This window comes from Allobosea sp. 2KB_26, from assembly GCF_052115715.1.
GTDB lineage: Bacteria > Pseudomonadota > Alphaproteobacteria > Rhizobiales > Beijerinckiaceae > Allobosea.
The window spans coordinates 54337-110969 of the sequence record NZ_JBFRHE010000001.1; the positions used below are offsets into that span (position 1 = coordinate 54337).

Annotated in this window: 55 protein-coding genes and 1 pseudogene (2 of these 56 only partly in view); 27 read left to right on the top strand and 29 right to left on the bottom strand. The window is 64.0% G+C overall.

The window, feature by feature from the left end; genetic code table 11:
* The 3 genes from AB4099_RS00310 to AB4099_RS00320 all read right to left on the bottom strand — a co-directional run.
* Positions 1 to 1558, bottom strand: partial view of an AMP-binding protein gene (locus tag AB4099_RS00310; RefSeq protein ID WP_441476643.1) — the 5' portion only. Its footprint begins 56 nt before the window's first position; the window shows 1558 of its 1614 coding nt (coding positions 1-1558); the start codon lies at positions 1556 to 1558; its stop codon lies off the left edge, out of view.
* A 337-nt stretch (positions 1559 to 1895) separates the two neighbouring features.
* On the bottom strand, positions 1896 to 2567 hold the full coding sequence (locus tag AB4099_RS00315) for a hypothetical protein (RefSeq protein WP_441476644.1): 672 nt from the start codon (positions 2565 to 2567) through the stop codon (positions 1896 to 1898).
* Between the two features lie 963 nt (positions 2568 to 3530).
* Positions 3531 to 4418, bottom strand: coding sequence for a hypothetical protein (locus tag AB4099_RS00320; RefSeq protein ID WP_441476645.1), 888 nt, complete (start codon positions 4416 to 4418; stop codon positions 3531 to 3533).
* A gap of 407 nt (positions 4419 to 4825) precedes the next feature.
* Between AB4099_RS00320 and AB4099_RS00325 the strand changes: the two genes are divergently transcribed.
* The gene (locus AB4099_RS00325; RefSeq protein WP_441476646.1) at positions 4826 to 5755 is read left to right on the top strand and encodes a DMT family transporter; all 930 of its coding nucleotides are present in this window, start codon (positions 4826 to 4828) and stop codon (positions 5753 to 5755) included.
* Positions 5756 to 5827: 72 nt separating this feature from the next.
* On the opposite strand, the gene gpt is transcribed toward AB4099_RS00325, so the two are convergent.
* The 4 genes from gpt to AB4099_RS00345 all read right to left on the bottom strand — a co-directional run bounded on the left by gpt (position 5828) and on the right by AB4099_RS00345 (position 10464).
* The gene (gene gpt / locus AB4099_RS00330) at positions 5828 to 6337 is read right to left on the bottom strand and encodes a xanthine phosphoribosyltransferase (RefSeq protein ID WP_043237198.1); all 510 of its coding nucleotides are present in this window, start codon (positions 6335 to 6337) and stop codon (positions 5828 to 5830) included.
* A 116-nt stretch (positions 6338 to 6453) separates the two neighbouring features.
* Positions 6454 to 8289 carry a methyl-accepting chemotaxis protein gene (locus AB4099_RS00335; RefSeq protein ID WP_441476647.1) on the bottom strand — a complete coding sequence of 612 codons (1836 nt, stop codon included), beginning with the start codon at positions 8287 to 8289 and terminating at the stop codon, positions 6454 to 6456.
* A gap of 338 nt (positions 8290 to 8627) precedes the next feature.
* Complete coding sequence (locus AB4099_RS00340) at positions 8628 to 9386, bottom strand: competence/damage-inducible protein A (RefSeq protein WP_113514184.1); 759 nt, start codon at positions 9384 to 9386, stop codon at positions 8628 to 8630.
* Positions 9387 to 9606: 220 nt separating this feature from the next.
* On the bottom strand, positions 9607 to 10464 hold the full coding sequence (locus AB4099_RS00345; RefSeq protein WP_113514291.1) for an FkbM family methyltransferase: 858 nt from the start codon (positions 10462 to 10464) through the stop codon (positions 9607 to 9609).
* Between the two features lie 208 nt (positions 10465 to 10672).
* Here AB4099_RS00345 and AB4099_RS00350 point away from each other — a divergent pair, with 208 nt between their 5' ends.
* The 4 genes from AB4099_RS00350 (at position 10673) to radC (ending at position 14399) form a co-directional block, all read left to right on the top strand.
* Positions 10673 to 12067, top strand: a complete 1395-nt coding sequence (locus AB4099_RS00350; RefSeq protein WP_113514182.1) for a selenium-binding family protein — start codon at positions 10673 to 10675, stop codon at positions 12065 to 12067.
* A gap of 41 nt (positions 12068 to 12108) precedes the next feature.
* Positions 12109 to 12726 (top strand): hypothetical protein, encoded by a 618-nt coding sequence (locus AB4099_RS00355; protein WP_441476648.1) that lies wholly within the window; start codon positions 12109 to 12111, stop codon positions 12724 to 12726.
* 111 nt (positions 12727 to 12837) lie between these two features.
* On the top strand, positions 12838 to 13662 hold the full coding sequence (gene map, locus AB4099_RS00360) for a type I methionyl aminopeptidase (protein WP_069880041.1): 825 nt from the start codon (positions 12838 to 12840) through the stop codon (positions 13660 to 13662).
* Positions 13659 to 14399, top strand: a complete 741-nt coding sequence (gene radC / locus AB4099_RS00365; RefSeq protein WP_441476649.1) for a RadC family protein — start codon at positions 13659 to 13661, stop codon at positions 14397 to 14399. The genes map and radC overlap by 4 nt, the downstream gene beginning before the upstream one ends.
* Positions 14400 to 14475: 76 nt before the next feature.
* On the opposite strand, the gene AB4099_RS00370 is transcribed toward radC, so the two are convergent.
* Positions 14476 to 15483 carry an NAD(P)-dependent oxidoreductase gene (locus AB4099_RS00370; RefSeq protein WP_113514176.1) on the bottom strand — a complete coding sequence of 336 codons (1008 nt, stop codon included), beginning with the start codon at positions 15481 to 15483 and terminating at the stop codon, positions 14476 to 14478.
* Between the two features lie 342 nt (positions 15484 to 15825).
* Between AB4099_RS00370 and AB4099_RS00375 the strand changes: the two genes are divergently transcribed.
* From AB4099_RS00375 to AB4099_RS00395, 5 genes are all read left to right on the top strand, one after another.
* Positions 15826 to 17241, top strand: a complete 1416-nt coding sequence (locus AB4099_RS00375; protein ID WP_441476650.1) for a circularly permuted type 2 ATP-grasp protein — start codon at positions 15826 to 15828, stop codon at positions 17239 to 17241.
* Positions 17242 to 17314: 73 nt separating this feature from the next.
* Positions 17315 to 18256, top strand: a complete 942-nt coding sequence (locus tag AB4099_RS00380; RefSeq protein ID WP_113514289.1) for an alpha-E domain-containing protein — start codon at positions 17315 to 17317, stop codon at positions 18254 to 18256.
* A gap of 84 nt (positions 18257 to 18340) precedes the next feature.
* A complete protein-coding gene (locus AB4099_RS00385; protein WP_113514172.1) occupies positions 18341 to 19168 on the top strand; it encodes a transglutaminase family protein in 828 nt (275 codons plus the stop codon).
* A gap of 102 nt (positions 19169 to 19270) precedes the next feature.
* A complete protein-coding gene (locus AB4099_RS00390) occupies positions 19271 to 20020 on the top strand; it encodes a proteasome-type protease (protein ID WP_113514170.1) in 750 nt (249 codons plus the stop codon).
* Positions 20021 to 20105: 85 nt separating this feature from the next.
* Entirely contained in the window at positions 20106 to 22331 is a 2226-nt protein-coding gene (locus AB4099_RS00395; protein ID WP_441476651.1) for a putative bifunctional diguanylate cyclase/phosphodiesterase, read from the top strand.
* A gap of 11 nt (positions 22332 to 22342) precedes the next feature.
* Here the strand turns inward: AB4099_RS00395 and AB4099_RS00400 are convergent, their stop codons facing one another.
* The 6 genes from AB4099_RS00400 to AB4099_RS00425 all read right to left on the bottom strand — a co-directional run bounded on the left by AB4099_RS00400 (position 22343) and on the right by AB4099_RS00425 (position 26886).
* On the bottom strand, positions 22343 to 22939 hold the full coding sequence (locus AB4099_RS00400; RefSeq protein WP_113514166.1) for an exopolysaccharide biosynthesis protein: 597 nt from the start codon (positions 22937 to 22939) through the stop codon (positions 22343 to 22345).
* Between the two features lie 77 nt (positions 22940 to 23016).
* Positions 23017 to 23286 (bottom strand): usg protein, encoded by a 270-nt coding sequence (locus tag AB4099_RS00405; RefSeq protein WP_043237212.1) that lies wholly within the window; start codon positions 23284 to 23286, stop codon positions 23017 to 23019.
* 353 nt (positions 23287 to 23639) lie between these two features.
* Positions 23640 to 25241, bottom strand: coding sequence for an NTP transferase domain-containing protein (locus AB4099_RS00410; protein WP_441476652.1), 1602 nt, complete (start codon positions 25239 to 25241; stop codon positions 23640 to 23642).
* Positions 25238 to 25930 carry an XdhC family protein gene (locus AB4099_RS00415; protein WP_113514162.1) on the bottom strand — a complete coding sequence of 231 codons (693 nt, stop codon included), beginning with the start codon at positions 25928 to 25930 and terminating at the stop codon, positions 25238 to 25240. Before AB4099_RS00415 ends, AB4099_RS00410 begins: the two co-directional genes overlap by 4 nt.
* 3 nt (positions 25931 to 25933) lie before the next feature.
* A complete protein-coding gene (locus AB4099_RS00420; protein WP_441476653.1) occupies positions 25934 to 26563 on the bottom strand; it encodes a LysE family translocator in 630 nt (209 codons plus the stop codon).
* Entirely contained in the window at positions 26563 to 26886 is a 324-nt protein-coding gene (locus tag AB4099_RS00425) for an XdhC family protein (protein ID WP_441476654.1), read from the bottom strand. Before AB4099_RS00425 ends, AB4099_RS00420 begins: the two co-directional genes overlap by 1 nt.
* A 210-nt stretch (positions 26887 to 27096) precedes the next feature.
* On the opposite strand from AB4099_RS00425, the gene AB4099_RS00430 reads away from it, so the two are divergent.
* Positions 27097 to 27744 carry an esterase/lipase family protein gene (locus AB4099_RS00430; protein WP_441476655.1) on the top strand — a complete coding sequence of 216 codons (648 nt, stop codon included), beginning with the start codon at positions 27097 to 27099 and terminating at the stop codon, positions 27742 to 27744.
* Here AB4099_RS00430 and AB4099_RS00435 read toward each other — a convergent pair.
* The 4 genes from AB4099_RS00435 to AB4099_RS00450 form a co-directional block, all read right to left on the bottom strand.
* A complete protein-coding gene (locus AB4099_RS00435) occupies positions 27741 to 28997 on the bottom strand; it encodes a vWA domain-containing protein (protein ID WP_441476656.1) in 1257 nt (418 codons plus the stop codon). The two genes, AB4099_RS00430 and AB4099_RS00435, sit on opposite strands and share 4 nt — an antisense overlap.
* Positions 28998 to 29372, bottom strand: coding sequence for a nuclear transport factor 2 family protein (locus AB4099_RS00440; protein WP_441476657.1), 375 nt, complete (start codon positions 29370 to 29372; stop codon positions 28998 to 29000).
* A gap of 108 nt (positions 29373 to 29480) precedes the next feature.
* The gene (locus tag AB4099_RS00445; protein WP_441476658.1) at positions 29481 to 30389 is read right to left on the bottom strand and encodes an AAA family ATPase; all 909 of its coding nucleotides are present in this window, start codon (positions 30387 to 30389) and stop codon (positions 29481 to 29483) included.
* A gap of 30 nt (positions 30390 to 30419) precedes the next feature.
* Entirely contained in the window at positions 30420 to 30803 is a 384-nt protein-coding gene (locus AB4099_RS00450; RefSeq protein WP_441476659.1) for a RidA family protein, read from the bottom strand.
* 751 nt (positions 30804 to 31554) lie between these two features.
* Here AB4099_RS00450 and AB4099_RS00455 point away from each other — a divergent pair.
* The gene (locus AB4099_RS00455) at positions 31555 to 32388 is read left to right on the top strand and encodes a DUF4339 domain-containing protein (RefSeq protein WP_441476660.1); all 834 of its coding nucleotides are present in this window, start codon (positions 31555 to 31557) and stop codon (positions 32386 to 32388) included.
* Between the two features lie 266 nt (positions 32389 to 32654).
* Here AB4099_RS00455 and AB4099_RS00460 read toward each other — a convergent pair whose 3' ends face one another.
* The 3 genes from AB4099_RS00460 to AB4099_RS00470 all read right to left on the bottom strand — a co-directional run bounded on the left by AB4099_RS00460 (position 32655) and on the right by AB4099_RS00470 (position 36424).
* Positions 32655 to 33458 (bottom strand): FAD binding domain-containing protein, encoded by an 804-nt coding sequence (locus AB4099_RS00460; RefSeq protein ID WP_113514146.1) that lies wholly within the window; start codon positions 33456 to 33458, stop codon positions 32655 to 32657.
* Between the two features lie 17 nt (positions 33459 to 33475).
* Entirely contained in the window at positions 33476 to 35839 is a 2364-nt protein-coding gene (locus tag AB4099_RS00465; protein WP_113514144.1) for a xanthine dehydrogenase family protein molybdopterin-binding subunit, read from the bottom strand.
* An 84-nt stretch (positions 35840 to 35923) separates the two neighbouring features.
* Positions 35924 to 36424 (bottom strand): (2Fe-2S)-binding protein, encoded by a 501-nt coding sequence (locus tag AB4099_RS00470; protein WP_113514142.1) that lies wholly within the window; start codon positions 36422 to 36424, stop codon positions 35924 to 35926.
* A 358-nt stretch (positions 36425 to 36782) separates the two neighbouring features.
* On the opposite strand from AB4099_RS00470, the gene AB4099_RS00475 reads away from it, so the two are divergent.
* Complete coding sequence (locus AB4099_RS00475) at positions 36783 to 38126, top strand: methyl-accepting chemotaxis protein (RefSeq protein ID WP_441476661.1); 1344 nt, start codon at positions 36783 to 36785, stop codon at positions 38124 to 38126.
* A gap of 106 nt (positions 38127 to 38232) precedes the next feature.
* Here the strand turns inward: AB4099_RS00475 and AB4099_RS00480 are convergent, their stop codons facing one another.
* Complete coding sequence (locus AB4099_RS00480) at positions 38233 to 38685, bottom strand: SRPBCC family protein (protein ID WP_069880024.1); 453 nt, start codon at positions 38683 to 38685, stop codon at positions 38233 to 38235.
* 166 nt (positions 38686 to 38851) lie between these two features.
* Between AB4099_RS00480 and pcaB the strand changes: the two genes are divergently transcribed.
* Genes pcaB through pcaC form a run of 5 tightly spaced genes read left to right on the top strand, consistent with a single transcriptional unit; the run spans position 38852 to position 43083 of the window.
* Complete coding sequence (gene pcaB, locus AB4099_RS00485) at positions 38852 to 40216, top strand: 3-carboxy-cis,cis-muconate cycloisomerase (protein WP_113514137.1); 1365 nt, start codon at positions 38852 to 38854, stop codon at positions 40214 to 40216.
* Between the two features lies 1 nt (position 40217).
* Positions 40218 to 41477: an aconitase X gene (locus tag AB4099_RS00490; RefSeq protein ID WP_441476662.1), complete on the top strand. Its 1260-nt coding sequence runs from the start codon at positions 40218 to 40220 to the stop codon at positions 41475 to 41477.
* Positions 41468 to 41878, top strand: coding sequence for an aconitase X swivel domain-containing protein (locus AB4099_RS00495; RefSeq protein WP_441476663.1), 411 nt, complete (start codon positions 41468 to 41470; stop codon positions 41876 to 41878). Before AB4099_RS00490 ends, AB4099_RS00495 begins: the two co-directional genes overlap by 10 nt.
* Positions 41879 to 41897: 19 nt before the next feature.
* Positions 41898 to 42677: a 3-oxoadipate enol-lactonase gene (gene pcaD / locus AB4099_RS00500; RefSeq protein WP_441476664.1), complete on the top strand. Its 780-nt coding sequence runs from the start codon at positions 41898 to 41900 to the stop codon at positions 42675 to 42677.
* Positions 42678 to 42687: 10 nt separating this feature from the next.
* Positions 42688 to 43083, top strand: a complete 396-nt coding sequence (gene pcaC / locus AB4099_RS00505) for a 4-carboxymuconolactone decarboxylase (RefSeq protein WP_113514129.1) — start codon at positions 42688 to 42690, stop codon at positions 43081 to 43083.
* 7 nt (positions 43084 to 43090) lie between these two features.
* Here pcaC and AB4099_RS00510 read toward each other — a convergent pair whose 3' ends face one another.
* Together AB4099_RS00510 and AB4099_RS00515 are read right to left on the bottom strand one after the other, a co-directional pair.
* A complete protein-coding gene (locus AB4099_RS00510; RefSeq protein ID WP_441476665.1) occupies positions 43091 to 43609 on the bottom strand; it encodes a flavin reductase family protein in 519 nt (172 codons plus the stop codon).
* Positions 43610 to 43753: 144 nt separating this feature from the next.
* Positions 43754 to 44452: a GntR family transcriptional regulator gene (locus AB4099_RS00515; RefSeq protein ID WP_441476666.1), complete on the bottom strand. Its 699-nt coding sequence runs from the start codon at positions 44450 to 44452 to the stop codon at positions 43754 to 43756.
* A 509-nt stretch (positions 44453 to 44961) separates the two neighbouring features.
* On the opposite strand from AB4099_RS00515, the gene AB4099_RS00520 reads away from it, so the two are divergent.
* The 9 genes and pseudogenes from AB4099_RS00520 (at position 44962) to AB4099_RS00560 (ending at position 53123) form a co-directional block, all read left to right on the top strand.
* Positions 44962 to 45288: a cupin domain-containing protein gene (locus AB4099_RS00520; protein WP_441476667.1), complete on the top strand. Its 327-nt coding sequence runs from the start codon at positions 44962 to 44964 to the stop codon at positions 45286 to 45288.
* On the top strand, positions 45285 to 46517 hold the full coding sequence (locus AB4099_RS00525) for an NAD(P)/FAD-dependent oxidoreductase (RefSeq protein ID WP_441476668.1): 1233 nt from the start codon (positions 45285 to 45287) through the stop codon (positions 46515 to 46517). The genes AB4099_RS00520 and AB4099_RS00525 overlap by 4 nt, the downstream gene beginning before the upstream one ends.
* Before the next feature lie 8 nt (positions 46518 to 46525).
* Positions 46526 to 47110, top strand: a complete 585-nt coding sequence (locus AB4099_RS00530) for an AAA family ATPase (protein ID WP_441476669.1) — start codon at positions 46526 to 46528, stop codon at positions 47108 to 47110.
* A 451-nt stretch (positions 47111 to 47561) separates the two neighbouring features.
* A complete protein-coding gene (locus AB4099_RS00535; protein WP_113514119.1) occupies positions 47562 to 48479 on the top strand; it encodes a branched-chain amino acid ABC transporter permease in 918 nt (305 codons plus the stop codon).
* 3 nt (positions 48480 to 48482) lie between these two features.
* Positions 48483 to 49865: a high-affinity branched-chain amino acid ABC transporter permease LivM gene (gene livM / locus AB4099_RS00540; protein WP_113514117.1), complete on the top strand. Its 1383-nt coding sequence runs from the start codon at positions 48483 to 48485 to the stop codon at positions 49863 to 49865.
* Positions 49865 to 50674: pseudogene (locus AB4099_RS00545) on the top strand (ABC transporter ATP-binding protein); the annotation flags it as partial. The gene livM and the pseudogene AB4099_RS00545, both read left to right, overlap by 1 nt.
* A 26-nt stretch (positions 50675 to 50700) precedes the next feature.
* Positions 50701 to 51432: an ABC transporter ATP-binding protein gene (locus tag AB4099_RS00550; protein ID WP_441476670.1), complete on the top strand. Its 732-nt coding sequence runs from the start codon at positions 50701 to 50703 to the stop codon at positions 51430 to 51432.
* Between the two features lie 71 nt (positions 51433 to 51503).
* Entirely contained in the window at positions 51504 to 51857 is a 354-nt protein-coding gene (locus AB4099_RS00555; protein ID WP_113514111.1) for a DUF6867 family protein, read from the top strand.
* Between the two features lie 150 nt (positions 51858 to 52007).
* Entirely contained in the window at positions 52008 to 53123 is a 1116-nt protein-coding gene (locus AB4099_RS00560; RefSeq protein ID WP_113514109.1) for a branched-chain amino acid ABC transporter substrate-binding protein, read from the top strand.
* Positions 53124 to 53201: 78 nt separating this feature from the next.
* On the opposite strand, the gene AB4099_RS00565 is transcribed toward AB4099_RS00560, so the two are convergent.
* From AB4099_RS00565 to AB4099_RS00585, 5 genes are all read right to left on the bottom strand, one after another.
* Positions 53202 to 53753, bottom strand: coding sequence for an RBBP9/YdeN family alpha/beta hydrolase (locus tag AB4099_RS00565; protein ID WP_441476671.1), 552 nt, complete (start codon positions 53751 to 53753; stop codon positions 53202 to 53204).
* A 5-nt stretch (positions 53754 to 53758) separates the two neighbouring features.
* The gene (locus AB4099_RS00570) at positions 53759 to 53917 is read right to left on the bottom strand and encodes a hypothetical protein (protein ID WP_441476672.1); all 159 of its coding nucleotides are present in this window, start codon (positions 53915 to 53917) and stop codon (positions 53759 to 53761) included.
* A 69-nt stretch (positions 53918 to 53986) separates the two neighbouring features.
* Positions 53987 to 55294, bottom strand: coding sequence for an adenylosuccinate lyase (purB, locus tag AB4099_RS00575; protein WP_441476673.1), 1308 nt, complete (start codon positions 55292 to 55294; stop codon positions 53987 to 53989).
* A gap of 146 nt (positions 55295 to 55440) precedes the next feature.
* The gene (gene rpe, locus AB4099_RS00580; RefSeq protein WP_441476674.1) at positions 55441 to 56124 is read right to left on the bottom strand and encodes a ribulose-phosphate 3-epimerase; all 684 of its coding nucleotides are present in this window, start codon (positions 56122 to 56124) and stop codon (positions 55441 to 55443) included.
* 53 nt (positions 56125 to 56177) lie between these two features.
* Positions 56178 to 56633, bottom strand: the 3' portion of a protein-coding gene (locus AB4099_RS00585) for a glutathione S-transferase family protein (RefSeq protein ID WP_441476675.1). Its footprint extends 222 nt past the window's final position; the window shows 456 of its 678 coding nt (coding positions 223-678); its start codon lies off the right edge, out of view; the stop codon is at positions 56178 to 56180.

Genomic DNA, 56633 nt, shown 5'->3' on the forward strand with positions numbered 1-56633 from the left:
TGCCGTTGCCCAGCACCGGAATCGCGCGTGCGACCAAAATGGCGCGCGGCGTCCACAGTTCAGGAAAGCCCTGCTGTTTCACCGTTTCCTGCAGCGCAGCCTTGTCGGCATCAGGCTTTTCGGTGACCAGCACGAGTTGCTCGCCCTTGCGCACATCCGGCAGCGCGACGACGACATGGTTGAACCCCGGCCAGAGGACCGCCACCATTGATTCCACCGCGGCCAGCGAAACCATCTCGCCACCGAGCTTGGCGAATCGCTTGGCCCTGCCGCGGATGCTGACGAAGCCGTCCTGGATCACGACGATATCGCCGGTATCGTGCCAACCGCCTTCGGGCGGCACGACACGCCCGGGCTCGTCTGCACTGAGATAGCCCAGCATCACATTCGGCCCGCGGACATTCAGCCGTCCACCTTGATGAATGCCCTCGACCGGATCGAGCCGCGCCTCGATGCCGGGCAGGAGTTTTCCGACGCTGCCCTCGCGGGTCGCGACGGGAGTGTTGCAGGCGAGCACCGGCGAACATTCGGTGCAGCCGTAGCCTTCGAGGATGGTGGTGCCGTAGGGCTGCCACATCGCGCGTGTCTCCGGCTTCACCCGCTCGGCTCCGGCCACGACGTAGCGCACGCTCTTCAGATCGTCGGGATCGGCAGCGCGCGCATAGCCCTGCAGAAACGTGTCGGTCGAGAACAGGAAAGTGCAGCCCATCTCGCCGATCAGCTTCGGCACCTGCTTGTAATGAAGTGGGCTCGGATAGAGCACGACCTTCATGCCGTGCAGCAGCGGCATCAGCAGCCCCGCGGTCAGGCCAAAGGAATGGAAGGCGGGCAACGCATTCATGACGATGTCGCGCTCGGAGAGGAAGCCTGCCGCAAGCGCAAAGATCTGGCGGGTATTCGAAACCAGGTTGGCGTGGCTCAGCACCACGCCCTTTGGCTTGCCCTCGGTGCCGGAGGTGAACAGCACCACGGCTGGATCATCCGGCCGCCCCTCATAGGCCCGCAGGGCAAATGCCGGCGCCAGGCTCTGGATCGCGGCCAGCATCTTGTCGAAGCTGGTCAACTCCCGGCGGATATCCTCGAGATAGACGACCCGCCTGCCCTCGCCGAGCGCCGCGATCTCATCGTCGAGTTTGGCCTGGTGGACGAAGCGACGCGAGGTGACGATCGTCTTCAAGCCGGCCAGCTCGGCCGCCGCCCGCAGGTTCTTCACCCCTGCCGTGAAGTTCAGCAGCGCCGGCACGCGGCCATAGGCAGAAAGCCCGAACAGCGTCACCGCCATGCCCTGGACATTGGGCAGCATCAGTCCGACGCGTTCCCCCAACTCCGTGCCCGAAGCGAGCTTTCGCCCGAGAACCAGCGCTCCCAGAACGAGCCGGCCGAAGGTCACCGGCTGGCGCTCCGGATCTTCGAGCGCGACGCGGCCCTTGCCACGCCGCGCAACCGCCTGAAGCAGCCCCCGGAACAGCGTGATGCGCGCGTCCTTGGCGTCGAAATCCGACGCGTTCAATTCGGTGGCGGCCATATCCTGGCTCTGCTCCCGGCTGGCGTTTCCCATGGAGGTCCACCGTAGCGGGATACCGTCTGGTTTCAACGCGAATGCGACGGACGAGCCCCGAGTCTCCGCTCAAGCCGCAATTGCATCCAGCTCGATCCGGCGCAATGGCATCGTCGCCATAGGGGACGCAGCCCCCGTCGAACGCAGAAAGGCGGTTGCCCGGTCCTTCCCGACCAGGCAACCGCCGTTCGACTTTGACCTGCGCGCCGAAGAGGCGCGCAGGTCGTCATGCCAAAGCATCGGCCCGAAAAGTGGAATGCGGTTTTCGGGAAAGCCGACGCAAAACAGAAGGTTAGATCACCGGACCGGATATGATATCCGGTCCGGTGATCGAGCATCAGAATGCGGGCTGTAGCTGGGGCTCCAGGCGACCGCGGCGCCGGATGGTGTCAACCATGCCATGGGTCGCGGCGATGGCGATGAGCAGGATCAGCGCATAGGCCACGAGCAGGCGCGGAGCCGGCACGATGAAGTTGAAATGCGGCATGGCGCCCAGGATCAGCGGCACATACCAGGATGTCGCCGAGACCGTGCCAAAGACCATCATCATCGTAATCTGCTTGCGCGACAGACCGGCAAAGAGCGACCGTCCGATCTGATTTTCCATCAGCGGCAGGACCGTCTTGTGGATGAAGTAGCCGTTGATCGTAAGGACGCCGACGATCGCGATCTTGGCCCAGACCTTCTGGTTCCCGAGCTTGACCGGATCAAACATCGCATAATGCGCCAGGTACAGAAGTCCGGAAACCCAGAGCACCGCGAGGCCAGCCGATACGATACCGGTCATGAATTTGACCATCGCAATCTGTTCAGCCTTGATCTTTCCGGAGACGAGGAACTTGACGATCACGAGATCGAGGACCGTCGCGGCGCCCAATCCCAGAATGATGCCGAGCAGATGCATCACCTTGATAGCCGATTTCAGCAGCTCACCGGGTTTGGCGATCAGAAGGCTGAAGGTGATCGGCCGTAGCGCCGAGCTCATGAACTTGACGGCCGGCGCCGTCACACTGTCCGCGGAAATGCTTGAAGCAGCATTGGTCGCTTCCACGGGGGGATGATCGGCACTGGCCTCTGCCGCGAGAGGGTGATCAGCAATGGTCTCTGCCGCAGAAGGAAACTCGACGCTGGCCTCTGCCGCAAGAGGATGATCAGCAACGGTCTCTGCCGCAGACGGACGCTCGGCACTGGCCTCTGCCGGAGGAGCACGACCGACATTGGTCGCTTGCGCAGGAACGCGGCCACGATTGGCCGCTGCTGCAGGACGACGACCGGTATTGGCCGCTCCCGCAGCCGGACGATCTACCGTGAGACGAAGGCTGCTATCGCGTCGGGGCGGGGCCACTTCCGGTAGATCATAGGGCACCCAATCGCGCGCTGAATGAGATGAGGCTGCCGGAGACGACGAAGCAGCTCCGGAGCGGGGCCGGGTTTCGGCACGTGTCTGCGTAATGGTGAGGGTGACAATCAGGCAGGCGGCCAGGAGGAACAGCGCACCAGCGCCGATGCTGCGAGACTTAAGTTGAAGGAATGAAATCATTCCGCCCCTTTCTTTTTTCTTATGCTGATTGGCAATATAACTTTCCGCTAAAAACGCTTAGCGGCGCACGCCAACCGAACATAGAGAGAAGGATCTCGGACTTATGACCAAGAGGAAGGCATAGGTATCGATGATAGGCTTAAGCGCAGGCATAGAGTTGGCAATTTGAATTTGCCAAACTCTATCGGGCAACCGCTCACTAACCTTGGTTTACGGCAAAAATGTGCACCGCAACAAATGTTGTGTCACATTGAAGCAAAAACAATGCTGTGAGTGTGATAGTCACGCACCCAGGAAACAGCGAAACCACAAGGCCTTAGGTAGTTCTCCTCATCCGCGTCGCGGGCATTGCCGCACTCGGTGCGATCGACCGCCCGACATGGAGGGCCAACCTCCCGGCGGAGCGCGCGCCCGCCTCGAAATCGATCCGACTCAGATTGCTTCCGCGAGAGTGAATGCAAAGGCCACCGATATCGTCATGGCCATGGGCAGCCAGTTCCTCGGCCGCTCCTCGCCAATGGTGAAGAAATTGAGCGGGAAGAGGTGCCGGTGAGCCGCCGTCGCGGTGGCCTCGCGCGGCGCTTCCATGAAGCATTCCTCGTCGAACCATGCCCAGTCGTCGTCCCAGGTCCAGCAATTGTGCTTGCGATAGACCTCCGCGACCGCATTGGCGAAGACCTTGTCGGTCGGCAATCTGATGTAACCGCCAGGCGCACGCGAGAAATGACGCATCGCGAGGGGCAAGGCGCGTTCGGTGCAGTAATTTGACATCCAGAGCCGAAAGCCGATCTCCTCGCGCAGCAAATTCAGGGCGCGGAACACCTGGATATGCTCCTCATGTCCGTATTCGCCCCAGGGATTATGCGTGAAGACGTTCATCTCGGGCCGCAGGCGCCGCCTCAGCAACTCGCATATGATCTGGAAGTTCGCTTCATAGGCCCTGGATACGCTGGCGGCGGCGATGCGCTCGAGCTTCACCGTCGGCAGGGCCGCAACGGACTTGCGGGCAATACGCGTCATTGCCCGGCGCTCTGCCTCGATGCCGAAGCCGATGCCGGCCCCGGTCAGCACGGGATCGGCCCAGTTGGCGCAGCCATAGGCACCCGACTCGTCGATATCGAGGCAGGTGACATTGCCGCGGGGATATTCGGCGATCGCGGCCGCCCGCGCTTCGCCGATGCCGGGCTTCCCCCAGAAATGGCGGTAGACGATGATGACCTCATCAGCGTCGCGCAGGATTGAATTGAACCAGAGCAGTTCATCGTCGGGATGAGCGCCGATGATGACGGAATTCTCCAGAAACCCTGGCCTTTGCTGCATTGCAGCTGGGAACAGTATGCCCCCGGAAGACGCGCGCTGCCGCGCCTGCCTTCCCCAGTTGACCACCCGCGCTCCTGGCCAGCTCGCCAGCCCCATGACGTAACGGCAAACGATGCAAAAGCGGTTAAGGCGATGACGGACTAACGGTGAAGTTGCACCCTTCACGTCATGTTTCGTCGCCTCGCGTTTCCTCGCCCGACCCGAGTGATCGGGCATGCGGGCGAGGCCCGCAGAACAAGTGCGCGGGCAGAAGGCCAGCACTATCGTCGCCTCCGCTCCGTGCCAGGAAATCTGCCGCTGCTGCGCCATGCGCCGTCAACAGTCCTGTCGCCTGTCTGCCGCGCTTGTCGTGCGAGGGCTACAGCCCGCATATGGCGGCGCCTCGTCGCCCCTCCGAGAGTTTTCGCGTGAACCAAGCCATCCGGCCGCAATCGCTGTCTCTCGCCAGGCAGCAACGCCCCTGGCTCGGCTTTGCCTGCGGCATCCTGGCGGCCGGGATCTGGGGCATTCAGGCCGTGATCTCACGACAATCGGTCGCGGATGGCATGACCACCGCCGATGTCACGATCCTGCGTTTCGCAGCCGCCGCGCTCGTGCTCCTGCCCTTCGCGCTCAGGCGCATGAAGCCCTTTCCGGTCGGCAAGCTCGGTTGGCGGCGAGCCCTCATCCTGACCGCGATCGTCGGCCCGACCTACAGCCTGATCCTCGTCGGCGGCGCCCATTTCGCCCCCGCCCTGCATTCCTCGGTCATCTCTCCCGGGCTGATCCCGGTCTGCACCGCGCTGCTCGCTTGGTGGGTGCTCGGCGAGCGTGCGAGCACGGCTCGCCTCGCCGGCCTCAGCGTCATCGTGCTCGGCGTCGCTCTGTTCTCGATGGAGGCGCTCGCCGACACTCCGATGCGCGAAGGCGCCTGGATCGGCGACATGCTCTTCGTCCTGATCGCCTTGCTCTGGTCGGCTTTCGGCCTGCTGTGCCGGCGTTGGGGCGCCGATGCGATCGAGGTCACCATGGCGACATGCCTGCTCTCAGTGCCGCTCCTGCCGCTCGTCGCACTGGTGATGCCCGTGCATCTGGCGCAGGTTGCACTGTCGGCCATAGCGCTCCAGGCGATCTATCAAGGATTGCTGGTCGGCGCCTTCGCTCTGTTTCTCTACACGCAGGCCGTCGCCATCCTTGGCGCCGGGCGGGCGGCACTGTTCCTGCCGCTGGTGCCCGTCGTAACCGCGCTCTCCGGCGCGCTTCTGCTCGGCGAGCGACCGTCCCCGATCGAGATCGCCGGCATGGCGCTCGCGATCACCGGCATGCTGATCGCGCTGCGCGCCCGCAGCCCGGCGTAACAGGCCCCTGGCCCGGTCATTCCGGACACGCTGCTGCGCCCGGAATGACCGCTCAAGCAGCGACGCCTGACCTCAGCCCTTATGATCCTTGGCGATCGGCTCGACATAGGCCAGACCCATATCCCAGGGGAAATAGATCCAGGTGTCCTGACTGACCTCGGTAACGAATGTATCGACCGTCGGAACCCCGGCCGGCTTGGCATAGACCGTGGCGAAATGGGCATTGGGCAGCATTTCGCGCACGACACGTGCCGTCTTGCCGGTGTCGGTCAGGTCGTCGACCACCAGAACGCCCTTCCCCTTGCCGTCGCCGATCGCTTTGATCGAGGGAGCGACGTCCTTCAAAACCTTGAGTTCGGACTGGTTCTTGTAGTCGTGGTAGCTCGCGACGCAGACCGTCTCGATCAGGCGCAAGCCCAATTCGCGGCAGATGATCGCCGCCGGCACCAGGCCGCCGCGGGTGATGCAGACGATGGCCTCGAAAGGCCCCTTCTCGGCCAGCCGCCAGGCGAGCGCGCGCGCATCGCGATGGAACTGGTCCCAGGAGACAGGGAAGGCCTTGTTGGAGGTCGGTTCGGCCATAGGAAGGACTCCGGGGCGGCTGTCACGGTTTCTGTGACAATCCGGAAAGCCTATAAGCAGGGCGCTGGCAAGAGGCGCGCCCCGCTTCATCCCCAATCGGTGGCGTTTCAGTGGCCTTAGAACTCCGACCAGCCATCGGCATTGCCGCCCGACACGACACGCCTCAGCTTCGGCGCCCCTCTGCTGGGTGGCGAAAGGGCGCCGTGCGCCGCCCTCGTGAGCTGCGGCGCCCTCTGCTCGATCTGGCGCGCAATCACGGTCTCGAAGCCTGATCCGCCATCTTGCAGGCGAAATGCGGCAACCATCGCGCTCAGGCGCTCGGTGTCCTTCCGCAGCTCCTGCGCCACCTTCGCACTTTCATCGGCAAGCAGGGCGTTCTGCTGGGTGATCTCGTCCATGTGAGCGACGGTCCTGGCCATCTCATCGATGCCATTGGCCTGTTCTGTCGTTGCTTCGGAGATCTCGTTGACCGTCGAGGCGACGCGGCTCGCGGCCGAAACGATCTCCTGGAGCGTCGCACCGGCATTCTTTACCAGACTGACGCCGGTATGGATCTGCTCGCTCGAATTGGCGATCAGCGATTTGACCCCATTGGCGGATTCGCTGCAACGCGCGGCAAGCGCCCTCACCTCGGTTGCCACGACCGCGAAACCGCGCCCGGCATCCCCCGCGCGGGCCGCCTCGACCGCCGCATTCAGTGCCAGCAGATTGGTCTGGAACGCGATGCCGTCGATCATCGAGATGATTTCGGAAATGCCGGCCGATGCCTGCTCGATCCGCGTCATCGCAGTCACCGCCGCGGCAACGATTGTGCCGCCACGCTCCGCGACGTCGCGCGCCTCGTGGCCGAGGCTGACGGCTGTGCGGGAGTGACCGGCGCTGTGCTTCACGGACGCTGCAAGCTCCTCGGTTGTCGCTGCAGTCTCCTGCAGGCTGGAGGCATTGGCCTCGGTACGTTCGGCGAGTTGGGCACTGTCGGACGAGATCTTGCTCGAGGCGCTGGCGATCTGGTGCGAGATGTCCCGGACCGAGCCGACCATCTCGGACATGGTGTCGAGCAGATCGTTGACGCCGGCGCAGAGCTGCGCAACCTCGCCGCTCTTGCCCGCGAGCGCGATGCGCCCCGTCAGATCCTTGCCCTTGGCGCGAGTAATGACTTCGCCGGTCTCCTTCACCGCAGCCTCGAGTTGCTGTCCGTGGAAGGTCGCTGTGATGTCGGTCGCGAACTTCACGACCTTGAAGGGCGCGCCCTTGGCGTCGAAGATCGGATTGTAGGATGCCTGGATCCAGACCTCCTTGCCGCCCTTGCCGATGCGGCGATATTGCGCGGCATCGTATTCGCCGCGTCCGAGGCGCTCCCAGAATTGGCGATAGGCCATGCTCTCGCGCTCGACCGGATCGACGAACATGCGGTGATGTTGCCCCTGGATCTCGCCAAGCGAATAGCCAAGCACGGCAAGAAAATTCTCGTTGGCCGTCAGCACATGCCCCTTGAGATCGAATTCGATCACCGCCTGCGCCTTACTGATGGCAGCCTGCTGCCCTTCAAGGTCAGCGAGGCGGTTCTTCTGGGCCGTGACATCAAAGGCGTATTTGATCACGCCCCTCGGTTTGCCGTCGGCGCCAAGGAGCGGGTTGTAGCTGGCCTGGATCCAGACCTCCTTGCCGCCCTTGCCAACCCGCAGGTATTGGCCGGTCCAGAATTCGCCACGCGCAAGGTCCTCCCAGAACCTGCGATAGGCCGCGCTCTCCCGCTCGGCCGGATCGACGAACATGCGGTGGTGCTGTCCCTTGATCTCGTCGAAGGTGTAGCCCAGCACGTTCAGGAAATTCTCATTGGCGTTGAGGATCATGCCGTTCAGATCGAATTCGATGACGGCTTGTGAGCGGTTGATCGCCGCAACCTGGGCGGCAAGGCGTCGATTGGAGAACAGGCTGGAAAGGCGCGACATACAACCCCCCGATCGCTGTTCCGGCACGGGAACGCAAAGCAATCCGCGCGGGCCGGACACACGCAGCCCGCATCGACACCGTTCCCCCCGGAACCGCCGCGCCGACATGAGCACTGTCGGCAAGCCGACCGCAAGTTGATATTGAATTATGACGGTTTATAAATACTTTAATATCCACAAAAAACATTGAATTAATTCAACTGAATACACTAAAAACTATAGATATTCGCCATAAAAGACATAACATCATTTGAAATGGGTAATTATCAAAAGTAACCAATGCAACAAATAGAATAGAAATTAAATATACGAGCAGAAAAACTAAATAATGAAAGACGTCACCGACGTAATCGAGCACGCTCGTGCTCGATCATCTGCTTCACCGCCACCATCGCCTGATCTAACTTCTCAGGATCGCGAGAGCGCACCACGACATTGGTGTCCGGACCTGTCTCCGACCAGAAGGGATAGGAGCCGATCGCGACCTGCGGATGAGCCTGAGCGATCTCGCCGAGAGCCGTACCGATATCACCTTCACGCAGCCCTGCCCGCACCGTGTCGGACAAAATGCGCGTACCTGTCTTGAGAGTGGGCCCGACCACGTCGAGCATCGCCTGCATGATCGCCGGAACGCCCGCCATGACGATGACATTGCCAATAATGAAGCCCGGCGCCTTCGAGACGGAGTTCGCAATCAGCTCCCCGCCCTCCGGGATGCGCGCCATGCGCATGCGCGCTTCGTTGAGTTGGTCCGGAGGAAAGCGCTCGGACAGCATCGCGACGGCGCGCGGATCGACATTGATCGGCACGCCGAAAGCGGCAGCAACCGAGTCGGCCGTGATGTCGTCATGAGTCGGGCCGATGCCGCCCGTCGTGAAGACATACGTATAACGAGAGCGCAAGGCATTGACCGCAGAGACGATCTCGTCGAGGGAATCCGGCACGACACGAACCTGGCGCAACTCTATGCCGATATTGGTCAGATATTCGGCGATGTAGCCGATATTCTTGTCCTTCGTCCGCCCCGACAGAATCTCGTCGCCGATCACCAGGATTGCGGCCGTGACAGGTGGACGATTCAGCGGTGCGTCGGTCATGGCCGGCTCCTCCAGATGCCGGACGGCAAGACACGCCGCCAGCTCGTGACGATGTTGCTGATCCGCCGCCCACTCATGCCGCGCCGCGTTCGGAGCGCTGCGACATGAGCTTTCCTGATCACGCTTTAGAGCTAGGACCTCGGCGCAAACGGCTCAAGCGGCAGAAACGCCGTGTGTGGCCTGCCCGCCATGCATGAGACGCTGAACAGCCGCGAAAACGTCAGCCGCGCTTGCGTTCGAAGATGAGGTTGATGCGTGTCTGAGCTGTTAGCACATAACCGCTCGCGGTCAGGAGGGCGATGAGATCGCTCTGCCAACGGTTGCGCGAATCCTCGATGATGATCAGCTCGGGCCAGAGTGCTTCGGGCGCATCGCGCAGGAAGGGCTCGAGGATCAGGTCCTCGGCCCCCTCGACATCGAGCTTGACTGCGTCCAGGCGGTCATAGCCCTCGTTCTCCATCAGGGCGAGCAGTGTCGTCGCCGGCACCCGAACCGTGCTGCCGGCACTGGAGCGCAGGATGCGGACGCTCGACTCGCCACGGTTGTTCGGGTCGAGAAACAGCGTCAACTCGCCCGGCTTATCGGCCAGCGCGCACGCAATGGCCTTGACCGAGCCAAACGGATTTTGCGCAATATTGAATGTCAGGCGCGAAAAGATCTCGGGTTGCGGCTCGACTGCCAGGATACGCGCTCCCGGGCCAGCTGCCGCCGCAACGCAAAGCGAATAGGCGCCGATATTCGAGCCAATATCGATGAAGCGGAAGCCTTCACGCTGGCGCGCCCGCCCCGTCAGCAGTTCCCGCTCGAAAGGATCAAAATATTGCGGTGTGAACAGCACGCGCTTCTCGCAGACATTGCCATCCGGGTGGAGGCGCATCTGCACGCCAAGCGCCTCGATATCGACCGGCTGACCCGCAAGCGAACTCAGCCCGATGCGGCGTAGCGCATAGGCGAATTTGCGGCCGAGGTAGCTGTCCGGAGCCCCGCGTGTCCAGTTGATGATCCGGGCCACGAGGCCCTGAGGTGCGAAAGCGCCGAAGGGACGGGCTTCCGTCGATTGGATATCGTTCATTGCCATTTGGAGCGCCTGATACACGTCAAAGCCGTCACGCGCCAGCAACTTGATCGATCGACGGGCGCCCAGGTCCTCCGCCATGGTGCAGGCGCCCCCCGCGGATCAGGCAGCCCGCTTCAACGTCGAGCCAGAAAACAGCAAGCCGCAACGCAAGGTCTGGGCTATAGAGAGACCTGTTGTCCGGGGTGCTGGGGTGCTCGGGAGAATGATCATGGTGAGCTGGCGACCCGATCCTTCCTTTTACCCCTCGCCGCGGCTGGCGGCCAAGGCTCCCGCCGAGCGGCTGGCCTACGTGGCCTCCTTCGATCCGGAGCGCAGGAAACCCGACGCGATCGCCGTCGTCGACGTCGACCCCGCGTCGTCGAGCTATGCGCAGATCGTCGGTCAGGTCGAGATGCCGAATACCGGCGATGAGCTGCATCATTTCGGCTGGAATGCTTGCTCGTCCTGTCTGTGCCCGAATGCGCCGCATCCCCATATGGAGCGACGCTACCTCGTCGTTCCCGGCCTGCGCTCATCGCGGCTGCATATCATCGACACGAGGCCCGATCCGAGGAAACCGACGATCGCGCGGGTCATCGAGCCGGAGGAGATCGCCGAGAAGGCCAGGTATTCGCGGCTGCACACCATTCATTGCGGGCCGGAGGGCATTTACGTGAATGCGCTTGGCAATGCCGAAGGCAAGGAACCCGGCGGCATCTTCCTCCTCGACCCCGTCAGCTTCGACGTATTGGGGCAATGGGAGATGGATCGCGGCCCCCAGAAGCTCGCCTATGATTTCTGGTGGCATCTCGGCCACGACACCATGGTGACCAGCGAATGGGGCACGCCCGATACGTTCGAGAATGGGCTGGTTCCGGAAGTTCTGCTCAGCAGCAAATACGGGCGACGCCTGCATTTCTGGGACCTGCACACGCGCAAGCATCAACAGGAGATCGATTTCGGCGAGGAGCATCAGCTCGTCTTTGAACTGCGCCCAGCTCATGACCCGAGGAAGGCCTATGGCTTCGTCGGCTGCGTCATCAGCTTGAAGGATCTCTCCGCCTCGATCTGGACCTGGTATCGCGAGGGTACGAAATGGGCGGTCAGGAAAGTCATCGAGATCCCTGCCGAGCCGGCTGATCCTGATCTCCTGCCACCGGTCCTGAAGGGGTTCAAGGCGGTCGCGCCCCTTGTCACCGACATCGACCTCTCGATGGACGATCGCTACCTCTACGTGTCCTGCTGGGGCACCGGCGACATGATTCAGTACGATGTGTCGGATCCGTTCAAGCCTGTGGAAACCGGCCGGGTCCGCATCGGCGGCATCGTTTCCCGCGCCTCCCACCCCGCAGCGAAGAACGGGCATCTCAACGGCGGCCCGCAAATGGTCGAGATCAGCCGAGACGGCAAGCGGGTCTACTTCACCAACTCGCTCTACGGGGCCATCGATCCGCAATTCTACCCCGATGGAATCGACGGTTGGATGGTGAAGCTCGATGTCGGGGAAGAGGGCGGCATCCGCTTCGACGACAGGTTCTTCGTCGACTGGCCCAAGGGTCACCGGCCTCATCAGGTCAGGCTGGAAGGTGGCGACTGCTCGTCCGATTCCTATTGCTATCCCTGATGCCCCTGCCCCCGGCATGATCGCTCCAACGGGAGGCTGAGATGTCACCTTGGCTCATGCTCGCCGGGCTCGGTGCCTTCCATGGCCTGAACCCGGCCATGGGCTGGCTCTTTGCGGTTGCGCTCGGTCTGCATCGCGAGAGCCGTCGCGTTGTGTGGTTGTCCCTCCTTCCGATCGCGCTGGGGCATGCGGCCTCGGTCGCCGTGGTGGTCGCGGCGGTAGTTGCCCTCGGGACCATCATTGACCACGAAGCGCTGCAAAGGCTCGCGGGCCTTCTGCTTCTGGGGTGGGCGGCGTCCCATGCCGTCTTCGGCCACCGGCATCGCGTCCGCGTCGGCATGCAGACGGGGCTTGCCGGACTCGGCGCCTGGTCATTCCTGATGGCGACCAGCCACGGGGCCGGCCTGATGCTTGTGCCGGTCATCATCCCGCTCTGCCTTGCTGCGACGCCGGCGAGGGAATTGACTGCCGCGGGTTCGTTGCCGGTCTCGCTCGCCGCCATCGCTCTGCACATGGCTGCAATGCTGGCCGTGACAGCAACGATCGCGGCGATCGTCTATGAATGGCTGGGGCTGGCGTTCCTGCGGCGCGGTTGGATCAATCTCGACACACTCTGGATCATCGTTCTGGCGGCGACAGGCCTCAACCTGGTCCGCTAAGCACGCCAAAACAGCGCTTGCACCCGTCAGTTCGAGCTGGCACGGGCGCAATCATCTTGCGCAGCTGGCCAAACGCAATAGATATGATGGGCAAGGAGCTTCTTGCCCATCATGACATTCGACGAAAATCTGGGACGGGCGCGGATGCGCGAACCGGCCATCAAACTTCATGGTCCCGAAGCCTTCGCGGCCATGCGCAAGGCCGGCCGCCTGACGGCAGAAGGCCTCGACATGCTCGGCGAGCACGTCCGGCCGGGCGTCACCACGCAACGCCTCGACGAGCTTGCCTTCCAGTTCGCCATGGACAATGGCGCCTATCCGGCGACCCTGTTCTATCGCGGCTATACAAAATCGATCTGCACCTCGATCAACCATGTGGTCTGTCACGGCATCCCGGATGACAAACCCCTGCGCGAAGGCGACATCCTCAATATCGACTACACGCTGATCGTCGATGGCTGGTACGGCGATTCCAGCCGGATGTACGGGGTCGGCGATATTCCCCGCAAGGCCGAGCGGCTGGTCGAAATCACCTATGAAAGCCTGCTCCGCGGAATCAAGGCTGTGCGCGCCGGCGCGACGACCGGCGATATCGGCTTCGCCATCCAGCGCTACGCCGAGGCCGAGCGCTGCTCCGTGGTGCGCGATTTCTGCGGCCACGGCCTTGGCCAGGTCTTTCACGATGCACCCAACATCCTGCATTACGGCAGCCCAGGCGAAGGCGTGCTGCTCAAGCCCGGCATGCTTTTCACCATCGAGCCGATGATCAACCTCGGCAAGGCGGGCGTGAAGGTGCTCTCCGACGGCTGGACGGCGGTAACCCGCGACCGCTCGCTTTCGGCCCAGTTCGAGCACACGGTCGGTGTCACCGAGACTGGCTGCGAGATCTTCACCCTGTCGCCGGCAGGCCGCGACAATCCTCTCGCGGCACGATGAAGCAAGATGGCGGCCAGCGCGGATCAAAGGTCCCGCCGCCGCCGGAAGAGCCCGCGGCCGTTGCGGTGCCGCATTATCACGGCCATCGCGAGCGGCTTCGCGCCCGCTTCCAGGAGCTGGGATCGGACGCCCTGCCCGACTACGAGTTGCTCGAGCTCCTGCTGTTCCGCTCCATCCCGCAGCGCGACGTGAAACCGCTCGCCAAGGACCTTATTCAGCGCTTCGGCTCTTTCGCCGAAGTGCTTGGCGCGCCGGCTGCGCGATTGACCGAGGTCAAGGGCGTCGGCCCGAGCGTCGCCCAGGATCTCAAGATCGTCGCGGCCGCCCTGCAGCGCATGGCGAGGGGAGCGGTGGCGAAGCGCCCGGTGCTGTCGTCCTGGTCGGCGGTTCTCGACTATTGCCGAATGGCCATGGCCTTTGCCGAACGCGAGCAGTTCCGCATCTTCTTCCTCGACAAGAAGAACGCGCTGATCGCGGACGAGGTGCAGCAGACCGGAACGGTCGACCACACCCCCGTCTATCCGCGCGAGGTGATGCGCCGCGCCCTGGAACTCTCGGCAAGCGCGATCATCCTCGTCCACAACCATCCTTCAGGTGATCCGACTCCGTCGGGTGCCGACGTGAAGATGACGCGTGAAATCGTCGATATCGCCAAACCCTTCGGCATCGTGATCCACGATCACGTCATTGTCGGCCGCGATGGCCATGCGAGCTTCCGGGGACTCGGGCTGATCTAAAGCATTGCCCCGAAAAGGATTGCGGTTTTCGGGCCGATGCAATCACAGAAGTCTTGTTTCCTGCTCACTCTCTGTCTCAGGTCTGGCGGAACTGAGCACCGAACTCCTTCATGCGGCCGACATAATAATCGGGAGCCAGGATCGATTCCGGCAGATAGAGCCCCGGCTGCGGAGCAACGCCGCCGGCGAGTCCCAACATCCTTTCCACGGCAAGCGCGACGCCAAGCGCAGTCAAGGGCGCCTGGCCATCGGGATGGACGATCTCGTGGCGCATCGTGCTGCGCTCGCCATTCCTGAGCACGCCGTCGATCGCGATCGTGATCTCGGTCGAGAAGGGCTCGCCGCGCCGGCGGCTGGCGGATTCGGAGAAGGCAAGGTCAAGCCGCACCGATCTGGCATCGGTCACCGCGGCCAGGCTAACGATATCGAGTGGAGAATAGGCGGTTGCGTCGAGCTCGACACCGTCGACGCTGCGATAGCGCGCCTTGGCATCTTCGCCATTGACCCAGCTGAACTTGCCGCCCGTCAGCGTCAGCGCGGCCGGTGCCGCCCCCGTGATGCGGTTGTAGTCCGTCAAGGCTGCCGGGCCACCCATATCCTGTTCGTCGAGCAGTGCACCGATTGCAATGGAATCGATCGTGCGGAAGTCCTTGGCAAGGACCAGGGCCGGAAACACCGCGGCGCCGGCCAACCACTGGCTCGCGAGAAGCACCGGGGCCTTCGTTGCCGCGTGAATGAACTGCGCGACTTCCGGACCGATCTCGAAGGTGCCGCTCGACACGCTGATATAGGGGATACCGTGATCCTGCGCGTAGCGCATCGACTGCAGGCCATCGTCCTTCACGAAGACGACGATGGCGCTGTACTGCGCTCCCTCGGGCTGGCCGAGGTCCCGGCGGTCAAGATCGACCCGTGTCGCAATCGCATTTCCGACCTTCTGAGCAACCGCCTGCGCTTTACTGAGATCGCGCCCGCCGATGGCGATCGGCAAATCGAGTTGCAAGCGGCGTAGCGCTTCGGCCGCCTGGCCGCCGACGACGCCCGATCCGCCGATGATCAGGACGGGGCGTTGGAGGGTAGACATGGACAAATCTCCTGTTGAATGCCAAGCGAGTGGCCTTGCCGAAATCCTACCAAAAGTAACTTACCTTTAGTAGGATTGCGCAGATTCATTGTCAACTGCGCTGGCCGCGCTGCCGTTCGGTTGAACGGCAAGGCAAGCGGCGCATCTTCAGGCGAAGACGGATCGTGAACCGCACCGTCCCGCCGGCCAAAGCGCCCGCGAGCGCCTGCACCCTGCGCCACATCGCAATCTCGGATGCTGCCTAAGGATTGGGCACGGCTCGATTTATCCGTGATCAAGCGACCCCTTTCCGAACCGTCACAAATGCGCATAGGCTGGCCAAAATGGGGAAAGACGCCTGACATGGTCGCCTTCGACGAAATGACCGGTACCGGTGCCGAATTGCGGCCCGCCTACGAAGCGCTTGATCGTTGGTTGAAGGAAGCCCCCCCCGAAATGCTGGCTCTGCGGCGCAGCCAGGCTGAACTCTTCTTCCGGCGCATCGGCATTACCTTTGCCGTCTATGGCGACGAAGAATCCACCGAACGACTGATCCCGTTCGACATCATCCCGCGCGTGCTGACCAAGCCGGAATGGGCCAAGCTCGAGAAGGGCCTGCGCCAGCGCGTCACGGCTCTGAACATGTTCCTCGCCGACGTCTACGGGCCGAAGGAATGTCTGAAGGCCGGGATCATTCCGCCGGACCTGGTCTACCGCAACGCCTGCTACCAGTTGGAGATGGTCGACTTCCAGGTGCCGCACGGCATTTACTGCCACATCGCCGGCATCGACATCGTGCGCGTCGATGCCGACACGTTCTATGTGCTCGAAGACAATGCCCGCACCCCCTCCGGGGTCTCCTACATGATGGAGAATCGCGAGGTGATGCTCCGGCTCTTCCCGGAGCTCTTCGCGATGCACCGCGTCGCACCGGTCGACAACTATCCCGACCAGTTGCTCGCGACCTTGCGCTCGGTCGCGCCGCGCAGCGCCTCGTCAGATCCGACGATCTGCCTGCTCACGCCCGGACAGTATAATTCGGCCTTCTACGAGCACTCCTTCCTCGCCGACAAGCTCGGCGTCGAGCTGGTCGAGGGCTCGGACCTGCTGGTCAAGGACGATGTCGTCTACATGCGCACGACGCAGGGGCCGAAGCGTGTCGATGTGATCTACCGCCGCATCGACGACGACTTCATCGACCCGCTGGTCTTCCGCGGGGATTCGGTGCTTGGCGTGCCGGGCATCATCGGCGCCTACAAGGCGGGAAATGTTACGCTCGCCAATGCGGTCGGCACCGGCGTCGCCGACGACAAGGCGGTCTACAGCTACATGCCGGAGATCGTGAAATTCTTCACCGGCGAGGAGCCGATCCTGAAGAACGTCCCGACCTTCCGCTGCCGCGAGCCGGAGGCCAATGCCTATGTGCTCGACAATCTCGACAAGCTGGTCGTCAAGGAGGTCAACGGTTCCGGCGGCTACGGCATGCTGGTCGGCCCCCACGCCAACAAGGCCCAGATCGAAACCTTCCGCAAGAAGCTGAAGGCCCAGCCGGAAGGCTTCATCGCCCAGCCGACGCTGGCGCTCTCCACCTGCCCGACCTTCGTCGCCTCCGGCGTCGCGCCGCGACATGTCGACCTGCGGCCCTATGTGCTGTCCGGCGCCAACGGCATTTCCTGCGTGCCCGGCGGCCTCACCCGCGTTGCGCTGAAGGAAGGCTCGCTCGTGGTCAATTCCAGCCAGGGCGGCGGAACAAAGGACACTTGGGTGCTCGATGCATGATGGCAACCACGCATTTCCGCATTCCCGCTTCCAGGACGCAGCCCCGCGCATTGCGAAAAGGCCGGATCTGACCATGCTCTCCCGCACTGCCGACAGCCTCTACTGGGTCTCCCGCTACGTCGAGCGCGCCGAATATCTCGCCCGTATCCTCGATGCGACGATGCGGCTCACCAACCTGCCCTCGTCCTATGGCGGTGCCGGGACCGAATGGCACAGCGCGGTCGCGACCGCCGGTTGCGAGGAGACCTTCGCCAAGGCCTATGGCGAGGCGAATGAGCGCAATGTCTGCGATTTCCTCACCTTCAACCCGGATAACCTGTCCTCGATTCGCAACTGCTTCGCGCTTGCCCGCTCCAATGCCCGCGCCGTACGCACCGCGCTCACCTCGGAAATGTGGGACGCGCTGAACAGCGCCTGGCTGGAACTGCAACGCTTCGAGAAGAAGCGCATGGACCGCGAGGAGTTCGCCAGGTTCCTCGATTGGGTGAAGAATGTCTCGCTGGTCTTCGACGGCTCGGCCTACCGGACCATGCTGCGCGACGACAGCTACTGGTTCTCGCGGCTGGGCGTCTATATCGAGCGCGCCGACAACACCGCCCGCATCCTCGACGTGAAATACCATGTCCTGCTGCCCGAGAGCGAACAGGTCGGCGGCTCGCTCGACTATTTCCAATGGACGACGGTGCTGCGCGAAGTCTCCGCACTGACCGCCTATCACTGGGTCTATCGCGAGGCCGTGAAACCGCAGTTGATCGCCGATCTGCTGATCCTCAACCGCCGCATGCCTCGCTCGCTCGCCGCCTGCTACGAGAATATTTCACGCTTCCTCGACGCTCTCGGCGACGCCTATGGCCGACACGGGCCGGCCCAGCGCCAGGCCCGTAAGACGCTCGCAAACCTGTCGAACGCGCGGATCGACTCCGTCTTCCAGCACGGGCTGCACGAATTCATCGAGGATTTCATCAGCGAGAACGGCCGCCTCGGCCTCACGATCTCGGAGCAGTATTTGCAATAACGAAAGCGGCGGGCTCGCCGACCCGCCCGCAGAACACTAGATATGGACCGGAAACCAACGCGCCCGTCGAGACAGCGATCGCCCATGCGGATCAGGATTTCCCACTCGATTACCTATGCCTATGACGAGCCCGTACGCCAGCTGACGCAGATTCTGCGGCTGACCCCGCGCGATCATGACGGCCAGCATGTGATGTCCTGGCGTATCGAGCCGACCGTCGACGGCAATCTGCGCGCGGGCCAGGATGCGCATGGCAACATCGTTCATACCTTCTCGGCTGATGGCCCCATCTCGGATCTCGCGATTCATGTCGGCGGCGTCATCGAGACCCTGGATCTCGCCGGTGTCATTCGCGGAACGATCGAGCGCGTGCCGCCCGACGTGTTCCGGCGCGATACCTTGCTGACGACGCCCGACGACGCCTTGCGCGATTTCGCCGTGGCGGCAACGCGCGCCGACTCGACACCGCTCGCCAAGATGCACGCATTGACAGAGGCGCTGCACGACTTGCTTGCCTGCGACCGTTCCGGCCAGCGTACCGGCATAGGGGCTGCAGCCGCCTTCGCGGCCCGCGGCGGCATCCCGCAGGATCTCACCCATGTCTTCATGACCTGCGCGCGCCAGCTCGGAATCCCGGCCCGCTACGTCTCCGGCTATGTCGCGCAATCCGATGCCCTGCCCGAGGCGGAAGGGGCGCATGCCTGGGCTGAGGCTCATTTCGATGACTATGGCTGGATCGGCTTCGACTGCGCCAATGGCTTGTGCCCGATCGATACCCATGTCCGCATTGCAGCCGGCCTCGATTTCGCCGATGCGGCGCCTGTTCGCGGCGCGCGCAAAGGTGGCAGTGGCGAAAACCTCGCGGTGCTGGTCAGCGCTCGCGCGGCGAACGCACAGTTTGCCAATCAATAGGCGAAGCAATTTGCAACCGCCGCAGCCGCCTGATGGCTGCCCGATCACGATACCCCGGCACGCATGAACGCGTCTGGACCGGCAAGTTGAAGGAACCAGCCCGTGACCTATTGCGCCGGACTTCTTGTGCAGGACGGGCTCGTGATGATCGCCGACACCCGCACCAATGCCGGGCTCGACGACATCTCCACCTTCCGCAAGCTGCATGTCTTTTCCTGGCCAGGCGAACGCAGCTTCGCGTTGGCAACCGCAGGCAACCTCTCCGTCACCCAATCGGTGGTGAGCCTGCTCCATGAGGGACTGCTCAATCCCGAGACCGGAGAACTCGATATGCTCCAGAGCGTTGGCTCGATGTTCAGAGCGGCGCAGCTGGTGGGCCGCGCAGTTCGCACCGTCAGGGAGACGGACGGGCCGGCCCTGGCGGAAGCAGGATTGAAGTTCGACATCTCCTTGCTTTTCGGAGGGCAGATCAAGGGCCAGCCCATGCGGCTCTTCATGGTCTACGGCGCCGGAAACTTCATCGAATGCGGCATGGACGCTCCCTTCCTTCAGATCGGCGAGCACAAATACGGCAAGCCGATTCTGGACCGGGCAGTGACATTCAAGACCCATCTCTACGATGCACTGAAGGTTGGTCTGATCTCGATGGATTCGACGATGCGTTCGAATCTTGGAGTTGGCCTGCCGATTGACCTGATCGTGATGCGGCGGGATGGCGAAGAGCCCGAGCTCAATCGGCGTATCGAGGCGGGGGAACCCTATTTCCACGATCTGCGCGAGCGTTGGTCCGCGGCACTGCGCGCGGCTCATCAGGCGATCCCGCGCCCTCCTTACGGACCATCCGGAGGTTGAAATTTGACGACGGCCGGCCCGTTTAGCAACCGGATATCAAGAATCGGCTGCAAAGGTGCAGGTTCCGACGGTTCTGAGACCCTTGATGCATTCGCCCTCTGTCGCGAAGACGACCAACGCGGACTCCTCGGCGCGGATGCTCACCAGCACCGTGACGACGCTCGCGTGTGCCTTCTTGCTGGTCATGGCCGCAGCGATCACTGTCGTCCTGACGATTGCGCATAACGCGAATACCGTCGAAGCAACCCGCCAGCGCGACCGGATCGAGGCCGCAATGGAGAATCAGCTTCGGCTGCGGCGCCTGCGGCTGGAAAGCCTGGCGTCGACCGGCACGCTGCAAGCGGCCTTCCACCCGGCCATTCCGGGGGCAACACTCAGATGGGCCTTCACGAAACTGAGCCAGCGCTTCGAGGAGTTTGACGGCGTCTATCTCGTCACCAAGAGCGGTCGTGTCCTGGCTGGCGTCGAAAACAAGGCCGAAGCCTATCAGGCAGGTTACGAGGGTTTGCGCCTCTTCGATCCCAACCTCCCGAGCCCGTTGCAAAGGCCAGTGAACGACGACGCCACCGCTCGCGCAGGGTTCATGCCGGGCTTTCGTTCGAGCCTGATCTATGATGGCCACGAAGTTCTGGCCATTCTGACCGCCGATCTCGAGCAGCTTCTCAATCTCCATTTCCTGAAGGAGGACGCGCCGGTCAACCTGATCGGCTATCGGCGCGTGACGAGCACGATCCTGGACGAGATGGCCGTGCGCTATCGCATCAACGGCCTGCGCATCACCCGGACGATGCCCCCCAATCCCTTGGTCCGCCGCGACCTCGCGGCCCCCGACGGCATCACCAAGGCCTGGATGACCTGGACACCGGAGCGCCCCGGGGATGCCATGATCCGGCAGTTCATCTGGGCGTTGGCCGCAGCTGGGCTGATCTTCGCAGGCATCCTGCTCTATGCGATCCGGCGTCTGCGCGGAGCTGCCAATGAAATTCGGCTGCGCGAGGTGCAGATCCAGCGCCTTGCCGCGCAGGACGAGCTGTCGCTTCTGCCCAACCGTAGGACCTTCGATCTCAGGCTCGACCAGGAGCTTGCTCAGATCAGCCGGACCAAGACGGGATTGTCCGTGCTCCTGCTTGATCTCGATCGCTTCAAATCCGTCAACGATACCTATGGCCACAAGGCCGGCGACGAGTTGATCCGGCAAGTCGCCGAACGGCTCGCAGGCGTCATGCGGACCGGCGATACTGTCGCCCGCATCGGCGGCGACGAATTCGGCATCATCCAGACCAACCTGCACGATGCCAGCGGTAGCGCCGCACTGGGTGAGCGCATTCTCGAAGCGCTGACGCGACCTTTCAACCTGATGGGCATCGACACCGTGATCGGCTGCTCGATCGGCATCGCGCTCGCTCCCCAGGACGGGCACGACCGCGAGACGCTGCTCAGACTGGCCGATACAGCGCTCTACCAATCCAAGAACGAGGGCCGGAACCGCTACTCGTTCTTCGAGCCGCGCATGAACCGCGCTCTCCAGATGAAGCGCGTGGTCGAAGAAGACCTGCGCAAAGCCATAGCAAGGGATGAGCTGCAGCTGCATTTCCAGCCGCAGGTCTCGGTCGACGGGACCGTCATCACCGGTGTCGAGGCCCTCGTGCGGTGGCCACACCCGCTCCATGGTATGGTGCCGCCCTCGGAGTTCGTCGCTATCGCCGAGGAGCGCGGGCTGATCGTGCCGCTGAGCGAATGGGTGCTGCGCCGCGCCTGCCTCGAGGCAAAGCACTGGCCGGAGCTGAGGCTTGCCGTGAATGTCTCGCCGGTGCAGTTCCGGCACAAGGATTTCGTCCAGAACACGATCCGGATCATCGAAGAAACCGGGTTCGATCCGAGCCGTCTCGAGCTGGAGCTGACCGAAGGCGTCGTCGTCGAGGACGCCGACGCCGCCGAGGCCGCGCTGATGGATCTGCGCGCCTATGGTGTCGGCCTCGCGCTCGACGATTTCGGGATCGGCTATTCCAGCCTGATCTACTTGCGGCGCTTCGCGTTCGACAAGATCAAGATCGACCGGTCCTTCCTTGAGTATATGGAGACGACGGGCGAATCCGCGATCCTCGTCCATTCGATCGTGCATCTTGGGCGGGCTCTCGGCCTGCGGGTCTGCGCCGAGGGTGTCGAGACGCCCGAGCAACACCGCTTCCTGCAGGCGATCGGTTGCCACGAGCTGCAGGGCTTCCTGTTCTCCAAGGCGGTACCGCCTGAGGAGATCGAACGGCTGCGCACCCTCGATATGCCATTCGCCGCCAGCCTCGCTGCGGCCTGACGCGCCGACCATCAGATCAGTTCGGAGATCCCGCTGACTATCGCGTAGGCAAATCCCGCGCTCAGGACAAGGCCGCCAATACCGACCAGCGTCCCCGCGATGATGAACAGCCCGTCGCGCTCGACCAGCCCCAGCCCCACCAGGCAGACGGCAAGACCGAGCGGAATCTGCCCGATGAACGGTGCCGATACCACGAGGCCAAGCGCGAGGATCAAGATCAACAGGCCAAGGATCGGGATTGCGACCGTCCCTCCCAACATCGTCAGGCGTGGCCGCGAAATCCGTTCCAGCCGGACCAGCGGAGGCAGCGCACGCGACACGGCCTTCGCCAATTCCGGCTTGCCGATGGTCTTGTCGAGCAGCCCCTCGGGCAACCAGGGCATGGCGCGCCCGGCCAGCATCTGTGCCGCCACGAAGGCAAGCACGAGTCCGCAGACCAACGGAATCGGCGGTGGCATAGGCAAGCAGTTCGGCAGCCCGAGCAGGACCACGAGCAGTGCGTAGGTCCGATCCTTCAGAGCTGCGACGATGGTTCCGACGGGAATACGCTCACCGGGTAAGGTCGCGAGAGCCGTCAGCAGTCCGGATGTGCGCAAGGGCGATGACAAGCGTGATGGTCCGCCATTGGGGAGCTGCGACCTAGCACGCTCGCCCTTTGCCCAACAAGCGCCCTTGGCGCAGACGCTCAATGCAGCGTCAGCACGCCGTTCACGTTCACGATCTCGGCCGGCCTGAGCAGACGCGAATGGGCGACGACCACTGAATGCAGCGGTCCATCGAGTTCGCGACGCCAGAAGTCGAGGAAATCGCGGAGCACCGGAAAGCGCGGCGCCACATCATAATGCTGCCAGATGAAGGTCTGCAGCACGCTGGGATGATCCGGCATGCGATAGAGGATCGTCGCCGTGGTCAGTCCGTAGCCCTTGAGCTGCTTTATGAAGTCCTCTGATACCATCGCCCCCTCCCTCGTCGCGATGCGATGAAAGTGTAGCCGATTTCTTGAGGCTGCGCCTGTCTGGTTAACGAAAGCTTGCAAAACCGGTGCCACAACGAGCGAACATGGCTTGCTCCAGCGACAATCGTCGGATCGGGCTGTGCAAGCGGCACGCGCCGGATGGCCCCTCCGGCAAGGTCCGGAATCAGATTCACCCCAGGGGTGGCGGTCTCGGGAGGCCCGCATAGCATACCAACGAGGTCACGATGTCGAAGGGAGCCTATCCCGAGACATGCGCTTCACGGCTCCGCGCGCTGCATCCGCGCCACGACGCGGATAGCTCATGGCCGCTTCCAGCCAAGTCCGCCTAGTCTCTATCCCGTGAGTGCTTTGAGTGCCTCGGGCGTATCGACATCAATCGCAATCGCGGGGTCGTCAAGCGGTACCTCCACGACCGACTCTCCGGCGGCGTCCAGCAGGCGGCGAGCTCCCTGGTCGCCCGAGAGCCGCTCCACCGCCGGGAAAAGCGCACGCGACAACAACGCCGGGTTGCCGCGCTGCCCGAACAGCGTTGGCACCACGGCGAGAGCGTCGGGCCGGTCAGCGAAAGCCTCTGCCAGCCGATTGATCACCTGCGGGGTCACGTTCGGCATATCGCCAAGCGAGACCACCGCACCAGGGACATCCTCCGGCAAAGCCCTGAGCCCGGCGCGGACCGAGCTGGAGAGGCCGGCCGCGAAATCGGGATTGTCCACGAATGCGACATCGAGCCCTGCGAGCGCCGCCCTGACCTCGGCCGCCTGATGCCCAGTGACCACCAATACCGGCGCAGCGCAGGAAGCGAGCTGCGCCTTCACAGCATGACGAATGAGAGGCTCGCCACGTACCGTCTGCAGCAGCTTGTTGCGCTCTCCCATCCGGGTCGAGCGCCCGGCCGCGAGCACAAGTCCGGCAACGGGTGCCGCAGCCTGATGACCGGGTGCACGCGGCTGCGGCCGCGTGACGATCTCCATCAGCAGGCCGCCCACCCCCATCTTCTGCATGTCCGCACGGGTCACGGGAACACCGGCAAGAGCGCGCTGCAGCACCCAGTCGAAACCATTCTCCTTGGGCGAACGGGCGCAGCCCGGCGCGCCGATCACCAGCTTGCCGTCGAGTTCGCCGAGCAGCAGCAGATTGCCGGGGTCGACCGGCATGCCGAGATGTTCGATGCGGCCGCCTGCCTCCAGCAGCGCCAGCGGGATCACGTCCCGGCGGTCGGTGATGGCCGATGCGCCAAAGACGACGACGATATCGGCCGGTCCCGCCACCGCCCTGCGGATGGATTCCGCGAGCGGCCCCGATTGATGCGGCACACGCTCGTCCGATTCGACCCTTGCACCTGCCGGAGCAAGACGCTCCGCCATTACCCGCAGCGTCTTGTCGACCACCGAAGGCTTGAGACCGGGCAGCAATGTCGAAACCACGGCCACCGATTTGAGCTGGTATTCGGTGACCGCGATCGGGCGGATCGCTCCGATCCGCCCGATCGCGTCGTCGACGCACTGGCCTGGGACGCCATAGGGAATGATCTTCACGGTCGCGACCATTTCGCCTGCAACGACCGCCTTGAGGGCAGGCAGTGTCGCGACGGTGATAGCCTCGTCGATCGTGTTGAAGGCGTCGAGCGCCTGCACGTCGAGCTTCAGGACACCGGCAGCCGCAGCAAAGAGATTGACCCTGCCGGTAAAGGGAGCCTCGGTCACCACGCCGGGCCCGGCGAGTGCCCTGGCAAGACGCTCGGCTGCCACATTCTCATCGACATCGCCGGCTTCGAGCCGGACTGCGACCAGTTCGGAGACGCCGGCTCCCGCCAGGCGGCGCGCATCATCCTCCGTGATCGTCGCCCCCTTGCGGACGATGACCTCGCCTGCCCGCACCGAATGCGCCGCAACGGAGCCGACGGCATCGGCGATAGCGACCGGACCGAATTTCATGAGAGTGCCCTGCGCGGGCCCCGCAGTGTCATCACGATCTCCCCCAGAATGGCGAGCGCGATCTCGGACGGAGAGACCGCGCCGATGTCCAGGCCGATCGGCGCATGGATGCGTGCCAGCGTCGCCTCATCGAAGCCTGCCGCCGTCAGGCGCTCGATGCGCCTGCCATGCGTCTTCCGGCTGCCCAGCGCCCCGATATAGAAGCAGTCCGAGCGCAAGGCCGCCTCCAGCCCGGGATCGTCGATTTTCGGATCGTGGGTCAGGGCGACGAAGGCGGTATAGCTATCGAGGCCGAGCTGCTTGATCGCTTCATCCGGCCACTCCGGCAGCAGCGTCACGTCGGGAAAGCGTTCGGGCGTAGCAAAGGCGGTCCGCGGATCGATGATGGCGACATCGAGATCCAGCAGTTTCGCCATCGGCGCCATCGCCTGCGAGATATGCACCGCACCGGTGACCACGACGCGCGGCGGAGGCACCTGCACGGTCAGGAAGTAACGTGTCCCCTCCGTCTCGACCGTACCGCTCTTGCCGGTACGCAATTGCTTGTCGAGCAGGCCAGCCAGCGGATCGGTCGCGAGATCGGCCTCCCCTACCAGCCTTTGAGCGCCGCTGCCGATATCAGTGACCAGCACTGCGGCACGGCGGGCGGCGCGCTCGACATTGAGCGCGGAGAGCAGCGAAAGATCCATGCCTCAGCCCCTGTCGGTCGCAAGTTTGACGCCGAGACCTATCATCAGAGAACCACCGAGCCAGCGGCCGAAGGCAAATCCGGCCTTGGTCTTCTTCATCGTCTTGACGACCGCCGATGCTCCCAACACCGTCACGAAATCGGCCGAGGAGAAGGCGAAGTTCACGATCGTGCCGAGGATCAGGAACTGCGCCCAGACCGGCAGGGACGCCGCGGGGTCGACGAACTGCGGCAACAACGCGATGAAGAACAGCGCCACCTTGGGGTTCAGGACCTCGACGATGAAGGAATCGAGCAACGCGCGTTTCACGGTCTTGGGCTGGGAGACATCGACATCCGTTCCGCCGAGTCTGGAGCGGATCATGCCGATGCCAAGCCAGACCAGATAGAGCGCGCCGGCGAGCTTCACCGCGACATAGAGTTCAGGCACATGCTTGAACACGGCCGAGAGACCGAAGGCAGCCGCGATGACATGCAGATAGCAGCCGAGATGGATGCCCAGCATCGCCATGAAGCCGGCGCGGCGGCCGTGCGAGATCGTCTGCGCCGCCGTATAAAGCAGCGCCGGGCCAGGGAAATAAGCGACAGCGATCGTCAACACCGCAAAGGCGGCGAGTGTTTCCCAGGAAGCCATCATTGCACCTTCTCGACATAGACCCGAATGCGACCGCCGCAGGAGAGACCGACCTTCCAGGCCGTCTCGTCCGCGACGCCGAACTCAAGCGTGCGCGCCTGTCCATCGGCGATGACGTCGGCAGCCTCTTCCACCACGGCCCCCTCGACGCAGCCTCCCGAGACAGAGCCGAGGAAATTGCCCTCTTCGTCGATGACAAGGTGCGAGCCCACCGGGCGGGGGGCGGAGCCCCAGGTCTCGATCACAGTGGCAAGCGCCACGCCGCGCCCGGCCTTGGCCCAACTCTCGGCCGTGGCGAGAATATCGGTGTCGGTACTGATCATGGCTATCGATCCCTGTTCGGCCCGCGGCGCCGGAGCGCAGTTTAGACGCACCGCATCATACGCGCGAGCGGGCCGCGAGCCCCGCCTACTTAAGCATAGTCGCCGCAGGTTTCGAGCATGCGGCGGGCACCCGGATGGCGAAAACACGTGCCCCTCCTCGACCTACGGTAACGATCCCTCTATCCAGCGCGCAGTGAGGCACGGCGGCCCATGGACGGCATCGTTCTACTGCACGGCATTGCGCGGCGCTCCGGATCGCTCTCGGGGCTCGAACGCATTCTGAAGGCCGATGGCTACGGGACACTGAACCTCGACTATCCCGCGCGTAGCAGCGGCCTCGACGACATTGCCTCGCAACTGCATGAGCCGATCGCGCGCTTCAGCGGCGGGCTCGACGGCCGACTGCATTTCGTCACTCATTCGATGGGAGGGCTAGTGGCGCGCTCCTATATCACCCGCCACCGCCCAGAACGGCTCGGCCATGTCGTGATGCTGGCGCCCCCCAACGAGGGCAGCGAGATCGCCGATCTGCTGAAGGGAAACCCGCTCTATCGCGCGTTCTTCGGTCCGGCCGGCGCGGAGCTGGTTACGGCAAGGCCGGAGCAGTTGCTCCGCATCCTCGGCCCAGTCGACTATCCGCTCGGCGTGATCGCTGGCGACCGCTCGTTCTATCCACTCTCGTCCCTGCTATTGCCGCGGCCAAATGACGGCCGGGTCTCGGTTGTGCGCACCCGCGCCACCGGGATGAGCGATCACATCACGCTCCACGCGACACATCCACTGATCATGCACAACCGCGAGGCGATCGAGCAGACGCGGCACTTCCTACAGCATGGCCGCTTCAGCAGACCCGCCTAGCCCGCCTTCTTCAACCACAGGCGTGGATCACTTCTCCGGTCTGCGTCCGGCGAGAGTGCGGCGCAGAGATCGGCCATCGCTGCGAGGTTGTGAATCGGCCTGAACGAATCGACATGCGGCAGCATCGCCCGGATGCCGCTGGCCCGCGCCTGAAATGCATCGAAGCGCAGCAGCGGATTGAGCCAGACGAGCTGGCGGCAGGAGCGGTGCAGCCGGTCCATCTCGAAGGCGAGTTCGCCATCGAGATGTCGTTCCAGCCCGTCGGTGAAAAGCAGCACGATCGCCCCACCCGAAAGCACGCGCCGCGACCAGACGCGGTTGAAGCTGTGCAGGGCATCGGCAATGCGGGTGCCCCCCTCCCAGTCCGGTGCTGCCCTGCCGGCAAGCGCCAGCGCCTCGTCAGGGTCCCGCGCCCTCAGGCTCCGCGTGACGTTGGTCAAGCGCGTGCCGAAGACGAAGGAATGCACGCGTCGGCGCTTCTCCGTGATGGCGTGCAGGAAATGCAGGAAGATGCGCGAGTACTCTGCCATCGAGCCCGAGATATCGACGAGCGCGACCACAGGGGGATGTATCTCGGCGCGCTCGCGAAATGCGAGGTCGATCGAGCCGCCTCCGCCCCTGAGCGAGCGCCGGAAGGTGCGGCGCGGGTCGATGCGCGCGCCGACATGCGATGCCTGGAAGCGCCGCGTCGGCACGGTGTCCCGCGGCAGGCGCAGCTCGGACATCAGCTGCTTGGCCTTGGCGATCTCCGCCGCGCTCATCTGGGCGAAGTCGCGCGACTTCAGCATTTCGCGATCGGAGACGGTCAGGCGCGCCGAAAGCTCGGTCAGTTCGACCGGGGGTTCGTCATGCTCGTCTCGCGGCGGAGCAAATGCTTCAGCGACCCGCAGCGCACCCGCTTCGGCCTTCTCCGGCAGACTATCCGCGCCCGGAGAGACGGGGGACATTTGCGCCATGATCTTCTCGATCAGATTGCGCCGCCGCCAGAACAGGCGAAAGGCCTGATCGTAGATCACGCTGTCCTCGTGCCGCTTCACGAAGATCGCATGCAGCGCCCAGTAAACGTCGTCGCGTGCACCGAGCGCACCATCCGCCAACGCCTCGACGGCCTCGACCACCGCCCCCGCACCAACGGGCACACCCGCGATGCGAAGCGCCCGCGCGAAATAGACGATGTTCTCAGGCAGCTTGCCGGTCACGAGGTTCTCACCGTCATGGTAGACGCGGATCGCCGGCCAGGGCTTGCCGCGCAATCACGCTGCGGCCTCGGTCATGAAGACCTTTTGCGCAATGATCCATTTGCCATCGACTTTCACGAAGGAGAGCAGATCCGTGAAATAGCGCGGCGGCATCTGGCATTTTACCTTCACCAGAGCCAGGGCCGGGCCCACGAGATCGATGGTCAGGATATGGTCGCTGCGCTCCATCCCAGCAGCCTTCGGAGACTGGCGATTGCGCACGGCCTCGAACCACTCGGCGCGCGGCACGATCTTCAGTTCGCCGTGGAGCGACTGGGTCAGTGCGCTTGTCGGATGAAAGATCTGGCTCAGCTTGCCGACATCGCCCTCATAGAGCCCGTCGAGATAAGTCCAGGTCGCGGCTTCGATCGCCTTGATGTCGTCGTTCATCGCTTGCTCCATCATGCGCGGGCCGGTCCCGCGCATCCACCTGCTGCGACGCGAATGAGAGGAAAGACCTGGGTCGGTACACAAGGCCTGTCCTCACGGCAGGCGCGCCTATCCCCGCGCTTCCGCCTTCACCTGATCCAGCAGTTCCTTCACCTTCGAGCCCTGCATCGCCTGGATGTCGTCCTGGTATTTGAGCAGCGCCCCCAGCGTGTCTGAGACGATCGCGGGGTCAAGCGCGACCGCGTCGAGTTCGACCAGCGCACTTGCCCAATCGAGCGTCTCGGCGACGCCCGGCGCCTTGAACAGCTCCTCCTTGCGGATCGCCTGCACGAAGGCGACGACCTGCTTTGCCAGCTTGGCCGGGGCCTCCGGTGCGCGCGCTTTCAGGATGGCAAGCTCGCGAGCCGTGTCGGGGTAGCCGACCCAGTGGTAGAGGCAACGGCGCTTCAACGCGTCGTGGATCTCGCGTGTACGGTTCGAGGTCAGGATCACGATCGGCGGCTCCGCCGCCTTGATCGTGCCAAGCTCGGGAATCGTCACCTGCGCGTCGGCCAGCACCTCGAGCAGGAAGGCCTCGAAGGCCTCGTCGGTGCGGTCGAGTTCGTCGATCAGCAGGATTGGCGCTCCGCCTTCCTGCGGCTCCAGCGCCTGCAGGAGCGGGCGCTTGACCAGATAGCGCTCCGAGAAGATGTCGGCTTCGAGTCGGGCACGATCCCCCGCAGCGCCACCCGCCTCCGCGAGACGGATCGCCATCATCTGGCCCGCATAGTTCCACTCATAGACTGCGGAGGCGAGATCGAGCCCCTCATAGCATTGCAGCCGGATCAGGCGCCGCCCGAGCGCGGCCGCCAGCACCTTGGCAATCTCGGTCTTCCCCGTGCCGGCCTCGCCCTCCAGCAGCAGCGGTCGCTTCATGCGCAGAGCCAGATAGAGCACAGTCGCCAGCGCCCGATCGGCGACATAGCCCTGCGATTGCAGGAGGGAGAGCGTGGCGTCGATGGAACCGGGAGTTTTCAAGGGCTTCTCGCGACAAAAGAACAGAGCCGGTCAGGCGGCAGCTATGGCCTCGATCTCGAGAAGCCAAGCCTCGTCGAAGATCCCAGCGATGACGACGGAGAGCGCAACCTTCCGGTCGCCGAGGATCTCCTTGCGCGACTGCCGGCTCTCCGCGGCATAGCGGCGATCGGATAGAAAGGTCGTGACCTTGACGAGGTTGTCGAGCGTCATGCCGGCAGCGTGCAACTGGGCCTCGATATTGCGCCAGACCAACCGTGACTGCTCGGCGAAGCTCTCCGGCACCGTTCCATCGCGCGTGCTCGGAATCTGCCCGCTGATGTAGAGTTGTCGGCTCGCGCCGGAAACCAGCAGAGCCTGCGCATAGCCGCCGGCTGCTTCAGGCGCCTCGGGCGCCGTGATGACCATCTTGTCCATGTTCTGCTCGCAACCAGCCAAAATCCACCCAGTGCGGGGCAATTTCGTTTGTCGGCTCGTCCTACCATGAGTCGCCGCGCCGCACCTAACCATCTGATCTTTTAGCGGAATTTTTCAGTTCGCGTCCATGGTTGTCGATAGTCATCCACCGGCACCGCGGGAACTCGCAGAACAGGACGGAAACGAGAATGGCTCCACGGCTTGGCAGCAGCCTTCTCGAAACCCGGACCTAGCGAATGAAACTGGAGCAACATAGGAAGCCATACTTCCCACCGCCGCGCCGGGCATCTGCGTCGGCTACCGGCGCACCGCCAGCTGTCCCGGATCGTGGATTGCACGCTTCGCCGACGGCGCCGGCGCAAAGGTTTTGACGTTCTGGCAAAGCTGCGAGAAGGCGAAGCGACTGGCGTGCAGACACCAGAGCACAGTCGCCGAACTGCAGCTGACCGGGAGCGAAGCCGCAAGAATAGTGGTGGGTTTCCCTTGCGTTCTCCGCCATGCAGGCCAGCCTCGCCGACAAGCCGCACCGAAGAAAGGCGGTCACGTTTCAACACCGAGCGCTCAATTCCGACCCGGATCGACTAGCCCGCCCCCCTCCAACGAGATCGCGGACAACGTCAGCGGCGCGACGAAGCCGGTTCGGCCGCGCGTGTTGCATAACTACTCAGTGCCAACGACCGCACTCCAAGCATCTCCCGCCCTGACAAAGCCTCCTCCCGGTGTGTAGACTGAGTTGCAGGGGGGATAGTGTATGGTTGAAGAAGAGGCGATTTGGCATGTGTTCGTCGGTGGTGCACAGCACGGCCCACTGACCAAGGCCCAAGTTTTTGAATCCCTGAGTAGCGATGCACTCGTCGGAAGCGGCCTGGTCTGGCGTCCCGGTTTTACGGGCTGGAAGTCGGTCAGCGAGGTCAACGATTTCTCGCAGCCACCGCCGCAAATGACTGCTGAGCTAAAAGTCCCAGTACCGTCGCAAAACCTCGTAGATCAGCCCGCTAAGACAGATGCGCCATTGGTAGGCAAGAAGTGGAGCCTTTGGAAAAGCGCCAGCATCGGGCTTCTCGTTAGTGCCTTGACCCTTCTCATGCAGGTCGCCAACGGCCGAGGATTCGAACTCGCGAGTTATGCCCACACTGGCAGCGCCGCGACGATTGGCGCTTTGATTGGTCAAACTCTTGCAGCACCACTGATTTTTTCTTTAGTCGCTGCAGTGCGAAATCTTTTTCACAGGCGGCAGTCAAGATCGAGCGCGAGTGCTGTTAAGTGGGCACTCACTTTCGCGGCGCTTCTTACGGGAATTCTTGCAGCTCTGTTTGTCTACGGAGAGCTCTTCTTCTCCAGCACCGAAAAAATCAGTGGAGCGGCACGAAATAGCACTGTCGCTGATATACACGGGACCTGCGTCCAGAGGCAACGCTCGATCAGCCAAGCTGCGACCGAAGCACAGATCCAAAGCTACTGCACCTGCGTTAGCGAGAAGTTGGCCGACAGCACCACGTACAGACACCTTGGGACCAAGCTTGACGCCAGCGCCCTTGCCGATCTGCGGCAAAGGGCTGAGGCAGTGGGTGCCGCATGTCGTTGACCCATTCCCCGCCCGCATTCGGGACCTAAGTCCGTCTCGCGAGACGGACTTAGCGCTTCATCGCGGTTCCGATGACGCGCCCGCAGGAAACGCTGGAGGTCGTCGCGCCTTGTGTGTTGGTCGAGGCAGACCCGGTCGTCCTGCCTTGCGAGTTGCAGAACGTGGTTCAGCCTTTGCTGTCGGTTGCGGATCTCCCAACGATCCGCTCGGAGCTGGAATCCTCCCCTGTGTGGGGGAGGATTCCGTCGCAGGTCAATCGGCTTCGGCTATTTGCCCGTCGCCCTGGCAACTGCTTCCCGTGCCATCACGCCAATCAGATGGGCCCGATACTCGGCATCGGCATGCATGTCGGCATTGATGCCCTTGGCCGTGTGCTTGATGCCATCGAGAGATTTCGCAGCGAACCGGGCCTTCAGAGCGGCCTCGGCCTCCGGCCAGCGGAAAACGCCGCCTTCGCCGGCGCCCGTCACCGCGACACTGACCTCCGAGCCCCGCTTGGCCACGAAGACGCCGACCAGCGCATAGCGGGAAGCCGGGTTGCGGAACTTGGCGTAGCCTGCCTTCGACACCAGCGGGAAGGAGATCCTGACGACAATCTCGCCCTCCTCCAGCGCCGTCTCGTAGAGGCCGGTGAAGAACTCTTCGGCCGTGAGCTTGCGCTTGTTGGTGACAATGGTGGCGCCGAGCGCCATGAGCGCCGCCGGATAATCCGCCGCCGGGTCGTTATTGGCGACAGAGCCGCCAATCGTGCCGCGATGGCGCACATGCGGGTCGCCAATATGCGAGGCGAGATAGGCCAGCGATGGGATCGCCTCCCGGACGACAGCCGAGTCCGCCACTTCGGCATGGGTCGTCATCGCACCGATGACGACATTGCGCCCCTTGCGCTCGATGCCCCTGAGATCGGCGCAACCGCCGAGATCGACGAGGTGTGTCGGCGACGCGAGGCGCTGCTTCATGGTCGGCAGCAGGGTGTGCCCGCCGGCCAGCAGCTTGGCATCCTCCTTCTTGGCGAGGAGGCCAGCGGCCTGGCGGGCCGTGGCCGGGCGATGATAGGTGAAAGCGTACATCGTGTTGTCCTTTCAGATCACTCGGCGGCCATTCGCTTGATGCTCTTCTGCGCTGCGCGCCAGACCACCTGCGGCGTTGCCGGCATGGTGACCTCCTCATGGCCGAGCGCATCGGTGATGGCGTTGATCACGGCCGGCGGCGAGGCAATCGCGCCCGCCTCGCCGCAGCCCTTGATGCCCAGCGGGTTGGACGGGCACGGCGTCACAGTCATGCCGACATCGAAGGACGGCAGATCGTCCGCACGCGGCATGCAGTAATCCATGAAGCTCGCAGTCACGAGCTGGCCGTCCTGATTGTAGCGCGCCCCTTCGAGCAGCGCCTGGCCGACGCCCTGGGCAATGCCGCCATGGACCTGGCCCTCGACGATCATCGGGTTGATCACGATGCCGAAATCGTCGACGGCCGCCCAGCGCTCGATCCTGGTGATGCCGGTCTCGGGATCGATCTCGACCTCGCAGATATGGACACCGGCCGGGAAGGTGAAGTTCGTCGGATCGTAGAACGCGCCTTCCTTCAGCCCCGGCTCGAGATCCTGCCCATTGAACTTGTGGGCGATGTAAGCCTGCAGCGCACAGGAGCCGAAATCGAGCGTCTTGTCCGTGCCCTTCACGTGGAAGTTGCCATCCTTGAAATCGATATCGGCCTCGTCCGCCTCGAGCACATAGGCCGCGACCTTCTTGCCCTTGGCGATGACCTTGTCGACAGCCTTGGCGATCGCGGACATGCCGACCGCGCCCGAACGGGAGCCGTAGGTACCCATGCCCATCTGCACCTTGTCGGTGTCGCCATGGATGATCGAGACATTCTCGATCGGGATGCCGAGCCGGTCGCTGACGAGCTGGGCAAAGGTCGTCTCATGGCCCTGGCCGTGGCTGTGCGAGCCGGTCAGCACCTCGACGGTCCCAACGGGGTTGACCCGCACCTCCGCCGATTCCCACAGGCCGACGCCAGCCCCCAGCGAGCCGACCGCAGCCGACGGTGCGATACCGCAGGCCTCGATATAGGAGGAGAAGCCGATGCCACGCAGCTTGCCGTTGCGGGCCGAGTCGCGCTTGCGCTTGGCGAGCCCCTTGTAGTCGATGATCTCCAGCGCCTTCTTCATCGAGGCGGCATAGTTGCCGGTGTCATACATCATGATCACCGGCGTCTGATGCGGGAACTTCTTGATGTAGTTCTGCATCCGGAACTTGGCTGGATCCTTGCCGAGTTCGCGCGCCGCAATCTCGACCAGGCGCTCGACCACGAAGGTCGCCTCCGGCCGGCCGGCGCCTCGATAGGCATCGACCGGAGCCGTGTTGGTGTAGACCGCATCGACCTCGCAATAGATCGCCGGGATATCGTACTGGCCCGACAGCAACGGGGCGTAGAGATAGGTCGGAACCGAGGACGAGAAGGTCGAAAGGTAGGCGCCGAGATTGGCCGTCGTCTTCACCCGCATGCCGATCATCTTGCCATCAGCGTCGGTCGCGAGCTCGGCATGGGTGACATGGTCGCGCCCATGCGCGTCGGAGAGGAAGGCCTCGGTACGGTCCGAGGTCCATTTCACCGGCCGGCCCACCTTCTTCGCAGCCCAGACGCAAACCGTCTCCTCGGCATAGATGAAGATCTTGGAGCCGAAACCGCCGCCGACATCCGGCGCGACGACACGCAGCTTGTTCTCCGGCGCAATGCCGATGAAGGCGGAAAGGACGAGCCGCGCAACATGCGGGTTCTGGCTGGTGGTGTAGAGCGTGAAGGCGCCCTCGCCCTGGTCGTAATCGCCGACGGCCGCGCGCGGCTCCATCGGGTTCGGCACCAGGCGGTTATTGACGAGATCGAGCTTCGTGACGTGCTTGGCCGCCTTGAACGCCTTTTCGGTCGCAGCCTTATCGCCGAGATGCCAGTTAAAGACCGTGTTGTCGGCAGACTCGGCATGGACCTGGGTCTTCGAGCTCGCAGCACTCGCCGTGTCGACCACCGCCGGCAGCACGCCGTAATCGACGCTGATCGCCTCGGCCGCGTCCCTGGCCTGCGCCAGTGTCTCGGCCACCACGACCGCGACATGGTCGCCGACATAGCGGACCTTGCCCTGCGCCAGCGCCGGGTGCGAGCCGGCCCGCATCGGCGAACCGTCCTTGTTATGGATCATCCAGCCACAGATCAGCCCACCGATCTTATCGGCGGCAAGATCCTCGCCCGTGTAGATCCCAAGCACGCCGGGCATTGTCGCCGCGGCCTTCGCGTCGATCCTGTTGAGCGTGGCATGGGCATGCGGCGAACGCAGGAAATAGGCGTAGGTCTGGCCCGGCCTGTTGATGTCGTCGGTGTAGCGGCCCTGGCCGGTGATGAAACGGTGATCTTCCTTGCGGCGGACAGCGGCGCCGATTCCGGTTGCGGACATGGTGTTCCCTCCTCGCACAGCGCCTCTGGCGGACGCCTCATGGCTTGAGAACCGGCCTGCGCGGGAGCGCGCCGGCCGAAGGCGTTACTCGGCAGCCTTGCGCGTCGGCGTCGCCGCCTTGCCCATCGCCTCCGCCCCGGCAGCGATCGCCTTGACGATGTTGTGGTAGCCCGTGCACCGACAGATATTGCCATCGAGATCATCACGGATCGTCGCTTCATCGAGCGAATGGCCACGACGGCTCACCATATCGACCGCAGCCATGATCATGCCTGGAGTGCAGTAGCCGCATTGCAGGCCGTGATGCTCGCGAAATGCCTCCTGCATCGGATGCAGCACGCCGTTCACGGCGAGCCCTTCGATCGTCGTCACCGTGGCGCCATCGACCGAAAGAGCAAGCGTCGTACAGGACTTCACGGCTTTGCCGTCGAGATGGACGACACAGGCACCGCACTGGCTGGTGTCGCAGCCGACATGCGTACCGGTCAGCCGTAGGTTCTCGCGCAGGAGCTGCACCAGCAGGGTGCGAGGATCAACATTCGCGGTGACGGCCTTGCCGTTCACCGTCAACGAAACCGTGGCCATGAGCACATCTCCTGGGACCCTACGTCCGGCGCCCGGCCAGTGACCCTCCCAGCCACTGAAATCCGGAGCCGGAGCCGTTCGCGAAACCTCTAGCCTCATCAGGCAGTTTTTTCTTGGAACAGCTCGAAACGGAATGTGGACCCGGGATTTTGCGCGGTCAAGCGCGATGGCGACAAGATGAAGCGGCGATTTTGCGGGCTTTGAGTGCTGTTTTCGCCAAGCATCAACGCTGCACTGCAGCAAACGTACGTGTACGAAAACGCGCGCGAGAACGGCCTGCATTCGCAGAATGTTAACGCCGGAGATCCCAGCTTTGCTGATCGCTATCGAAGCTTTGCTCGGGATCATGAACGTGTCGGTGTCGACCATCTCTGATCAAATCCAGCGGCGCCTGCGCGCCATCGGCTTCGACGAGGCCCAGCGCGAGCGCCTGCGAAGCTATCGCCCCATTGTGGACCGTGTGATTGAGGGCCTCGTTGCCAAGGATTTTGCCCGTGCCTTCGTGATCCATGCGCCCCTGCGCAGCACGGTAGAGCCCGTCGCCGAAACGCTCTATCCGGCCGAAGCCGCACATTTCAAGCAACTGTTCGATGGAGAGTTCGGCGAAGCCTATTGCAATTCGATCGAGCGCTTATGTGTGCTGGAGCGCGTGGCCAAGGTCGGTCCACGCCCGCGGGTCTCGATCGCCTTCGCATTGTACCAGGCGATCTCGGTCGCCAGCCGTTGGCGCCTTGTCCTGTCGCCGAAGAAGGTGGGCCGCGATCTCTACATCATCGAGCGGATCCTGACCTACGACATCAATACCGCAATCACGATCGATCAGCAGATCGAGGCGGGCGAGGCCGAACGGCGCGGACAGGCCCTCGACAACGCCGCTGCGCTGATGAAGTCCCGCATCGGTCAGCTCGATACGACGATCAGCAGCGCGGTCGAACAGTTCGTCTCGACCTCGTTCGAGACGACCGAAGCCACCACCTTCATCAAGAATCAGATTGGTAGTCTCGCCCACGCCTCCGCCCTCGTGCGCGAAAAAGCGATCCAGACGGCGGCCGCCACAGAAGAGATGTCGGCCAATATCGCCGAGATCGGGCACCGCGCCCGGCAAAGCCTCGCGATTGCCAATCGGGCCGTCGACGACGCGGAGGCGATGAATTCGGCCATCGCAAGGCTGCGCGAGGTCACCGGCAGCATCGGCACCGTAGTCGGGCTCATCGCCGATATCGCGGCACAGACCAATCTGCTCGCGCTGAACGCCACCATCGAGGCCGCACGCGCCGGGGAGGCTGGCCGCGGCTTCGCGGTCGTCGCCTCCGAAGTGAAATCGCTGGCGACCCAGACCGCCAGCGCGACGCAGGATATTGCCCGGCAGATCGCCGAACTGGCCGCCAGTGCCGAGGTCTGCGGCGTCCGCTCTGCGTCGATCGGCAAGACGATTGGCGAGATCAGGGGCGATTCCGAAGCGATCTCGGATGCCGTCGCCCAGCAAAGCTTCGTCACGACCAGCATCGCCCGCGATGCGGCCGAGGTCGCAAACAGCTCCGACGAAGCTATCGCCAGCGCGACCGCCGTCAATGACGGCCTTGCCACAACGGCAAGAGCGCTCGAACGTGCCAACACAGCCGCGTCAGACATCGCGCTCCAGATCGGAGCGGCTGAAGCGACCGTCAGCGAGGCTCTCGCGTCGCTGCGCAAGGCCTCGTAGATCACCGAACCGGACAGTGTATCCGGTTCGGTGATCTAACCTCCTGCGTTTGCATCGGATTTCCCGGGAACCGCATCCACGTTTCGGGCCGATGCTTTGGGCGCGCTCAGCCCTCGCTGACCGCCTTGGCGAAATTCGCAAAGAACTCGTCGGCAAGCTTCTTCGAGACCGAATCGATCAGTCGGGAACCAAGCTGCATCAGCTTGCCGCCGACCTGCGCCTCGACCTCGTAACTCAGCAATGTCTGCCCTGCTTCCGCGTCACTGAGCACGACCTTGGCGCCGCCCTTGGCGAATCCGGCGATCCCGCCCTCGCCCTCGCCCGCGATCCGGTAGCCATTCGGCGGATCGAGATCGGCAAGCTCGACCTTGCCGCGGAAGGTCGCCTTCACCGGCCCGAGCTTGACCTTCACCACCGCCGAGAAATGCGTATCGTCGTCCTTGGTAAGCTGTTCGCAGCCGGGAATGCAGGCCTTCAGCACCTCGGCATCGTTGAGCTTTGCCCAGACCACATCCTTGCTGGCGGGTAAGGTGACCTCGCCATTCATCGTCATCGCCACGGCGTCACTCCTCCATCTTGGCTGCGCCGAACGGCCCATGTTGCGGGCGAGCGCGCCTCGGGTCTATCCAAGGACCCATTGGCCTATCCTTGATCGGAAAGCGCCAGCCTAGACAAGGGGAGCGAGCCTGCATTGCGCCACGCATTTCCGAACACGCGGAGCCGCCATGACTGACCTGCCCGGTCTCTATGGCGAGCTCTTCGCCGATCACGAGATGGCAAGCCTGTTCGAAGACCGGGCACTTCTGCAAGGCATGCTGGATTTCGAGGCCGCGCTCGCTCGCGCCGAAGCGGCCGCCGACGTCATCCCCGCGGCCGCGGCCGACGTGATTGCGGCGGCCTGCAAGGCCGAGCTTTATGACATCGGCGCCATCGGCAGGGCCGCGACTCTTGCAGGCAACCCCGCAATCCCGCTGGTCAAGGAATTGACCGCCCACGTCGCTGCGGTCGATCCGGAAGCGGCCAAATGGGTGCATTATGGCGCAACCAGCCAGGACGTGATCGATTCCGGCCAGGCCCAGCAATATCGCACGGCCTACCGGCTGATCCTCCGGCGCTCCGCCCGTCTCGCCCACGCCCTCGCCGAACTGACGAAGCGCCATCGAAACACTCCGATGATCGGGCGCACCTTCCTCCAGCATGCCGTGCCGATCAGCTTCGGCGTCAAGGTGGCGCAGTGGCTTGGGCCGATCGTTCGCTTCCACGACGATTTCATGATCTACGGCCAGGCTTCGCATCAGTTGGGCGGAGCAGCCGGGACCCTGGCCTCGCTCGGCGACAAGGCTGAAGCCGTGCTCCAGAACTTCTCCAGGACGATGCCGGCGATCGGCGCGGTGCTGACGCCCTGGCACACGGAGCGGCACCGGCCGGCGCGGATCGCGGCCGAGCTTGGCATCGTCATGGGGCATCTCGGCAAGATCGCGCAGGACACGGCGCTGATGGCGCAGACCGAAATCGGCGAACTGGCCGAGCCGGAAGCGCCCGGCAAGGGCGGCTCCTCCGCCATGCCGCACAAGCGCAACCCGGTGCTGTGCACCCTGATCCTCGCCGGAGCGAAGCGCGCTCCGGGGCTGGTCTCGACCATGCTCGCGGCGATGCCGCAGGAGCACGAGCGCGCCATGGGCGGCTGGCATGCCGAATGGCGCACGCTTGCCGAACTCTTCATCATCGCCGGTACGGCACTCCATCAAAGTGTGGCGCTGATCGAGGGCCTGCAGGTCTTTCCGGAACGGATGCGGCAGAATCTCGAGCTCACCCACGGCCTGGTCATGGCCGAACGGGTTTCGCTCGCGCTCGCAGCGTCGATCGGCCGGGCCGAGGCGCATCACCTGCTCGAGGAGGCAAGCCGCGACTGCGTGGCCAGCGGCAGGCATCTCAAGTCCATTCTCGCCGAGCATCCGGCGCTCGCCGGCCGCCTTCGTGAAAGCGAACTCGACATCTTGTTCGATCCCGCGACCTATCGCGGAGCGAGCGACTGCATCATCGACCGGATACTCGCGCTCTACGAAGAAGAGCGCGAGTATATGGACTGACATGCTGCAACTGACCGACGAAGAACGGGCGATTGCCTCCGGCGCGCGAGGCGGCGGCTCAGCGATGGCCTTGCGTATCGTCGCCGAAGCCGCTCGCCTGATGGGTGCGCGGAGGTTGATACCCGTTGCCTCGGCCCATATCGACGGCGCGCTCTACCACGGCGATTCCGGCACGCTCTTCGCGGAGAAGCTGGTCGAGGGCGGCGCCAGGGTCGCTGTGCGGGCGACGCTGAATGTCGGCTCCCTCGCCCCCGCCGGCTGTGCCGCGATCCGCCTCGCCGCGCATCAGCGCGATATGGCGGCCCGCATGATGCGCGCCTATGAGGCGATGGGCTGCGAACCGAGCTGGACCTGTGCGCCCTACCAGGCCGGACACCGCCCCGCACAGGGCAGCGACGTTGCCTGGGGCGAGTCGAACGCCGTCGTCTTCTGCAACTCGGTGCTGGGCGCGCGCACCAACCGCTATGGCGATTTCCTCGACATCGCCTGCGCGATTGCCGGGCGCGCCCCGGATTACGGCCTCCACCGCGCCGAGAACCGCGTCGCGGAGTTGCTGCTCGACGTCGGAGGGCTCTCGAAGGAGCTGCGCCGGTCGGATGTGTTCTATCCCGTGCTCGGCACCTTTCTTGGACGCGCAGCCGGGAGCACGGTCGTCGTCATCGAGGGGCTTCAGGATTGTACCACCGAGGACCGTCTCAAGGCGCTCGGTGCGGCTGCTGCCTCGGCCGGAGGCGTCGGCTTGTTTCATGTCGCCGGTGTCACGCCCGAAGCTCCTGATCTCGCCACGGCACTCGGGGACCGCCCCCCGAAACACCGCATCGTGCTGACGCATCAGGAGATGCAGGCGACCCTTGCGCGGCTCTCCACGGCAGGCGCCACCGACCGTATCGACGCAGTCGCGATCGGCTCGCCACACCTTTCCCTGAAGGAGATGGGTGAGCTGGAAAACCTGCTCGCGGACCGCACGCTCTCTCGCCCGCTTTACGCCAATACCGGTCGCCACGTGCTCCAACCTCTGGAAGCGCAGGGGCGCCGCAAGCGCCTCGAAGCCGCCGGCGTCATCTTCGTCGTCGATACCTGCGTGGTGGTGACGCCGATCCTGCCCGAGATCGAAGGCGCGGTGCTGATGACGAACTCCGGCAAGTTCGCGCAATATGCACCGGGCAATACCGGCTACGCCGTGACCTACGGCTCGCTCTCCGAATGCGTCGAGAGTGCCGTCGCCGGTCGCCTCGTCAGGGAGCCCAGGACATGGTCTTGAAGGGCGAAATCCTGATCCCCGGCGGCAACGTGAAGGGCGAGTGCCTGGCGCTCAGCGCAGCAATCAGCTTCTGGGGCGGCGTCGATCCGCGCACGGGCATGATCATTGATGCGCGCCATCCCGAGCGAGACCGCAACATCGCTGGCACTGTGCTCGCCCTGCCCGGCACGATCGGTTCGTCCTCTGCCTCGGCCGTGCTGCTCGAACTCGTCCATGCCGGCAGGGCTCCCGCGGCGATCCTGATGGATGCGCCCGATGCGATCCTGCTGCTCGGCCTCGTTGTCGCGCGCGAAATGGGTTGGCCGACGCCTCCGGCTCTGCGGCTACCGGCATCGCAGCAAGCGGCGCTTGCAGGTAAGACGCTTCTGATCAACAGCGATGGCGATATCGCGGTACAATAGGCCAGGGAGAGACAGGACGATGCCGATCGAGACCACCCGGGGCGAGCCCTTCAATATCCGCTTCGACGGGCCTGAGGACGCACCTGTCCTGATGCTCTCGAACTCACTCGGCACCGATCTGCACATGTGGGATCCGCAGATTCCCGAATGGACCAAGCAGTTCCGCGTCCTGCGCTACGACTCGCGCGGCCATGGCAAATCGACGGCGCCGGACCGGCCCTATTCGCTGGCCGAACTCGCCGGCGACGCGATCGGCATCATGGACCATTTCGGCCTGGACAAGGTGCACTGGTGCGGCGTTTCCATGGGCGGAATGGTCGGGCAATGGCTCGCGACCCATGCCCCCAGGCGGCTCCACCGCGCGGTGCTGGCCAACACCTCCGCTCGGATGGGACCGCCCGATCTCTGGAACGGCCGCATCCGCAATGTCCGCGCCAATGGCATGGGGCCGCTGGTGCAGCCGACGCTGGAACGCTGGTTCAGCCCGGGTTTCCGCGAGCGCGACGGAAAGACCGTGGAGGCCGTGAGTGCGATGCTCACCACCACGCCACCGCTAGGCTATGCCGGCTGCTGCGCCGCGATCCGCGACATGGATCAGCGCGAGGCGATCTCGGCAATCGTCCTGCCGGTGCTGGTGATCGTCGGCGCGCTCGACCCGGCAACGCCGCCCGCCGTCGGCCAGCAGATCGCCAATTCCATCCATGGCGCGGAGCTTGTCACGCTCGATGCCGCCCATCTCTCCAATCTGGAGCAGCCCGAGGCTTTCGGCCGAGCTGTTCTCGACTTCCTGAACGCCTGAGGAGGCCGCCATGGACGACGTCACCCGCTATGCCAATGGCATGAAGACCCGCCGCGCCGTGCTTGGTGAGGCCTATGTCGACAAGGCCAGCGCCGGTGTCACCGAGTTCAACCGCGACTGGCAGGAGTTCATCACCCGAACGGCCTGGAACGACATCTGGAACCGGCCGGGGCTGATCAAGCGTGAGCGCTCGCTCATCGTGCTTTCGATTGCAGCCGCGCTCGGCTCCTGGGGCGAGTTCCGGATCCATGTCCGTGGCGCATTGAACAACGGATTGACGCGCGACGAGATCAAGGAAGTGCTGATGCAGACGGCGATCTATGCCGGCGTGCCAGCCGCCAATCACGCCTTCAAGGAAGCGGCCATCGTCTTCGCCGAGGTCGACGAGGAAGCGGGAAAGGTCTGACGGCCCTTCAGATCTCGGAGAAACCACGCCGCCTGTAGACCAGCCCGCTGCCCTGGCCCCGGCCGCCGATCGCCACGACCTCTCCGATCAGGATGCGGTGGGTCGCGACACGGTGCACCTCGATCAGCCTGCAGTCGAAGGCGACCAGCGAGCCGGCGAGTGCCGGCGCTCCGGTCACGAGCGTCGTCCACTCGGCCGTCGCGAAACGGGCCTCGCCTTCGATGCCCCGACGCCGCGCAAAGATCTCGGCGAGGTCCCCGTCACTGCCCGCCAGCGTGTTGATGCAGAAAGTCCCGCTCGCCTCGATCGCGGCGAGCGTGCGGCTGATGCCGTCGACACAGACCAGCATGGTCGGCGGCGCGTCGGACACCGAGGCGACCGAGGTCGCAGTCAGGCCCGCGCGGCCCGTCGTGCCCCGCGTGGTGACAATATGCACGGCGCTCGTGACCTGCGCCATTGCCTGACGGAAGGCCGGCGCATCAGGAATGGCCGTTACATGGGGCACGGCCTGGAACGTCTTGGTCATCAGCCCGATCTGCAGGAATGGAGGTCTTCGCCGGCTGATGTAGGGATTTTCCGGCGCGATGGCCAGCGCACAGCCGCAATGTCATCCCGTCATGGGCGCCACGGCCCTCGAAATAGATATATCAATGACGCGCGCCCTCAATTCTCAGTCGCGGCCGAGCGTCGCCAACATGCCGGCGCGCAAGTGCTGCATCAGGGCATCGCTGGCTGCACTCGCCGCGGCAGGATCCTCCGTCGCCAGGGCCTGGGCGAAGGCGACATGGTGACCCGCCGCCGGCACCAGATCGTCCTCACGCTCGAAATAGTACCAGGCGCGCCGGATCAGGGCCTGCAGCGGCTCGACGGCGCGTGTCGCATAGGGGCTGCGTGCGGCGGCGGCGACCGCCGCATCGAGCTCCTTGTCGAGCCGCATATAGGCATTGGCATCGCCGGCCTCGGCTGCAGCGCGCATGGCGCGCGCCTTTTCGATGATGACGATGCGCTCGCGCGGACTCGCCCGCTTCGCCGCGTCCGATGCGATCAGCCTCTCCAGCACCTCCCGCGCATCCAGAGCCGCCATGATGTCGATGGCGTTGATGCCGGTGACGACGACGCCCTTGCGCGGCAGGATGTCGACCAGCCCCTGCTGTGCGAGGCGGATCAGGGCCTCGCGAACCGGCGTGCGCCCGACCCCGACGAGATCGATCAACTGGGCTTCGGTCAGCACCGCGCCGGGCCTCAGGGAGAGCGTCACGATGGCCTCCTCGAGACGCCGATAGGCGGTCTCCGAGAGGCTCGTCGCAGCGCCGGGCGGAACACGCACATCCGTATCGAGAGGCAGCTGGGTTTCTTCGTTGGAGCGCATGCTCATTTCGCTCCCGCGGGACGGAAGGCGAGGATTGACGCGACATCCAGCATTGATATATCACCATGACCGATACGGGCCGGCCGCAGCCGCAATGCAATCTGCAAGCGAAACGTCCTCATACGCAAGAAGCATTCTGCGATGACGAAATGCATCAGCGCCCTGCCTTCCGGACCACCAGGCTCACGCCCCACTGACGATCTCGACTTCGCCGAGATCGCCCCGCGCCGATCGCTTCGCGGCGCATATCGGCGTCGACGATCTCTCGCCAAATCTGGTTGCAGGGCCGAGACCGGAGCAATCCGTCGCTGGACCTATTCGCGGCTCGACGTCGCGGCGCGGCTCGGCCAGAACATCAAGCTGGTCGAGGCGGCGGTGATCAACTCGCGTGATCGCCACATGTATCGCACGGGAGGGTGCGGAGCGCGCCTGCCTTGCGGCCGTCGTCAAGGCAGCGGAAGCCAAGTGGCTAGCCTGCCGAAACTCTGATCCATTCTCCGGGAGGTACCGTGGCCTTTACCTGCACGACACCCGCCGTTCCCACCGTCCAGCAGGACGACGAGACGATCCGCATCACCCGTTGGGACTTCGAGCCCGGTGCCGTGACCGGCTGGCACAGCCATGGCTGGCCCTATTTCGTCATCATGCTGTTCGACGGCACGCTGCGCATCCATGACGGGACGAAAGTCAGCGACGTTCCTCTGGCTCAGGGCCAGGCCTATATGCGCCCGGCCGGAATCCAGCATGACGTGATGAACGGCTCGGACCACCCGATCGCCTTTATCGAGATCGAGGTGAAGAAGCCCGGCGCCCTGAAGGAGCTCAGCCTTTCATGAAGATCGCGATCGTCGGAGCAGGCATTGTGGGCATCGCCACTGCGCATGCCCTGCTTGACGACGGTCACGAGGTGCTCATCATCGATAAGGAAGGGCCGGCCTTCGGCCCTTCACGCGGCAATGCCGGCTGGATCGCACACACCGACATCCTGCCGATTGCGAGCCCGAAGAACCTGCGGCAGGTGCCGAGATTCCTCGCCGATCCGCTTGGACCGCTCGCCATCCGCCCTGTCTATCTGCCCAAGCTCCTGCCCTGGCTGGTCCGCTTCATCCTGGCCGCGCGCCCAGCCGCCTATGAACGCTCGATCCAGGGCCTCGGCGCCCTGCAGCAACAGGCGTTGCCGGCCTGGCTGAAACTGGCCCAGACCACGGATCTCAGCCGCCACATTCATTGCAATGGCGGTCTCTACGCCTTCACCGGCAACGCCGCCTTCGCGGAAGCTCGGCGTATTGCGCAGCGGCAGGCAGAATTTGGCATCAAGGTCGAGATGATCGGCCCTGACGTGCTTCGCCAATTCGAACCCGCCCTGAAGGACCGCTTCGTCGGAGCAGCGTTCCACCCCGAGACCGCTCATATCAGCGACCCGCTCGAACTGACGCTCGCCCTGTTCGAGGCGGCGCTGGCGCGTGGCGCCCAATTCGAGAAGGCCGAGGTCATCAACCTCTCAATGGCCGCGCGCCCTGCCCTGATCGGCCGCGACGGCTGGCAGCGCGTGGTCGACCGCGCCGTGATCGCCGCAGGAGCCTGGTCGAGGCCGCTCGCTGCCGCTCTCGGAAACGCTGTGCCGCTCGAGACCGAGCGCGGCTACAATGTCAGCTTCCCCGGCAGCACAGGGCTGACATCCCGGCCCATCGGTTTCGAAGGGCATGGCTTCGTCATGACCCCGCTCGACAGCGGCTTGCGCATTGGCGGCGCGGTCGAGTTCGGTGGCCTCGATGCACCACCCAATCACGCGCGGACGCGGGCGCTCTATGACAAGGCCGCCAACCTCGTCGACGGCTTGCCTGCCTTCGGCAGTGGCCGTCTCTGGATGGGTTTCCGGCCGTCATTGCCGGATTCCCTACCGGTGATCGGCAAGGCAGCGCGCAACCCAAGCGTCGTGCTCGCCTTCGGACACGGCCATTACGGCATGACGCAATCTGCTGTGACCGGCGGCCTCGTCGCCGATCTGATCGCCGGTCGCCCGTCGGCGATTGATCTCGGCCATTTCAGCCCGAACCGGTTCTGAGGGGCGGCATGGCTGATCCCGACCTGATCATCCATATCAATGGTTGGCCGGGCTGCGGGAAACTGACCATCGGCCGCGAGCTGGCGAAGCGGCTGGGCGCCCGCCTCCTCGACAATCACCTCATCATCAATCCGGCCGAAGCTCTGTTCGACAGGGGCGACCCGCTCAACCATTCCCTGCGCAAGGCCCTGCGATCGACGATCCTCGCAGATGCCGCACAGATGAAGCCGGGCACGCCGCTGATCCTGACCGATGCGCTCTCGGACGATGCCTTCGACGCCGCCGTCTTCGACGAGTACCGCTCTCTGGCAGCAGCGCGCAGGGCCACGCTCGTTGCCGTCGTCCTGGATTGTTCACCCGAACGCAATGCCGAGCGGCTCGTTGCAGGTGACCGGGCCGCCCGCCACAAGCTGACCGCCCCCATGGTGCTCGCCTCGCTGCGTGCCAATTACCGATTGCTTAGAGCCCCGGGGCTGCCTCTGGTCGAACTCGACGTCAGCGACCTCGCACCCGAGGCTGCTGCCGCGATTCTTGCCGAGCGCTGTCGCTCAGCGCTCGAATTGGGCCGCGGGAACGCGGAGCGAGCGCGATGATGGTGTCGGGCGCGCCCCTCACATCCCCCGACGCACGACCATGCCGCCAAGGGCGGCAGTGCCAGGACGTTATTATACCTTCGATCGAGGGCTGGCCCCGGATGATCGACGACAGCACGATCGCCACCGACGATCGCGCCCCGCAGACCCGCGGCTGCAAGGTGGCCGATCGCACCCAACAGCCCCTGCCAACACCCTTTTTACTTGCACGAAGGAGGATGCTGCACCGCACAATAGACAATCATCTTGCGCCAAATTGGCGCTGCACTGCACAGAATTCTGCCTGTTTCGAGAGCAAGCGGTCCGAGATTGCTTTTGACAGAAATATGGCATGGGTGGATTGTCGCAGGCGCAAGCCATTGGTAGCTCTGCATAGCAATCGCATCCCGCATGCGTCGGCGTCATGCCGGCGAAGAGAACGGGAGCTGGTTCGAGGGGTTAGACGTCGTCAATGGAAGTATTCCTCCAGCAGCTCATCAACGGGCTGACCCTGGGGTCGATCTACGGCCTCATCGCCATCGGCTACACGATGGTCTTCGGAATCATCGGCATGGTGAACTTCGCCCATGGCGACGTTTTCATGCTCTCCGCGTTCATCGCGCTGATCTTCTTCATGCTGATCGCCTCCTGGTTCGGCGCCGGCCTCATCGTCCTGGCATTGATCTTCGTGCTGGTGCTGGCGATGTTCTTCACGTCGCTGTGGAACTGGACGATCGAGCGTGTTGCCTACCGGCCGCTGCGCGGTTCCTTCCGACTGGCCCCACTGATTTCGGCCATCGGCATGTCGATCTTCCTGACGAATTTCGTCCAGGTCGTGCAGGGCCCGCGCAACAAGTCGATCCCGCCGATGCTGAACAAGTCGATCACGCTGATCGACAGCGCGACCTACACGGTCCAGATCTCCTACAAGCAGATCGTCATCATCCTCACCACCGCGATCCTGCTCGCCGCCTTCTGGTTCATCGTGCAGAAGACCTCTCTGGGTCGCGCCCAGCGCGCCTGCGAACAGGACCGCAAGATGGCCGGCCTGCTCGGCATCGACGTCGACCGCACCATCTCCATCACCTTCGTGATGGGCGCAGCGCTCGCCGCCGTCGCCGGCGTGATGTACCTCGTGCTCTATGGCGTCGTGAACTTCGCCGACGGCTTCACGCCAGGCGTGAAGGCCTTCACCGCGGCGGTTCTGGGTGGCATCGGCTCCCTTCCCGGCGCCGTGATCGGCGGATTGCTGATCGGCCTGATCGAAGTGTTCTGGTCCGCCTATTTCACCATCGACTACAAGGACGTCGCCGCCTTCTGCATCCTTGCGGTGGTGCTCGTCTTCATGCCGTCCGGCATCCTCGGTCGTCCCGAAGTCGAGAAGGTCTGACGCATGGCTCCCGTCACACAGTTACCGGCCGCACGCCAACTCGACATGATGAAGGCGCTGAAGGAAGCCGCCTTCGCCGCCGTCGTCACCTTCGGCCTGTGTATCCCCATCATCGCCTGGGGCACTCGCCAGAACCTCGACAACGTCCTCGTCCTCGATCCACGTTGGGACGCCGTCGCCTGGGCTGTTGCGATCATCTTCGTCGGCCGCTTCCTGATGGCGTTGCGCCAGCAGAAGCGCGGCGAAGGCAAATCGGTGGTGCGGCTGCTGCCGCATGGCACGATCGGCTTCTTCCAGCGCCATTCGCGCCTGTTCTCGCTGGCCGGGCTCGGCTTTCTCGTCACTTTCCCAATCATTGCCATCACGCTGGCGGGCTGGGGCGGCGCGCTGAAGTGGATCGACAATTTTGGCGTCCAGATCCTGATCTACGTCATGCTCGGCTGGGGGCTGAACATCGTCGTCGGCCTCGCCGGCCTGCTCGATCTGGGATATGTCGCCTTCTACGCCGTCGGCGCCTATTCCTACGCGCTGCTCGCCAAGAATTTCGGCCTGTCCTTCTGGATCCTGCTGCCGATGTCCGGAATCCTCGCGGCCTTCTGGGGCATGCTGCTCGGCTTCCCCGTCCTCAGGTTGCGCGGCGACTATCTCGCTATCGTCACCCTCGCCTTCGGCGAGATCATTCGCCTCATCCTGATCAACTGGGTCGAGTTCTCGAACGGCTATGCCGGCATCTCGGGCATTCCGCGCCCGACCTTCTTCGGCATTCCGTTCACGGCGGCCGATGACGGCTTTGCCGCGGTGTTCGGGCTCGAATTCTCGCCGCTCTATCGCACCATCTTCCTCTACTACGTCATCCTTGGACTGGCCCTGCTCACAGCGTTCGTCACGCTGAGGCTGCGTCGCCTACCGGTCGGACGCGCCTGGGAGGCGCTACGAGAGGACGAGATCGCCTGCCGCTCGCTCGGCATCAACACCACCAACACCAAGCTGACGGCCTTTTCGCTCGGTGCAATGTTCGGTGGCTTCGCCGGCTCATTCTTTGCTGCACGCCAGGGCTTCATCTCGCCTGAGTCTTTCGTCTTCATGGAATCGGCGATCATTCTCGCCATCGTCGTGCTCGGCGGCATGGGCTCGCTCTGGGGCGTCGCCATCGCGGCCAGCGTGATGATCGGCGGCACCGAACTCCTGCGCGAACTCGATTGGCTGAAGCAGATCTTCGGCCCCGATTTCGATCCGACCAAATACCGCATGCTGATCTTCGGCTTCGCCATGGTCGTAATCATGATCTGGAAGCCACGCGGACTGATATCGACACGCGAGCCGACAGCCTTTCTCAAGGAGAAGAAGGCGATCTCGGCCGATATGGTCCAGGAAGGCCACGGCTGATGACAACCCCTCCTCTGCTTCAGGTCGAACATCTGACGATGCGCTTCGGCGGCCTCACCGCCGTCAACGATCTTTCCTTCGAGGCACGCAAGGGCGACATCACCGCCCTGATCGGCCCCAACGGAGCCGGCAAGACCACTGTCTTCAACTGCATCACGGGCTTCTACAAACCGACCGAAGGCATGATCACGCTGACCCAGGACAGCGGCGCGAGCTTCCTGCTCGAGCGCATGCCCGACTTCCGGATTTCCTGGAAAGCCAAGGTCGCCCGCACCTTCCAGAACATTCGCCTGTTCGGCGGCATGACCGTGCTGGAGAATCTGCTGATCGCGCAGCACAACCCGCTGATGATCGCGTCGGGCTTCACCTTCCTCGGCGTGCTCGGCATCGGCGGCTACAAGGCGCGCGAGAAGGAAGCGATCGAGAAGGCCAAGTTCTGGCTGGAGAAGATCAACCTGATCGATCGCGCCGACGATCCGGCCGCCGACCTGCCCTATGGCGATCAGCGCCGCCTCGAGATCGCGCGCGCCATGTGCACCGACCCCGTGCTGCTCTGCCTGGACGAACCCGCGGCGGGCTTGAACCCGCGCGAGAGCCACGATCTCAACACGCTTCTGCTCTCGATCCGCAAGGATATCGGCACGGCCCTGCTGCTGATCGAGCATGACATGTCGGTGGTGATGCAGATTTCCGATCACGTCGTGGTGCTCGACTATGGCACCAAGATCTCCGACGGCACCCCGGCCGAGGTGCAGGCCGATCCGCGCGTGATCGCGGCCTATCTCGGCGTCGACGACGAGGAAGTCGCCAAAGTGGAAGCAGAGGTCGGACTGTGATGACGGACGCCGCGCCTCTGCTCTCCGTTCGCGGGGTCAAGACCTATTACGGCAAGATCATCGCTCTGAAGGGCGTCGATGTCGACGTGCATGAGGGTGAGATCGTGACGATGATCGGCGCGAACGGCGCTGGCAAATCGACGCTGATGATGACGATCTTCGGCAATCCGCAGGCCCGCGAAGGCACGGTGACCTATGAGGGCCGGGACATCACGAAGCTGCCGAGCCACGAGATCGCCCGGCTGGGCATCGCGCAATCGCCGGAAGGACGCCGCATCTTCCCGCGCATGACCGTATTCGAGAACCTGCAGATGGGCGCCGCGGTGCGCGACCTCACCCATTTCGAAGAGGATCTCGAAAAGATCTGCGAGCTCTTTCCGCGCATTCGCGAGCGCCTGCAGCAGCGAGGCGGAACGCTTTCGGGCGGCGAGCAGCAGATGGTGGCGATCGCGCGCGCGCTCATGGCGCGGCCGAAGCTGCTGCTGCTCGACGAGCCGTCGCTCGGACTGGCGCCACTGATCGTCAAGCAGATCTTCGAGGCGATCCGCGAACTCAACCGCACGCAGGGGCTGACCGTGTTCCTGGTCGAGCAGAACGCCTTCCACGCCCTGAAGCTCGCCCATCGCGGCTATGTCATGGTCAACGGCGTCATCACCATGAGCGGCACCGGCCAGGAATTGCTGGCGAACCCGCAAGTCCGGGCCGCCTATCTCGAAGGCGGGCGGCACTAGAGCCGCATGACACATCGAGGTTCAGGGCGACATGCGGTCGACATCAGGCTCAGAATCCTAGGAGCACAACGATGCAAGGCATAATCTACGAGGAGCCGACCATCTGGCTGTTCCTGCTGGTCACCGTCGTCATGGGTGGCTGGGCGGCCTGGATGACCGGGCGGGCGGTGGCGATGACCTGGCGGCCGGCGTTCCAGCTGGTGCTCTATATTCTCGTGCTGGGCCTCTTCGTCCGCTTCATCCATTTTGCCCTGTTCCAGGCCACTCTGCTGACCCTGCACTATTATATCATCGACACGATCGTGCTGATGGCCTTCGGCTTTGCCGGCTGGCGCTACAACCGCGCCCGGCAGATGACGACGCAATATCGCTGGCTCTATGAGCGCACCGGACCCTTCGGCTGGAAGCCCCGGGAAGGCGGCTAACCCCCTCTGAAAGAGCGAAAAACCACACCGAGCTTGCCGCGTGACAGACCGTCGAAAAAGCGCAAGACTGCATTTCACGGTGGCACCACGCGCCGAGACGGGCCGAAACTTTGGCCCGTTCATAGTGACAATACAGGGGAGTCTCATCTCATGAAGAAACTGCTGTTGGGCGGTATCGCGCTCGGCGCGGTCCTCGCCTTCTCCGGCGTGGCCAATGCTCAGATCAAGCTCGGCGTCGGCGGCCCGATCACCGGCCCGAACGCAGCCTTTGGCGCGCAGCTCAAGAACGGCGTCGAACAGGCTGTGGAGGATATCAATGCGGCCGGCGGCGTGCTCGGCCAGAAGATCACCGTCTCGGTCGGCGACGACGTCTCCGACCCGAAGCAAGGCGTCTCCGTCGCCAACAAGTTCGTCGGCGACGGCGTCAAGTGGGTGGTCGGTCACTTCAACTCCGGCGTCACGATGCCGGCATCCGAAGTCTATGCCGAGAACGGCATCCTGATGATCAGCCCCTCGGCCACCAACCCGAAGGTCACCGAGCGCGGTCTCTGGAACACCTTCCGGACCTGCGGTCGCGACGACCAGCAGGGCAGCGTCGCCGCCGCCTATCTTCTGAAGAACTTCAAGGACAAGAAGATCGCCGTCGTCCACGACAAGACGACCTATGGCCAGGGCCTCGCAGACGAGACCAAGAAGGGCCTCAATGCCGGCGGCGTCAAGGAAGTGCTCTATGAAGGCGTGAATGCGGGCGAGAAGGACTTCTCGGCCCTCGTCTCCAAGATCAAGGCAGCCGGTGCCGACTACCTCTACTGGGGTGGCCTGCACACCGAAGGCGGTCTGATCGTGCGCCAGATGCGCGACCAGGGCCTGAAGACCGTGCTGGTCTCCGGCGACGGCATCACCACCGACGAGTTCGCCACGATCGGCGGCCCCGGCGTTGAAGGCACGCTGATGACCTTCCCGCCCGACCCGCAGAAGCGTCCCGAGGCGGCTGCCGTCCTCAAGAAGTTCGAGGCGCGCAAGTTCAAGCCGGAAGCCTATACGCTGTACAGCTACGCCGCCGTGCAGATCATGGCCGAAGGCGCCAAGCGCGCGAACTCGACCGACCCGAAGAAGATCGCCGCCGCGCTCCATGGTGGGGAGGCCGTGAAGACCGTGATCGGCGACATCTCCTTCGACAAGAAGGGCGACATCACCCGTCCGGACTACACCGTCTACACCTGGAAGAAGGGCGCCGACGGCAAGATAACCTACGTCGAGAATTGATCTCGGCTGCTAATCGATCCTGATCCGACCAGCCCGTCCCGGAGCGATCCGGGGCGGGTTTCGTTTTGCAGCACCGTCCTACAGCCCCTTGAGGAAGGTCGCGAAACGCAGCAGGCCGTCCGGCCAGGGGCCATGCCCGGATTCTGAATTGAGATGGCCGCCATCGCCCGCATCGACGAACTCGGCGCCCCAGGCCTCGGCCAACGCCCTTGCCTCATCCTGCGTGCAGTAGGGATCGGTCGTGCTGGAGATGAGGATGGCGGGGAACGGCAGTTTCTCGCGCCGATGCGCGATGAAGTCGTGCGCCATGCCGGGGATCGCCTGCTTCGCGCGCTCCGAGGCCGGCGCCACCAGGAAAGCTCCGGCGACTTCGCCGGGCTTTAGATGCTCTGCCGCATGCGCCACCGCGCTGACGCCGGCGGAATGGGCAACCAGAACCACCGGCCGCTTGGCTGCGCGGACCGCAGCGACGATCCGGTTTGCCCAGGCGTCCCGGGCAGGCTTGTACCAATCGTCCTGCTCGATGCGCCGGGCGGTGGTGAGCTTGGCCTCCCAGCGGCTCTGCCAATGGTCCGCGCCGGAGCCGGACCAGCCAGGAATGATGAGGATGTCGGCGTCGGACGAGCGCATTGCAATCAATCGGGTTTCAGGGCGAGGCCACTCGACAGGGCATGAGTCCAGTCGCGTCGGCCCCGGGACAGGGCAAGGTCAGCCGCAGCGGACCAGTCGTAACGTAGGGCGTGAAACGAAAAGCGCCAGCCCGCGCGGCAGCGCTCGGCAATGCCGTAGCGCATGCGGGCTTTCCGCCTGCAAGCGCACCGAGGTTGCCATGGGAATCGGCGGGGACGGCAACCCGCGCGGGTTCAAGCTTCGCCGAAGACTCGCGCGAAAATCGTGTCGACATGCTTGAAGTGATAGCCCTCGTCGAACATCGCGTCGAGCTCGGCAGCCGAGAGCTTCGCCGTCACGTCCCTATCGGCCTTGAGATTGGTGAGGAAATCCTCGCCATGCTCCCAAGTGCGCATCGCATTGCGCTGAACCAGCGAATAGCTCTCCTCGCGGCTGGCACCCGCCTGCGTCAAGGCGAGCAGGACGCGCTGCGAATTATGCAGGCCGCCGAGCCGGTCGAGATTCTTGCGCATGTTCTGCGGGTAGACCAGCAGCTTGTCGACGACGCCTGTTAGCCGCGCGAGTGCGAAATCGAGCGTCACCGTGGCATCGGGTCCGATCATGCGCTCGACCGAGGAATGCGAGATGTCCCGCTCGTGCCAGAGCGCGACATTCTCGAGTGCCGGCGTCACCATGCCGCGAACGAGCCGCGAAAGGCCCGTCAGGTTCTCGGTCAGCACCGGATTGCGCTTGTGCGGCATCGCCGAAGAGCCCTTCTGGCCCGGCGAGAAGAACTCCTCCGCCTCATAGACCTCAGTGCGCTGGAGATGGCGGATCTCGGTCGCCAGGCGCTCGACACAGGAAGCGACGACGCCGAGCGTCGCGAAATACATGGCGTGACGGTCGCGCGGGATCACCTGTGTCGAGACCGGCTCGACGGCGAGGCCCATCTTCTCGGCGACATGGGCTTCGACCTGCGGGTCGATATTGGCGAAGGTGCCGACCGCGCCGGAAATCGCGCAGGTCGCGATCTCGGAGCGGGCCGCAACCAGACGGTCCCGGCAGCGGCTGAACTCGGCATAGGCCTGCGCCAGCTTGAGGCCGAAGGTCACCGGCTCGGCATGGATGCCGTGCGAGCGGCCGATCGTCGGCGTGAACTTGTGCTCGAACGCCCGGCGCTTGATCGCGGCCAGCAGCGCATCGACATCGGCGATCAGGATATCGGTGGCGCGCGCGAGCTGCACCGACAGCGTCGTGTCGAGAATGTCCGACGAGGTCATGCCCTGGTGCACGAAACGCGCCTCGGGGCCAACGATCTCGGCCAGGTGCGTCAGGAAGGCGATGACGTCATGCTTGGTGACGCGCTCGATCTCGTCGATGCGGGCGACATCGAAGACCGCGTCCCTGGCTTTGGCCCAGATCGTCGCCGCGGCCTCCTTCGGCACGACGCCGAGCTCGGCCAGCTTGTCGGTGGCATGCGCCTCGATCTCGAACCAGATCCGGAACCTCGTCTGCGGCTCCCAGATGGCGACCATCTCGGGACGGGAATAGCGCGGGATCATGGTTGGCCTTTCAGGACAGCGCGCGACGTGATTCCGGACAAGCCGCGAAGCCACGCCGATCCAGACACCATCGCAGAGCAAGGCGCACTGCAATGGGCTCCGGAGCCTCGCTTCGCTGCGCCCGGAATGACGGCGCAGTTACAAATTCAAACCCAGTCGCCGCGGGCGGCTTCCGCCGCCTGGCGGATCGCGGCGATATTGCCGGCATAGGCCGATGGCCCGCCCTTGAACACTGCCGAGCCGGCGACGAGCACGTTGGCGCCGGCCTTGGCGGCCAAGGGTGCCGTTTCCGGCGTGGCCCCGCCGTCGATTTCGAGCGCGATCGGGCGGTCACCGATCATGGCGCGAACCCGTGCGATCTTCTCGACCACGGAATGGATGAAGCTCTGGCCGCCAAAGCCGGGATTGACGGTCATCAGCAGGATGAGGTCGACATCGTTCAGGAGCGGCTCGATGACACTCTCCGGCGTACCGGGATTGAGCACGATGCCAGCCTGCTTGCCTTGTGCCTTGATGGCCTGCACGGTCCGATGGGCGTGCGGGCCAGCCTCGACATGGAATGAAATCAGGTCAGCGCCCGCCTTGGCGAAGGCTTCGACATAGGGGTCGACCGGCGCGATCATCAAATGCACGTCGAAGAACTTCTTGGTGTGCGGACGAATCGCCTTCAGCACATCGGGACCAAACGTGATGTTAGGCACGAAATGCCCATCCATCACATCGCAATGGATCCAGTCGGCGCCCGCTGCATCGATGGCGCGAACCTCCTCCCCGAGCTTCGAGAAATCGGCGGAGAGGATGGAAGGAGCAATGCGGATGGGGCTGGTCATGCGCGAAGCATTTAGCGCCCGCAGGCCAGCGCTGCAATCGAAACCCGGAGCTTTCAGCGGCGTTTGACGGGGTAGGACAGCCGCCGGTCGGCTTCTTCCACCTCCTCCACCGCCGTCGTAAAGGCAGGTCGGCTCCCCAACCGGCTGAACCAGGTTGAGAGATCGGGATAGCTTGCTAGCGCCGGGCCACCGAGGCGCACGGCCCAGAACACACTCATGAACATGCCGATATCGGCCACCGAGAGGGCCTCGCCGAAATAATCGCGGCCAGTCAGCCTTTCATTGAGCCCGCAATAGAGCCGCTCGAGTTCGGCCTCGGCGATCAGCGCGTCCGTCTCCTGCGCTGCGCGCTTGTTGCGATCCGACGTTGGCGGCTCGTTGCGGTGCATCAGCGGCCGCAGGGCGGCGAACAGGATCTCGTCGGCGAAAAGCTCGTCCAAGAGCGCGCGCGCTCTGGCCGCTGGATTGCGGGGAAGCAGCGGCGGCAAGGGATAGGCCTCGTCGAGATA

Coding starts and splice junctions, on each gene's coding strand:
- AB4099_RS00555 (WP_113514111.1), top strand. CDS start 51,504: ATGCAAGGCATAATCTACGAGGAGCCGACCATCTGGCTGTTCCTGCTG.
- livM (WP_113514117.1), top strand. CDS start 48,483: ATGGCTCCCGTCACACAGTTACCGGCCGCACGCCAACTCGACATGATG.
- radC (WP_441476649.1), top strand. CDS start 13,659: ATGAAGCAAGATGGCGGCCAGCGCGGATCAAAGGTCCCGCCGCCGCCG.
- AB4099_RS00510 (WP_441476665.1), bottom strand. CDS start 43,609: ATGACCAAGACGTTCCAGGCCGTGCCCCATGTAACGGCCATTCCTGAT.
- AB4099_RS00470 (WP_113514142.1), bottom strand. CDS start 36,424: ATGGCCACGGTTTCGTTGACGGTGAACGGCAAGGCCGTCACCGCGAAT.
- AB4099_RS00345 (WP_113514291.1), bottom strand. CDS start 10,464: ATGGCAATGAACGATATCCAATCGACGGAAGCCCGTCCCTTCGGCGCT.
- AB4099_RS00430 (WP_441476655.1), top strand. CDS start 27,097: ATGGACGGCATCGTTCTACTGCACGGCATTGCGCGGCGCTCCGGATCG.
- pcaB (WP_113514137.1), top strand. CDS start 38,852: ATGACTGACCTGCCCGGTCTCTATGGCGAGCTCTTCGCCGATCACGAG.
- AB4099_RS00375 (WP_441476650.1), top strand. CDS start 15,826: ATGGTCGCCTTCGACGAAATGACCGGTACCGGTGCCGAATTGCGGCCC.
- AB4099_RS00465 (WP_113514144.1), bottom strand. CDS start 35,839: ATGTCCGCAACCGGAATCGGCGCCGCTGTCCGCCGCAAGGAAGATCAC.
- AB4099_RS00320 (WP_441476645.1), bottom strand. CDS start 4,418: ATGCAGCAAAGGCCAGGGTTTCTGGAGAATTCCGTCATCATCGGCGCT.
- AB4099_RS00370 (WP_113514176.1), bottom strand. CDS start 15,483: ATGTCTACCCTCCAACGCCCCGTCCTGATCATCGGCGGATCGGGCGTC.
- pcaD (WP_441476664.1), top strand. CDS start 41,898: ATGCCGATCGAGACCACCCGGGGCGAGCCCTTCAATATCCGCTTCGAC.
- AB4099_RS00455 (WP_441476660.1), top strand. CDS start 31,555: ATGGTTGAAGAAGAGGCGATTTGGCATGTGTTCGTCGGTGGTGCACAG.
- AB4099_RS00350 (WP_113514182.1), top strand. CDS start 10,673: ATGGTGAGCTGGCGACCCGATCCTTCCTTTTACCCCTCGCCGCGGCTG.
- AB4099_RS00490 (WP_441476662.1), top strand. CDS start 40,218: ATGCTGCAACTGACCGACGAAGAACGGGCGATTGCCTCCGGCGCGCGA.
- AB4099_RS00535 (WP_113514119.1), top strand. CDS start 47,562: ATGGAAGTATTCCTCCAGCAGCTCATCAACGGGCTGACCCTGGGGTCG.
- gpt (WP_043237198.1), bottom strand. CDS start 6,337: ATGGCCGAACCGACCTCCAACAAGGCCTTCCCTGTCTCCTGGGACCAG.
- AB4099_RS00340 (WP_113514184.1), bottom strand. CDS start 9,386: ATGACCGACGCACCGCTGAATCGTCCACCTGTCACGGCCGCAATCCTG.
- AB4099_RS00355 (WP_441476648.1), top strand. CDS start 12,109: ATGTCACCTTGGCTCATGCTCGCCGGGCTCGGTGCCTTCCATGGCCTG.
- AB4099_RS00525 (WP_441476668.1), top strand. CDS start 45,285: ATGAAGATCGCGATCGTCGGAGCAGGCATTGTGGGCATCGCCACTGCG.
- AB4099_RS00395 (WP_441476651.1), top strand. CDS start 20,106: ATGCATTCGCCCTCTGTCGCGAAGACGACCAACGCGGACTCCTCGGCG.
- AB4099_RS00420 (WP_441476653.1), bottom strand. CDS start 26,563: ATGGCTTCCTGGGAAACACTCGCCGCCTTTGCGGTGTTGACGATCGCT.
- AB4099_RS00515 (WP_441476666.1), bottom strand. CDS start 44,452: ATGCGCTCCAACGAAGAAACCCAGCTGCCTCTCGATACGGATGTGCGT.
- AB4099_RS00530 (WP_441476669.1), top strand. CDS start 46,526: ATGGCTGATCCCGACCTGATCATCCATATCAATGGTTGGCCGGGCTGC.
- AB4099_RS00385 (WP_113514172.1), top strand. CDS start 18,341: ATGCGGATCAGGATTTCCCACTCGATTACCTATGCCTATGACGAGCCC.
- map (WP_069880041.1), top strand. CDS start 12,838: ATGACATTCGACGAAAATCTGGGACGGGCGCGGATGCGCGAACCGGCC.
- AB4099_RS00405 (WP_043237212.1), bottom strand. CDS start 23,286: ATGGTATCAGAGGACTTCATAAAGCAGCTCAAGGGCTACGGACTGACC.
- AB4099_RS00495 (WP_441476663.1), top strand. CDS start 41,468: ATGGTCTTGAAGGGCGAAATCCTGATCCCCGGCGGCAACGTGAAGGGC.
- AB4099_RS00380 (WP_113514289.1), top strand. CDS start 17,315: ATGCTCTCCCGCACTGCCGACAGCCTCTACTGGGTCTCCCGCTACGTC.
- rpe (WP_441476674.1), bottom strand. CDS start 56,124: ATGACCAGCCCCATCCGCATTGCTCCTTCCATCCTCTCCGCCGATTTC.
- AB4099_RS00425 (WP_441476654.1), bottom strand. CDS start 26,886: ATGATCAGTACCGACACCGATATTCTCGCCACGGCCGAGAGTTGGGCC.
- AB4099_RS00415 (WP_113514162.1), bottom strand. CDS start 25,930: ATGGATCTTTCGCTGCTCTCCGCGCTCAATGTCGAGCGCGCCGCCCGC.
- AB4099_RS00335 (WP_441476647.1), bottom strand. CDS start 8,289: ATGTCGCGCCTTTCCAGCCTGTTCTCCAATCGACGCCTTGCCGCCCAG.
- AB4099_RS00440 (WP_441476657.1), bottom strand. CDS start 29,372: ATGAACGACGACATCAAGGCGATCGAAGCCGCGACCTGGACTTATCTC.
- AB4099_RS00450 (WP_441476659.1), bottom strand. CDS start 30,803: ATGGACAAGATGGTCATCACGGCGCCCGAGGCGCCTGAAGCAGCCGGC.
- AB4099_RS00410 (WP_441476652.1), bottom strand. CDS start 25,241: ATGAAATTCGGTCCGGTCGCTATCGCCGATGCCGTCGGCTCCGTTGCG.
- AB4099_RS00460 (WP_113514146.1), bottom strand. CDS start 33,458: ATGTACGCTTTCACCTATCATCGCCCGGCCACGGCCCGCCAGGCCGCT.
- purB (WP_441476673.1), bottom strand. CDS start 55,294: ATGATCCCGCGCTATTCCCGTCCCGAGATGGTCGCCATCTGGGAGCCG.
- pcaC (WP_113514129.1), top strand. CDS start 42,688: ATGGACGACGTCACCCGCTATGCCAATGGCATGAAGACCCGCCGCGCC.
- AB4099_RS00550 (WP_441476670.1), top strand. CDS start 50,701: ATGACGGACGCCGCGCCTCTGCTCTCCGTTCGCGGGGTCAAGACCTAT.
- AB4099_RS00560 (WP_113514109.1), top strand. CDS start 52,008: ATGAAGAAACTGCTGTTGGGCGGTATCGCGCTCGGCGCGGTCCTCGCC.
- AB4099_RS00565 (WP_441476671.1), bottom strand. CDS start 53,753: ATGCGCTCGTCCGACGCCGACATCCTCATCATTCCTGGCTGGTCCGGC.
- AB4099_RS00570 (WP_441476672.1), bottom strand. CDS start 53,917: ATGCGCTACGGCATTGCCGAGCGCTGCCGCGCGGGCTGGCGCTTTTCG.